This is a genomic window from Rathayibacter sp. AY1B7 (genome assembly GCF_002932735.1).
GTDB lineage: Bacteria > Actinomycetota > Actinomycetes > Actinomycetales > Microbacteriaceae > Rathayibacter.
The window spans coordinates 1-41161 of sequence record NZ_PSWK01000028.1 but is presented as its reverse complement, the minus strand read 5'-3'; the positions used below and the strand labels follow the sequence as shown (position 1 = coordinate 41161).

The following is a 41161-nucleotide window of genomic DNA, read 5'->3' as shown; positions in this document are numbered from 1 at the left end:
CTCTCCGGCCCGGTGGCTCCTCCCGCCTCCCCTGCCGGGTGGGCGGGGAGGCGGGAGGAGCCACCGGGCCGGAGAGCTCCGGGCAGCCTCGAAGGCTATACCCGGGCTATGTGCTCCGTCCAGCGGCCGCCGCGATCCGGCGGTTCCCCCCGCCTCCGCCGTCAGCGGACGCGGACCGAGAGGCAGGTGACGCAGCCCTCGAGCTTCTCGAACTCCGAGACGTCCACGGTGAGGACGCGGTAGCCCAGGCTCCGCAGCAGCTCGGCGCTCCGGGGAGCGGACGCGGCCATCAGGAGGGTGTCGTCGTCGAGGACGACCACGTGGGCGCCCGCCTCCTCGGGCATCGGCAGGAAGGAGGGGAACAGGCGCGGCTCGTCGACGACCGGCTCCCAGCCGATGACCGTGCCGTCGGGCAGCGCGGTCACGGCGCTCTTGAGGTGCAGCACCTTGGTCAGCGGGACCGCGACGACGTCGTACCCGCGGGGGCGGAGGATCGCGCGCAGCTGGGCGACCCCCGCCGCGTCGGTCCGGCCTCCGCGGCCGACGTAGACCGTCGATCCCACCTTGAGGACGTCGCCGCCGTCGAGCGTGCCCGGCTCCTCGATGCGGTCGACCGTCAGGCCGAGGGCGCGGACGGCCTCCTCGGCGCCCGCCGTCTCTCCGCGGCGGGACTCCGCTCCGGACCGGGCGATCACGGCGTGGTCGCCGAAGACGACGACCGCGTCCTCGAGGAAGACGGAGTCGGCGAGTCCGGGCGCCGGTGCGGCCTCGACCGTCTCCCAGCCGGCCCGCTCGAGCAGGTCGACGTACGCCTCCCACTGCTGCTGGGCGCGCTGCTGGTCGACGGGGACGCGCTCGAGGTGGGTGAGCTCGCCCGCCGAGAGGTCGGCGGCCGGGGCCCGGACGATCGCGATGCGGCGGTCGGTGACGACGGCGGCCGGAGCGCCCGTGGTGCGGAGGCGGTACCAGAGTGCGCGGCCGACGCTCGCCGCCGAGACGGTGAACGCGAGCAGGAAGACGAGGTTGAGTCCGGCGAAGGTCTGGAAGATGGAGGCCCAGACGGCGCCCGTGACGGCCTCGCCGGTGGCGCTGGCTTGGACGAGCGTGCCGAACACGGCTCCGACCACACCCGCGACGAGTCCCGCGAGGGCGGCGCTCCAGGTGCGTCCGAGCATCCCCGCGACGGCGAGGACGAGGACGACCACGAAGCCGAGCACGCTCGAGAGCAGGAAGTAGGCGTTGACCTGCGGGATGGAGCCGGGCTGCAGCTGGTTGCCGATGAAGAAGGCCAGCAGGTTGGCGAGGTGCGCCACGAGCGCGGTCGCCGCGGCGGCGAGCAGCGCGACGAGGATCCGGCGGCCCGTCCCGGGCGCGCGGCCCCGGTTCGGGCCGATCGTGGTCGCGGCGGTCGGGGTGTCGGGAGTGGACGCGGGCGTCGAGTCGGAAGGCACCCGGTGACCCTACGCGCCCCCGCCCGCGCCCCGCCTGTCGATCCCCTAGCAGCCCCCTAAGAGCCGCCCACCGCAAAGCAGAGCGGTTTCAGCGGCGTCCCGTGCCCAGCGATTCCCGTGACCGGCGACGCCCCCACTCCATGGAAAGCCTCACGTCGTGACGCCGACCACGCCCCGCCGCGCGAGGAGCGGCCGGGAAACCGCCCACCGCAAGGCAGAGCCGACTCAGCGGGAATCGCGTGCCAAGCGATTCACGCGGTCGGCGACGCTACCCGCTCCGCGGAACGCTCCGTGTCGCGAAGCCGACCGCGCCCCGCCGCGCAGGGAGCGGCGGGGAAGACGAGCACCGCAAGGCAGAGCCGGTTCAGCGGGAATCGCGTGCCAAGCGATTCCCGCGACCGGCTACGCACCCCGCTCTACGGAACGCACCCCGTCGCGAAGCCGACCGCGCCCCGCCGCGCAGGGAGCGGCGGGGCGATCGAACACCACTTCTTCCACCGAGTGACGGGCGCGGAGCGCCCGTCACTCAGTGGAAGAAGTGCCGCTCCCCCGTCGTGTACATCGTGACGCCGGCGCGGGCGGCCGCGTCGATGACCTCGGCGTCGCGGACGGACCCGCCGGGCTGGACGACGGCCTTCACGCCGGCGGCGAGGAGCACCTCGAGGCCGTCGGCGAAGGGGAAGAACGCGTCGGAGGCGGCGACGGAGCCGGGGGCGCGGTCGCCGGCGCGGGTGACGGCGAGGTGGCAGGAGTCGACGCGGTTGACCTGGCCCATGCCGACGCCGACGGAGGCGCCGCCCTTGGCGAGGAGGATCGCGTTCGACTTGACGGCGCGGCAGGCCTTCCACGCGAACTCGAGGTCGAGCATCGTGTCGGCGTCGGCGGGCTCGCCGGCGACGAGCTGCCAGCCGGAGCTGACCTCGCCGGGGCCGCCGGTGAAGCGGTCCGGCTCCTGCAGCAGCAGGCCGCCGGAGATCTGCTTGAACTCGCGCTCGACGGGGGCGTAGAAGTCGGGGAGCTGCAGCAGGCGCAGGTTCTTCTTGGTCTTCAGCACCTCGAGCGCCTCGGGCTCGAAGCCGGGGGCGACGAGCACCTCGGTGAAGATCTCCTTCACCGTCTCGGCCATGGCGAGGGTGACGGGCCGGTTCGCGGCGATGACGCCGCCGAAGGCCGACACCGGGTCGCACTCGTGGGCGCGGCGGTGGGCGGAGGCGATGGGGTCGATCGCCTTCGAGCTCGCGATCGCGATGCCGCACGGGTTCGCGTGCTTGATGATCGCGACGGCGGGCAGTACGAAGTCGTACGCCGCGCGGACGGCCGCGTCGGCGTCGACGTAGTTGTTGTAGGACATCTCCTTGCCGTGCAGCTGCGTCGCCTGCGCGATGCCGGTGCCGTCGGGCGAGACGTAGAGGGCCGCCTTCTGGTGCGAGTTCTCGCCGTAGCGGAGGACCTGCTGCAGGGTCCCGCGGATCTCGACCGAGCCCTCGACGCCCTCGGCCGCCTCCTGCCCGGCGAACCAGGCGGCGACGGCGGAGTCGTAGGAGGCGGTGTGCGCGAAGGCGCGGGCCGCCAGGGTGCGGCGCGCGGCGAGCGTCGTGCCGCCGTCGGCGAGGGCGGTCTCGATCCCGGAGTAGTCGGCCGGGTCGACGACGATCGCGACGTTCGCGTGGTTCTTCGCGGAGGCGCGGACGAGGGCCGGGCCCCCGATGTCGATGTTCTCGACCACGGTCGCCGGGTCGGCGCCGCCGGCGACGGTCTCGCGGAACGGGTACAGGTTCACCACGACCAGCTCGAACGCGGCGATGTCGAGCTGCTCCAGCTGCTCGCGGTGCGAGGCGAGCCTCAGGTCGGCGAGGATGCCCGCGTGCACGGCCGGGTGCAGCGTCTTCACGCGGCCGTCGAGCGACTCCGGGAACCCGGTGACGGCCGAGACGTCGGTGACCTCGTGGCCGGCGCCGCGGAGGGTCGCTGCGGTCGAGCCGGTGGAGACGAGCTCGACGCCGGCCGCGGCGAGCGCCGCTCCGAGCTCGAGCAGGCCGGTCTTGTCGCTGACCGAGATCAGCGCCCGGCGGACGGGGACCCGGTCGCGGTCGTCGTAGCTGCTGGGATCGTGGGCGGTGATGCTCATGCGCGGGCGAGCTCCTCGAGGTCGACGGTTCCGTGGGCGATGTCGAGCACCGTCTGCACCAGCAGGCGACGCTCGATGGTCTTGATGCGCTCGTGCAGCGCGTCCTCGCTCTCGCCGGGGAGCACGGCGAGGCTCTCCTGGGCGATGACGGGTCCCGTGTCGACGCCGGTGTCGATCACGTGCACGGTGACGCCGGTCTCGGTCGCGCCGGCGGCGAGGGCGTCGCGGACGGCGTGGGCGCCGGGGAAGAGGGGCAGCAGGGCGGGATGCGTGTTGATCATCCGCGGGCTGAGCGCGTCCACCACCACGGGCGGCAGGATGCGCATGAAGCCCGCGCAGACGACGAGGTCGGGCTCCCACTCCTGGATGCGCCCGAGCAGGGCGGCGCCCCACTCGTCGCGGGAGGAGAAGTCGCGCGGCGCGACCGTGAAGGCGGGGACTCCGCGCTCCTCGGCGTGGCGGAAGCCCTCGGCGTCGGTGTCGCTGCCGACCGCGACGATGCGGGCGGGGAAGCCCTCGTCGCCGGTGGCGTCCAGCAGGGCGCGGAGGTTCGATCCGCCGCCGGAGAGGAGCACGACCAACTTCAGCACTGCGCAAGTCTAGGGGGACGCCTCCGCCGGCGTCAGCCGCGTCGGCTGCGGCCCGCGGCGAGGCCCAGGCCCGCGGCCAGCGCGAGCTCGAGGGCGGCGACCGCCCCGACGACGAGCGGGTCCGGGCCCACCTGGGCGAGCCGCCCGGGCCCGGCGGCGCCCGCCGAGAACCAGGCGAGGAGCCCGAGCAGCAGGCCGCCGACCACGCCGATCCCGCCGGCCGCGGCGGCGCCCCAGCGCAGCAGCGAGCGTCCGTCGAGCGCCTCGATCACGCCGCGCCGCAGCCGCCATCCCGCGGCGAACCCGGCGAGCAGCGGCACGAGCAGTCCGAGGAATCCGAAGGCCGAATCCCCTGCGGGCAGTGCGGCGAGGACCGGGATCGACGGGATCGGTCCGAGCAGCGTTCCGGCCGCGCTCACGGAGGAGCCGGTGCCGAGGGCGAAGCCCGGGCCGATCAGCCAGCTCGCCGCCCAGATCACCAGGTTCGGGAGGAACGCGAGCTGTCCGAGAGTGAGGGCCAGGCCGCCGAGAGCCTCGGCGCCGAGGCTCTCGTAGAGCGCGACGACCGAGGTGTAGTGCACGACCAGCAGCACGGCGACGAGCACCGCCGCGACTCCGACCACGCCGGCCGCGGCGAGCGCTCCCCCGCGCAGCGACGCGAGGACGAGCCCGGGCCCCGGCGCGGGGACGCGGTCGAGCGCGGAGCCGGCCAGCTCGCCGAGGGGGTCGGCCTCGTCGCTGCGGGCGGAGTGGAGCGCTGCTCCGACGAGCACCCCCAGCGCGAAGACGAGCGGCGGCAGCAGCGTCCCCTGCAGGGGATCGACGGTGGCGGCCGGGTCCGCGGATCCGAGCGAGACCAGGAGCGCGATCGCCAGGTAGGTCGCGATCGCGACGAGGACGCCGATGGCCCGGAACGGCGACTCCTGGGCGCGGCGGCCGGTGCGCGCGCCGAGCAGCACGGTGAGGAGTGCGAACGCCAGCGGGGCGATTGTCACCGGGAAGGCGTCCGCACCTCCGGGCAGCGCGACGGCGAGGGCGGAGTCGGGGGCCAGAGCCGCCTGCAGGTCGGCCCCGTGGCCGAGCAGCCAGGCGTCGGCGGCTACTCGCCAGAACACGCCGAAGTCGACCGTCGTGTCGTACTGCACGGCCCAGAGGACGGTCAGCGGGACGAGCGGGATCGCGATCCCGATCAGCGCCGACAGCGCGGCGTCGAAGGCGGCGAGGAGGGCGACGGTGATCCGGTTCATGGGCCTGACGAGCCTAGCGGCGGCGCGCTCGGAGGCGGGTCAGGGGCGCGCCGCCCGGCCCTCTAGTGTCGGAGCCATGACGGGGACCTCGGACGCACGGACGGAGCGCGGCCTGGACCGCCTCGTGAACTTCTCCGACGCCGTCGTCGCCATCGCCATCACGTTCCTCGTCCTCCCCCTCGTCGACGTGGTCGAGGAGGGCCGCGCGGCCGATCTGGGGTCCCTCCTCACCGGGCACTACGGCACCCTCTCCGCCTTCTTCATCACGTTCGCCGTGATCGGACGGCTCTGGGCGGTCCACCACTCCGTCTTCGAGGGCGTGGCCCGGTACTCGCCCGCGCTCGTCGTCGCGAACTTCGTCTGGCTGGCCGCGGTCGTCCTGCTCCCCTTCGCGGCGAACCTGATCTCGAACGTGCTCGACACCGACGGCAGCGTCATCGCGCTCTACATCGGCACGATGATCGCGGCGAGCGCGGCGACCCTCGCGATGCAGCTCATCGTGCGCCGCGATCCGGATCTCCTGGCCCCGGGGGCGGAGCCGCGGCGCTCCCTTTCGAGGTCGCTGATCGTGATCAGCGTCCTCCTCGCGGCCCTCGTGCTCGCCGTCGCGGTGCCGGCCGTCAACATGTTCGCGCTCCTGCTGCTCCTGCTCTCGGGTCCGATCGAGCGCCTGGTGCACCGCGGTCGCCCCGGAGGACGAGCGGCCCACCGCCGGACGGAGCGCGGGCTCGACCGGCTCGTCAACTTCTCGGACGCGACCGCCGCCATCGCCATCACCGTCCTCGTCCTGCCGCTGGTGCAGCTGGCTCCCGAGGTCGCCCGGGAGGGCGGCGGAGTCCCGGCGCTGCTCGCGGAGCACCTGGACTCGGTCCTCGCCTTCGCGCTCTCCTTCGCCGTCATCGCCGTCTTCTGGATCCCCCACCACCGCGTCTTCGAGATCGCCGGGGACTACGACGGCGCCCTGGTGTGGCTGGACCTGCTCTGGCTGGCCGCGCTGGCGTTCTTCCCGTTCTCGACGAGCGCGCTGGCACTGTTCCCGGACTCCCGGGCGACGATCGGGCTCTACATCGGCACGATGGCCGCGATGAGCGGGGCGCTGGTCCTGATCGAGCTGCGCCTCTCCCGGCACCCGGAGCTCAGGCGGCCCGGCACAGGGCCCCTGCCGCTCGCGCCCGCCCTGCTGCCCTTCGCGCTGCTCCTCGTCGCACTGGCGCTGGCGCTGCTGATCCCGTCGGTCGGGCTCTGGTGGCTGCTCCTGCTCCTGCTGCAGCGGCCCGTCCGGGCACTGCTCGCGCGACGCTGATCCTCAGGCGCCGGGCGTCCAGCCCAGCTGCGGGGCGATGCGCTCGGCGACGGCGCGCAGGATGCGCCGGTGCGACTCCACCCCGCCGACCGCCGGGAGCGTCACCGTGAGCGCGTCCGCCTCCGCGAGCGCCGGATCCGCGGCGAGCGATGCGACGATCCGCTCCGGGCTCCCGACGTGGAGGGGGCTGAAGCGCATCGGGGCGGCGATGATCGACCGGTCGGCCGTGCGGGGGCGGCCCTCGTCGTCCATCCGCGCGAGGTAGCCCTCGATGAAGGGGCGGTGCGCCTCCTCGTCGGCGGCGTCGAGCAGCGGCAGCACGATGCGGCCCGCCGTCACCCTCGACGTGCGCCCCGGGTGGGCTGCGGCGAAGGCCTCGCGGTAGGCGCGGATCTGCACCGCCTGCTGCTCGGCGAACGGCAGGCCCGTCTCCTCCGTGTTGAGCGTGGACACCTGCAGGTGCATGCCCTGCTCGCCCGCCCGGACCGCGGAGGACACCGTTCCCGCCCCGTACCAGAGCCGGTCGGCGAGGCCGGGCGCGTGCGGCTGCTGGACGAGCGGAGCGCCGACCGGGACCGACATCAGGGCCGACTCCGCGACGCCGAGCACGGCGCCCGAGAGTGCCTCGCGGAGTCGCGCGATGCGCTCCTGCGCCTCCTCGCGGAAGTCGCGCTCGGCCTGCCCGAACACCCCGTCGAAGACGGAGGCGAGATGCGCGAAGCCGCTGCTGACGCCGAGGTCGAGGCGTCCGCCCGAGAGCAGGTCCACGGTCGCGGCGTCCTCGGCGAGGCGCACGGGCGACTCGTAGCGGGCGCCGATGACCGCGGTCCCGAGGCGGAGGCGGCGGGTCCGCTGGGAGGCGGCCGCGAAGAAGGTCATCGGAGACGCGAGGTAGCGCTCGAAGTGCCGCACGCGGACCCAGCCGGTGCCGTAGCCGAGCTCCTCGGCGAGCTCGAGCAGGGCCAGCCCGTCCTCGAGGCTCCGCGCGGCGTCGCCGGGCTGCTCGGGGCCCTCCGGGTACGGCACGAAGGTCAGCAGGTCGAGTCCGAGGCGGCGGGTCACTCTGCGACGCTACTCCGGCCGGACCCGCCCCGACGACGGAACGGACGGCGCCGCCCGCCGGAGCAGGGGCACCGTCCGTTCCGACGGTGGTGCGGGGAGGACGGGCGCTAGAGCGCCGCGTAGACCTCGCGGAGCAGGGCGGCCGTCTCGGAGGGCGTCTTGCCGACCTTCACGCCCGCGGCCTCGAGGGCCTCCTTCTTGGCCTGCGCGGTGCCGGCCGAGCCGGAGACGATGGCGCCGGCGTGGCCCATCGTCTTGCCCTCGGGGGCGGTGAAGCCCGCGACGTAGCCGACGACGGGCTTCGTGACGTTCGCCTTGATGAAGTCCGCGGCGCGCTCCTCGGCGTCGCCGCCGATCTCGCCGATCATCACGATCGCCTTCGTCTCGGGGTCGGCCTCGAACGCGGCGAGCGCGTCGATGTGCGTCGTGCCGATGATCGGGTCGCCGCCGATGCCGATGGCGGTCGAGAAGCCGAGGTCGCGCAGCTCGTACATCATCTGGTAGGTCAGGGTGCCCGACTTCGAGACGAGGCCGATCGGGCCCTTGCCGGTGATCGTCGCGGGGGTGATGCCCACGAGCGACTCGCCCGGCGTGATGATGCCGGGGCAGTTGGGGCCGATGATCCGCGTCTTGTTCCCCTTCTCCTGCGCGTACGCCCAGAACTCCGCGGAGTCCTGCACCGGGATGCCCTCGGTGATGACGACGAGGAGGCCGATCTCGGCGTCGATCGCCTCGATGACGGCGTCCTTCGAGAAGGCGGGCGGCACGAACGCGATGGAGACGTCGGCGCCGGTGGCCTCCATCGCCTCCTTCACGGTGCCGAAGACGGGGAGCTCGACGTCGCCGTGGGTGACGGTCGTGCCGGCCTTGCGGGCGTTGACGCCGCCGACCACGTTCGTGCCGGCCTTGAGCATCAGCGCGGTGTGCTTGGTGCCCTCGCCGCCGGTGATGCCCTGGACGATGACCTTGGAGTCCTTGGTGAGGAAGATCGACATGCTTGTTCTCTGATTCCTTGAGTCGTCGGGTCCGTTACGCGGCGGCGAGTTCGGCGGCCTTGTCGGCGCCCTCGTCCATGGTCGCGGCGAGCGTGATGAGCGGGTTGGCGGCGGCCTGGAGGATCGCGCGGCCCTCCTCGACCTTGTTGCCGTCGAGGCGGACGACGAGCGGCTTCGTGGCCGAGTCGCCGAGGATCTCGAGCGCCTGGAGGATGCCGTTGGCGACCGCGTCGCACGCGGTGATGCCTCCGAAGACGTTGACGAAGACGCTCTTGACCTGCTCGTCACCGAGGATCACGTCGAGGCCGTTCGCCATCACCTGGGCGGAGGCTCCGCCGCCGATGTCGAGGAAGTTGGCCGGCTTCACGCCGTTGTGCCTCTCTCCGGCGTAGGCGACGACGTCGAGGGTCGACATGACCAGGCCCGCGCCGTTGCCGATGATGCCGACCTCGCCGTCGAGCTTCACGTAGTTGAGGTCGTTCTCCTTGGCCTTCGCCTCGAGCGGGTCGGCGGCGTCCTTGTCCTCGAGCGCGGCGTGGTCCGCGTGGCGGAAGCCGGCGTTCTCGTCGAGCGAGACCTTGCCGTCGAGCGCGACGATGTCGCCCTCCTCGGTGAGCACGAGCGGGTTCACCTCGACGAGCGTGGCGTCCTCGCCGGTGTAGACGTCGTACAGCTTCACCAGGACGGGCGCGACCTTGGCGATCAGCTCCTCCGGGAACTTCGCCGCGCGGGCGATCTCCTCGGCCTTGGCCTGGTCGATGCCCTGGCCGGGGACGACCTCGACGCGCGCGAGGGCGTCGGGGCGCTCGACGGCGAGCTGCTCGATCTCCATGCCGCCCTCGTAGGAGGTGAGCGAGAGGTAGGAGCGGTTGGCCCGGTCCAGCAGCACCGAGAAGTAGAACTCGCGGTCGATGCGCGCACCGCCGGCGACCATGACGCGCTTGACGACGTGGCCCTTGATGTCGAGGCCGAGGATCGACTGCGCCGCGGCGAACGCGTCCTCGGGGGTCTTCGCGACCTTCACGCCGCCCGCCTTGCCGCGGCCGCCGATCTTGACCTGCGCCTTGACGACGGTGACGCCGCCCAGCTTCTCCGCCGCGGCGCGCACCTCCTCCGGCGTGTCGGCGACGATGCCCGGGAGCACGGGGACGCCGTACTTCTCGAACAGATCACGGGCCTGGTATTCGAAGAGATCCACGCTGCATTCCCATTCCGCGCCGAGCGCGCTTGCGTTTCGAGTTCGAGGTGGCCCGGACGACGCCGGAGTCTCGGCACTGTCCCTGGGCCGCGCCGAGTCTACTCCGCACCCGCCGGGGGCTTCCCGTGCGGTCGCTCCGCGCCCGCCGGACGCCCGCCGGGGGCACCGGCTCCTATTCCGCCCGCCGCTCCCGCGTAGCGTGGAGCCATGTCGTCGGCCTCCCGCACCCCGGACGTCTTCCGCGAGGGCGTGTTCCTGCTGGCGGGCGCGCGCGCGATCCTCCTCCAGATCGCGCACCCGGCGGTCGGGCAGGGCGTCGCCGACCACTCCGACTTCGTGCACCGGGCCGTGAACCGCCTGCACGGGACGCTCTCCTACCTCTACGTCCTGCACTACGGCACTCCCGAGGACGTGCGCGCCGTCCGCCGCCGCGTGAACAGGGCGCACGTGCCCGTGCGCGGCCCCGGCTACACGGCCTTCGACCCGGAGCTGCAGCGCTGGGTCGCGGCGACGCTCACCCAGTCGATGCTGCAGCTCTACGAGGGCGCCTTCGGTGCGCTGAGCGAGGAGGAGGCGGACGACATCGTGCGCCGCTCCGTCGTCGTCGGCGCGGCCCTGCAGATGCCCGCGGACCTCTGGCCCGACTCCCGCACCGCGTTCGACGCCTACTGGGAGCGGGAGCTGGAGCGCCTCGAGGTCACGCCCGCGGCCCGCCGGGTCGCCCACGACCTGCTGGGCCCGAGCATCGCCGCCTGGTACCTGCGCCCGCTCGGCCCCTACCTCCGCCTGATCACCGCCGGTCTGCTCCCGGCGGCGCTCCGCGAGCCCTTAGGCTTCCACTGGACCGCACGGCAGGAGGCGCGGTTCGAGCGGGCGCTCTCGCGCACCTTCGCCGTCTACCGCCTGCTTCCCGCGATCGTGAGGACGGCGCCCAGCCGCTACTACCTCGCCCGGGTCCGACGCGACGCTCAGAAGCCGGCCACGACCTCCCAGCCCGCGTAGGCGGCGAGCTCCAGCCCGAGCGCCTGCGCGGCCGCACGCGCCTCGTCGATCCCGCGCTCGTCGCGCACGTCGACGGTGACCGGCACGCTGTCGCCGAACCCCGCGATCTCGACCCGCGCGCTCGTCGGACCGCTGTAGAGCGGGACGTGCGCGTCCGCGGTCCGCGCGCCGACCACTCGCGAGCCGGTCGCCTCTGCGATCACCGCGAGGGCGAACGGAGCCGTCACCACCGCATCCGTGTAGAGCGTCGCCTCGCCGCGCATCGCGCCTCCCGTCGTCCGACCCTCGGAACCGGGCCGCAGCAGTCCGACTGTAGGCAGCCGCCCGCGCCTCCCGCACCCCCTTCCGCTCGGCGCCGGGATGCGCACTCCCCGCCCGTCCGTGCTGAACATCCGGTGCGGATCGCTCGACGCGGCCGCCCGGCGGATCTACGGTGAAGCACCCGGCATCCGCCGCGGCGGTCAACGACGACTGGAGCCTTGATGAGCATCACCGAACCCCGCACGGCCGAGGCCCCCGCCGCTCCCCCGCCCGCCGCCGGCTTCGGCACCCTCTCCGTCGCGGCCATCCTGGCGGAGGCGGCGCGGCGCACCCCTGACACGATCGCCATCCGCGTCGGCGAGCAGGCCGTCGACTACGCGACCCTCTGGCGGCAGACCCGTGCCTACGCCGGAGCCCTGCGCGCCCAGGGGATCGGACCGGGCGACCGCGTGGCCCTGCTCGTCCCGAACGTCCCCGACTTCCCCCGCGGCTACTTCGCCGTCCTCGCGCTCGGCGCCGTGGTGGTCCCGGTGCACGCCCTGCTCAAGCACGACGAGATCGCCTATGTTCTGCGCGACTCCGGAGCCGTCGCGCTCGTGTGCGCCGCTCCGCTGCTCGCCGAGGGGGCCGCCGGAGCGGACCTCGCCGGCGTCCCTGTGCTGAGCGTGATGGTGCCCGACGGCACCGCCTCGCCCCTCCCGCGCCTGGAGGACCTCGCCGCGGAGGCGACTCCGATCGACCGCTACGTGCCCCGCTCCCCCTCCGACACGGCGACGATCCTCTACACCAGCGGCACCACCGGCCGCCCGAAGGGGGCGGAGGGGACGCACTTCGCGATCGTCTCGCAGTCGGACGTGCTGCTGATGAACACGTTCGACCTGCACCGCGGCGACGTGGTGCTCGGGGCGCTGCCGCTCTTCCACACCTTCGGGCAGGTCTGCGCGATGAACACGGCCTTCCGCACCGCCGCGACGGTCGTCCTGGTGCCGAAGTTCGACGGCGACGCCGCGCTCGAGGCGATGATCGCCCACGGCTGCACGGTCTTCGAGGGCGTGCCCACGATGTACGTCGCCCTGCTCGACGCCGCGACCCGGCGCGAGGACCGGCCGCCGCTGCGCTACGCGGTCTCGGGAGGCGCTGCCCTGCCCGTCGCCGTGATCGAGCGCTTCCGCGAGGTGTTCGGCGTCGAGATCTACGAGGGCTACGGGCTCACCGAGACCTCCCCGGTCGCCACCTTCAACCACGTCGGAGTCCCGCCGCGGCCGGGCACGGTCGGCACGCCGATCTGGGGCGTCGAGGTCGAGGTCGCCCGCCCCGACGTGACCGACCGCGTCGAGCTGGTCCCCCGGGGCGAGCTCGGCGAGATCGTGGTGCGCGGGCACAACCTGATGAAGGGGTACCTCGGCAACCCGGCGGCGACCGCGGAGGCGGTGATCGACGGCTGGTTCCGCACCGGCGACCTGGGCACGAAGGACGAGGAGGACTACGTCCGCATCCTCGACCGCACGAAGGACATGATCATCCGCAACGGCTACAACGTGTACCCGCGCGAGGTCGAGGAGGTGCTGATCGGGCACCCGGCCGTGCAGAACGCGGCGGTCTTCGGGATCCCGGACGAGCGCCACGGCCAGGAGGTGATGGCCGCGGTGATCCTCGCCCCGTCGGCGACCGCCACCGCGGAGGAGCTGATCGCCTACGCCAACGAGCACCTCGCCGCCTTCAAGTTCCCCCGCCGCGTCGAGTTCGTCGACGCCCTCCCGCTCGGGCCCAGCGGCAAGATCCTCAAGCGGGAGCTCGTCGCGCGCTACGCAGGCTGACCACTTCCGCGAGATGCCACTCGGGTGAGCCCGCCACGGCGTGCCTCCCACTCGAGTGGAATCTCGCGGAAGGCGACCAGAGGGCACACGGGAAGGGACGGACGTCAGCCGAGCAGGGACCAGACGGTCCCGGCGAGGACGGTGCCGACGGCGGCGCCCGCGAGGACCTGGGCGGGGGTGTGCGCGCCGAGGCGCACCCGCGACCAGAGCACCCAGAGGACGATGGGCACGCTGATCAGCAGGGAGAGCGGTCCGTAGGCGATCAGCACGACGACGGCGCAGGTGGCGACCACCGCCGCGTGCCCGGACAGCTTCCAGACCAGGTTGACCACGCCGACGGCGAGCACCACGGCCACCGTCACCACGCCGAACGTGGTCACCGCGGCAGGAGCGCCGAGCACGGCGAGCAGTACCAGGCCGGCCGCTATCGACACCAGCGCCAGCGCGATCGGCAGCGCCCGCTCGCGCCGGTCGGGCACGTGATGGTCGCCGTGGATCCGGCCGGTGCGCATCAGCAGACGGATGTCGAGGTAGGGCACCACGCCGACGAAGAGCGCCGCGAGCGCTCCCCAGGCGACACCGAGCAGGGGCGGATCCGCGACGCGCGCGCCGACCACGACCGGCACGAGCACCGCGAGGACCGCCGGGGAGAACGCCTCCGTCGCGAGCCGCGCGGCCGCCGATCCGGCCGCCACCGGACTAGATCTTCTCGATCGGCGCGACCTTGATCAGCAGCTTCTTCGCGCCCACCTGGTCGAAGAGCACGTGCGCGACGCGCTTCGAGCCCTCGCCCGTCACCGCGTTCACGCGCCCCTCACCGAAGTCGGTGTGCCGGATGCGGTCGCCTGCGATCAGCTCGAGGTCGCCGTTGTCGCGCACCATGCCGGTGATCCGGTTCGGGAACTCGCCCTTGGCCTTCGGCGCCGCAGCGAGCGCCTCCCGGAACTCGGTGTTCGATCGCGACTTGCCGAAGCCGGGCCGCTGAGCGTTCAGGGCCCGGGGCTGCGTGCCGCCGCGCGAGGTCGCCGCGCCGGGCGACTGGCGCCACTGGATCAGCTCTCCCGGGATCTCCTGCAGGAACCGGCTCGGCATCGCGACCGACGTCTCGCCGTACTGCGCGCGGGTCATCGCGAGCGAGAGGTAGAGGCGCTTGCGGGCCCGGGTGATCCCCACGTAGAACAGCCGCCGCTCCTCGGCCGGGCCGCCGGGCTCGTTCGCCGAGATGCGGTGCGGGAGCAGGTCCTCCTCGATGCCGGTGAGGAACACGGCGTCGTACTCGAGGCCCTTCGCCGTGTGCAGCGTCATCAGCGAGACGGTGCCGGAGTCGTCGTCGAGGTCGTCGGCCGCGGCGACCAGCGAGACCTCGGTGAGGAAGTCGACGAGCCCGCCGTCCGGGTTGTTGCGCGCGAACTCCTTGGTGACGGCGATGAGCTCGTCGACGTTCTCGGCGCGGGCCTCGTCCTGCGGGTCGCGGCTGGCGCGGAGCATGTCGAGGTAGCCGCTGCGGGTGAGGAGCGCCGTCAGGACCTCGTGCACCTTCGCCTCGCCGCCCTCCCGTGCGGGGTCGAGCATCAGCGCGCACTCGTCGAGGAGGGTCGCGAGATCGACGATCGCCTTCGTCACCTTCGGGCCCATCCCGAGCGAGCCGGCGTTGCGCATCGCCTCGCGCAGGGTCACCGCGTTGGTGTCGGCGAACGACTGCAGCTGCGCCTCCGTCGCGGGACCGATGCCCCGCTTCGGAGTGTTCATGATGCGCCGCAGCGCCAGCACGTCGGCCGGATTCGCCACCGTGATCAGGTACGCCAGGGCGTCCTTGATCTCGGCGCGCTCGTAGAACTTCGTGCCGCCCAGGATCCGGTAGGGCAGCGCGGAGCGGATGAAGATCTCCTCCAGCGCGCGGGTCTGCGCGTTGGTGCGGTAGAAGACCGCGATCTCGTCGTAGCCCGTGCCCGCCGCGTGCAGGCGGGCGATCTCGTCGACCACGAACTGCGCCTCGTCGTGACCCGAGTACCCGGTGTAGCCGACGATCTTCTCCCCGTCGCCGCTGGAGGACCAGAGGTTCTTCGCGCGACGGTCGAAGTTGTTCGAGATGACGGCGTTGGCCGCCGAGAGGATGTTCTGCGTCGAGCGGTAGTTCTGCTCGAGCAGGATCACGCGGCAGCCCGGGAAGTCGCGCTCGAACTCGACGATGTTGCGGATGTCGGCGCCGCGGAACGCGTAGATGGACTGGTCCGAATCGCCGACGACGGTGAGCGAGGCCCCCGGGATGGAGCCGTCGGCCGTGACCGGTCCGCGGTAGGGGCGGTCGAACTGCGCCGCCGCCATCGTCGCCGGCGGCACGGGCCGGGTCAGCTCGTGGATCAGCGAGTACTGGGCGTGGTTCGTGTCCTGGTACTCGTCGACCAGCACGTGGCGGAAGCGCCGCTGGTACTTCGCGGCGACGTGCGGGAAAGCGCGGAAGAGGTAGACGGTCTGCGCGATCAGGTCGTCGAAGTCGAACGCGTTCGCCCCCTCGAGCGCCCGCGAGTAGGCCCGGAAGACCTGGAGGAACATCTCCTCGTTCGGGTCGCTGAGGTTCGCGGTGCGGGCGTAGGAGTCGACGTCGGCGAGCTCGTTCTTGAGCTTGGAGATCTTCGCGGAGGCGCTCGCGACGGTGATCCCGAGCGAGTCGGCCTCGAGGTCCTTCACGATGCGCTTGAGCAGGGCGCGCTGATCGCCCGAGTCGTAGATCGTGAACGACTTGGTCATGCCGAAGTTCTCGGCCTCGCGGCGCAGGATCCGCACGCACGCGGAGTGGAACGTCGAGATCCACATCCCCTCGGCGCTCTGCCCCACCAGCTTCTCGACGCGCTCGCGCATCTCGGCCGCGGCCTTGTTGGTGAACGTGATCGCGAGGATCTGGCTCGGCCAGGCCTCGCCGTTGCCCAGGAGGCTCGCGATGCGCCGGGTGAGGACGCTGGTCTTGCCCGAGCCCGCACCCGCGACGATGAGCAGCGCGTCTCCGCGGTACTCGACCGCCTCGCGCTGCTGGGGGTTCAGCCCCGCGACGAGCTGCTCGTGCGCCGGGTCGGTGCGGGGCGCGTCCCCGGGGCCGCCGGGGGGACCGACGATGACCGGGGTGGCGCGGGAGTCGCTCGGATCGAAGAGGAAGCTCATGTCCCTCCGAGTGTAGATCGCCCCTCCGACACCGGGAGCGGTCAGGCGGTCCGCTGACGCGGCGCGGGCGAGGTGAGCGCCCCGCCGACGTCCAGTCCGCGCCACGCGAGGGAGAAGCCGAGCACGGCGAGCGCCGACGTCGACACCGCCAGGAGCTGCAGGAGCGCGAAGGCGGTGAGGTCCTTCGTGTCGTCGGGGTAGTACTGGATGCCCTGGACGGCGAGAGCCGCGAGCAGCACCACCACGATCACCGAGCACACCAGGAGCAGCCGGTTCACCCCGCGCCGCGCGGGCCTCTTCGGCGCTCGGCCCACCTGGGCCCTGGTGGTCAGCCACGCGCAGGCGGCGGAGGCGGAGGCGAGCGCGACGAGGTCGGCCCCGAGGACGTCGCTCGCCCGGTGCCAGGAGGCGGCCATCGTCAGGTTGCCGACCAGCACCACGACCGCGCCGCCCAGCGCGAGCACGACGGTCCGCGCGCGCCCGGGGACGACCATCGCCAGGGCGAAGACCACCGAGACGGCCGCCGCGGTGTGCCCGCTCGGGAAACTGCCGCCGGTGTACCAGGAGTCGGTGTCGACCAGCTCGGGCCGCTCGAGGACCACGTTCTTGAGCAGCTGGGTGAGCCCGGCCGTGACGACGATCGAGCCGACGGAGGCGACGGCCAGCGCCGGGCGCCTCCGGATCAGCGCGATCGCCGCGACGAGCAGGGCGCCGACGACCATGGAGAGCGGGGTGACGTCCGCGAGCGCCCCCGCGGCGGCGCCGGTGGCGCGGCCGAAGACGAGGTCGGCGCCCCGGAGCCCCGAGTTCTCGACGCCCTGGCCCTGAGGGGTGAGCACGGCGAGCCAGTAGACGACGGCGACGCCGATCACGGCGAGGACGGCGGTGGTGATCCAGCGGCGGGTGATGCGCTCTCGGGTGGACACGGGGCCTCCTCTCGAGGGTCGGGCGGGCGGTGGTGAGCCGATGATGCCAGCGCAGCCTCCGCGTCCGCTCGGCACGCGCCGGAGGAGCGCCCGATCACGATCCGGGTTCAGCCGCGGAGCAGACGCTCCTGCTCGGCCGCCCGCGCCTCGATCGCCAGATCGGGCTGGTCGGCGAAGACGCCGTCCACTCCCGAGCGGAGGATCATCGCGAACTCCTCCTGCCAGCCGCCGTACTCCGCCGGGTCCTTCCCGCGGCGGTGCACCTTCTCGAGGAATCGGTTCTCGGCGCGCAGCGTCCAGCAGTAGACCTCGAGCCCGGCCGCGTGGGCGTCCTCGACGAGCGGACCGGTCCCCGTCGCCCGGCCGGCCGCGTCCCGCGAGAAGAGCATGCTCTTGTCGACGCTGATCCCGTCGACGACTCCGGCGAGGTTCCGCAGTCCCGCCGGCGTGGTGAAGGCGGAGTAGGGGGCCGCGGCGGCGCCGTGGGCGGCCACGAGGTCGGGCGGGGCGCCCCGTGACTCGAGCAGGTAGACCCGGCGGGTGCCGACTCCGCTCACCGCGAGCCGCTCCAGCACGGTCTTCTCGAAGCTCTCGATCGTGAGCCGCGGGTCGCGCGGACCCCAGCCCGCGGCGGCGAGCTCCTCGCGCAGCAGCACGTCCAGCGGCAGCCCGATCCCGGCGAAGTACGTCGCGTGCTTGATCTCGGCGACGAGCCCCGGCGGAGCGAGCGGATCGTCCTCCGCCGCCCGGTCCAGCAGCGCCAGCAGCTCCCTGAAGCGCAGCAGCGGGAACTGCCCGTCGAACGTGGCGCTGGAGCCGCGCACCGCCGGCAGCCGCTCGCGGGCCCGCAGCTCCGACAGCTCGTCCCAGGTGAAGTCCTCGGTGAACCAGCCGGTGATCTCGCGGCCGTCGATCCGCTTGGTGGTGCGGCGCGCAGCGAACTCCGGGCTCTTCTCGACGTCCGTCGTGCCGGAGATCTCGTTCTCGTGGCGGAGGACGAGCACGCCGTCGCGGGTCGCCACCAGATCGGGCTCGAGCGCATCGGCGCCCAGCGCGATCGCCAGCTCGTAGGCGGAGCGGGTGTGCTCCGGTCGGTAGCCGCTCGCTCCGCGGTGGCCGATGACGAGCGGTGACTGACGCGCGGGCATGCCGCGATCCTACGGGCGGCACTGCGCGGCTCGCAGCGGAGTCGAGGTCCGCTCGAAGAGAACAGCCAGACTCTGAGAGGTGCTCTCAGATATGGTGGTGTCCATCGTCGCAGTCCTCTCGGATCCGCGGCGCACCCCGCACCCACAGCGACTCAGATCCGCGAGTTCCCTCGGAGACCAGCGCACCTGAGAGAAGAGGAACCATGGCAAGCAACAATCCGGCCTTCGGACGCCCGGAGTTCAGCAACCGCGGCTACGCCGGCCGCGTGCAGGACCTCCCGGACGTCTCCCCCGGCACGCTCGACCAGATGTACTCCCGTCCGGCCGCCGGCTCCGTCGAGACCGACCGGATGACGGTCGAGGACACCCTCGCCAAGACCGCCCTCGCCTTCGTCGTGCTCCTCGCGGGTGCGGCCGTCGGCTGGTTCGTCCCGGACCTGATGCTCCCCGCCGTGCTCGTCGCGCTGGTGCTGGGCATCGTCAACGCCTTCAAGAAGCAGCCGTCGCCGGCCCTGATCCTCGGCTACGCCGCGACCCAGGGCATCGCGGTCGGTGCGATCTCGAAGTTCTTCGAGAGCGCGTACGCCGGAGCGGTCGTCCAGGCCCTCATGGCGACCGTCATCGTGATCGGCGTCACCCTGGCGCTGTTCATGAACGGCAAGATCCGCACCTCGCCGAAGCTCAACAAGATCTTCTTCATCGGCATGATCAGCTACGCGGTGTTCTCGCTGGTGAACCTGGGCCTCGGCCTCTTCGGCGTCGGCGGCGGCTTCGGTCTCCGCACCGGCTTCATCGGCATCGTGATCGGCCTCATCGCCGTCGCGCTCGCCACGTACTCGCTCGTGATGGACTTCGAGTTCATCCAGCAGGGCGTGCGCAACCGCCTCCCCCGCATCTACGGCTGGACCGGCGCCTACGGCATCCTGGTCACCGTCGTCTGGATGTACCTGGAGATCCTGCGCCTCGTCGCGATCTTCCGCGAGTAGCACGGCGCACCACGTCCGACGGGCGCTCGACCTCCGGGTCGGGCGCCCGTCGTCGTTCCCGGCCCCAGCGTCGTTCCCGGTGCACTGCCGGGAGCGCCTGGCACGATGGAGGGATGAGCGCCGCAGACTCCCGGATCGTCGGCCTCGACGTCGCACGCGGCCTGGCCGTCCTCGGCATGTTCGCCGCCCACCTCGCCCCCGTCGAGAGCGAGATGCTCTGGAACGGCCGCAGCTCCGTCCTCTTCGCCGTGCTGGCGGGAGTGTCGATCGGGCTGATGACAGGCGGCGCACAGCGCTCCTCGCGGCCCTGGCAGGACACGGGATCGATCCTGCTCCGCGGGCTGTACCTGCTCGTCATCGGCGTCGCCCTCACCCTGCTCGGGACGCCGATCGCGGTGATCCTGCCGCACTACGGGGTGATGTTCCTCGTCGCGGCGCTGCTGCTCTTCCTGCCGCGGGCGGTCCTCGCCGTGCTGGTCGCGGTCGCGGCGATCGCCGGGCCCCTCGCGGTCGACGCGCTGACGAGCGCCGGCGGCTCCTGGCTCTCGACCCTGTCGCCCGACGAGGCGCTCCTGGCCGCGCAGCCCCTCATCTGGCTCACCCAGTACTACCCGGTGCCGTCGTGGCTGGCGTACGTGGTGCTCGGCCTCCTGATCGCGCGCTGCGACATCCGGTCCGCGACCACCCAGCGCTGGGTCGTCGTCGGCGGCGCCGTCTCGGCCGTGCTCGGCTACGGCGGCGGGCTGCTGCTCGGGGGTCCGGAGGCGGTGGAGGCGCACGCCAGCACCACCGCCGAGCTCCTCGGGGCGGGCGGGGTCGCCTGCGTGGTCCTCGGCGCGCTGACGGCTCTGCTGCAGCGGCTGCCGCTCCTGGCACGGGCGGCGACTCCGATCGCGGCCGTCGGTGCGATGCCGCTGACGATCTACTCGCTGCAGCTCGTGGCGCTGGCGGTGTACCTGGTCCCGTACGAGCCGTTCGACTTCGAGGCGTGGCGCAGCTGGGCGCTGCTCGGCGTCTTCGTGGTCGGCTCGATCGTCGCCGCTCTCCTCTGGAGGCGGCTCGTGGGGCAGGGCCCGCTGGAGTGGCTGCTCGCGCGCGCGTCGCTGCGGCCTCGGGGTCCGCGCGCGGCGCTGGGTTAGGGTGGCCGGATGATCACGCGTCGCGAGGCCGCTCAGCGCCTCGACATCCCCCTCGAGATGGCGACGCGGCACGGCATCCCCACCCGTCTGTCGGAGGAGGAGCTCGCCGCCCTCGAGCAGGATCCGCCCGCCTGGCTCGTCCAGTCGCGCGCGAACCGCACCGGCAGGCGTCCCGTGTGGGTGACCCTCGACTGCGCCGTCTGCGGCCGCTCCGAGGCCGCCCGCCCGAAGAAGTGGTGGCCCGAGTTCACGTTCCTCGTCTGCGAGGACCACTCCCCCGCCTCCTGGCCGTACCACCCCGAGGGCCACCGCCGCGACGAGTACGACGGCATCGGCACCCGCTTCATCGGCGTGCTCGACACCCCCGCCTGACCCGCGCTCGCGCGCCTGCCGCCTGCACCTCGGCCCCCGGACCAGCGCCGACCCGCGTTCCCCGACCACCCGGCAGGAGCTCGCCTCTCGATCGGCACCCCCGGAACGTCCCCGCAGGGCCTCGAACCCCTGACCGCCACTCGGTACACCTCGCGAGGAACCGGTCGCCCCTGACCGATTCCCCGACCTCACCGCGGCCACCCGTTCCCTGAACAGCCACCTGAGCTCGTTCCCTGACCTGCACCTGGGAACGGCCCCGCAGGGGCTCGTTCCCCACTACCTGCACCCAGGAACGGCCCCACAGGAGCTCGTTCCCCACTACCTGCACCCGGGAACGGCTCCGCAGGGGCTCGTTCCCCCACCCGCTCCCCTCAACAAGAAACGGCCCCCTCGAAGGGAGCCGTTCCTGACGTTCCGCGGGTCTCCGCGCGGTCAGCTGCAAGGCGGAGAAGGGCGCGATACCGGAGGTATCGCAACCGCCGACAACGCCGCAGATGACCGTGCGGAGACCCGCGGAATCATTCCCACTCGATGGTGCCGGGGGGCTTGGACGTCACATCCAGCACCACCCGGTTCACGCCGCTCACCTCGTTGGTGATGCGGTTGGAGATTCTGGCGAGGAGGTCGTAGGGCAGGCGGGTCCAGTCGGCGGTCATCGCGTCTTCCGAGGAGACGGGGCGCAGGACGATGGGGTGGCCGTAGGTGCGGCCGTCGCCCTGGACTCCGACGGAGCGGACGTCGGCGAGGAGGACGACGGGGCACTGCCAGATCTCGGTGTCGAGGCCGGCGGCGGTGAGCTCGGCGCGGACGATGGCGTCGGCGTCCTGGAGGAGGTCGAGCCGCTCCTGGGTGACCTCGCCGACGATGCGGATGCCGAGGCCGGGTCCGGGGAAGGGCTGGCGGCCGACGATGACCTCGGGGAGGCCGAGCTCGCGGCCGATCGCGCGGACCTCGTCCTTGAAGAGGGTGCGCAGCGGCTCGACGAGGGCGAACTGCAGGTCCTCGGGGAGTCCGCCGACGTTGTGGTGGGACTTGATGTTGGCGGTGCCGGTGCCGCCGCCGGATTCGACGACGTCGGGGTAGAGCGTGCCCTGGACGAGGAAGTCGATCGTCTCGCCCTCGCCCTGCGCTTCGAGCACGAGCGCTTCGGCGGCGGCCTCGAAGGTGCGGATGAACTCGCGGCCGATGATCTTGCGCTTCTGCTCCGGGTCGCTGACGCCGGCGAGCGCGTCGAGGAACTGCTCGCGCGCGTCGACGGTGACCAGGCGGACGCCGGTCGCGGCGACGTAGTCCTCCTCGACCTGGCGGCGCTCGTCCTTGCGGAGGAGTCCGTGGTCGACGAAGACGCAGGTGAGCTGGTCGCCGATGGCACGGTGCACGATCGCAGCGGCGACGGCGGAGTCGACTCCGCCGGACAGGCCGCAGATGACGCGTCCGGTGCCGACCTGCTCGCGGATCACGGCGACCTGGTCGTCGATCACGTTGGAGGAGTTCCAGTCGGCCGGGATGCCCGCGGCGCGGTGGAGGAAGTTCTCGATGACGGCCTGGCCGTAGGCGGAGTGCTTGACCTCCGGGTGCCACTGCACGCCGTAGAGGCGGCGCTCGTCGTTGCCGAAGGCGGCGACCGGGGTGGAGCTCGTGGAGGCGAGGACCTCGAAGCCCTCGGGTGCCTGTGCGACCGAGTCGCCGTGACTCATCCACACCGTCTGGTCGGCGGGCTGCTCGCCGAGGAGCACGCCACCGTCGGTCGAGAGGGCGGCGTCCGTCGCTCCGTACTCGCGCAGCCCCGTGTTGGCGACCTCGCCGCCGAGCGTCTTCGCCATCACCTGGAAGCCGTAGCAGATGCCCAGGACCGGGACCCCGAGGTCGAAGATCGCGGGGTCGAGCTGCGGGGCGCCCTCCTCGTACACGCTGGAGGGGCCGCCCGAGAGGATGATGCCGACGGGCGACTTCGCGGCGATCTCGGCGGCCGTGGCGTTGGAGGGCACGATCTCGGAGTAGACGTTCGCCTCGCGGACCCGGCGGGCGATCAGCTGCGCGTACTGCGCGCCGAAGTCGACGACGAGGACGGGCTGCGCGGCCAGGTGCGGCTGGGGAGCGGTGGGCTGCTCGCTAATGGGGGGCCTCCACGGAGTCGGTCGGGGTCTTCGGGTCGGTGCCGGCGGCCCGGCGCTCGAGGTACTGCTCGACCTCGCGGGCGATGCGGGTCTCGACGAAGAAGGAGAGGGTGGGCACCACGCCGCCGAGCGCGATGAGCACGAAGCGCGTGAACGGCCAGCGCATGAGGCTCCACAGGCGGAAGTCGGCGAAGAGGTAGACGACGTAGAACCAGCCGTGCGCGATCAGGATGCCGGTGGACAGGTTCGCGCCGGTGCCGCTCGACGTGAACTCGCCTCCGGGCACCTCGTACATCGGGGCGAAGTGCAGGACGCCCTGCTGGCCGAAGGCGAACAGCTCGAGGTGGAAGACGTACTTGAGGAGCATCTCCGCGCAGAGCAGGAGCAGCATCACGCCGGTGATGATCGAGGTCACCCGGTAGAAGCGCAGCGCGCTCCGGATCGCAGGGAACTGCGCGGGCTTGGGCTCGAGGGGCATGACGACCAGTTTACGGTGCGGGGGCGGGGGCCTCGGCCCGGTCGCCCAGGTCGGCGCGGGCGCGCTCCTCGGCGTCGAGCGCCTCCTCGGCCTCGCGCTCCCACGCGTCCTTGACGAGGCGGAACCAGAGGTAGAGGGCGAAGCCGGCGAAGACGACCCACTCGATCGCGTAGAAGACGTTGAGCCAGTTCAGCGAGACGTCGCTCACGCGCGCCGGGGAGTCGATGGCCCCGAGTCCGGCGACCGGCTCGTCGACGACGACGTAGCCCTGGTAGACGTCCTGCGGCGGGTCCGGCCAGCGGTTGATCAGCGCGGGGACGGAGAGCGCGGTGAGGGTGGCGGGGTCCAGGCCCTCCGCCGGCGCCTCCGCGGCCTCGTTGGCCACGAGGCGGCCGGTGAAGGAGGAGGGCGCCTGCTCGCTCCCGCTGTTCAGCGCGTCCGCGACGGACTGCGCCTGCGCCTCGTCCTGCGTCCAGCCGTAGGCGAGCACCAGGTCGGCGTCGGCGGTGCGGGTACGGGCGATGACCCACCAGCCCGGCTGCTCGCCGTTCAGGCGGCCGCCGAGGATCTCGGCACCGCCCGGCACGAAGACGGACGAGCCCTCCACGCGCTGTCCGTCGGCGGTCGCCGTGATCGAGCGGGAGGGGGTCGCGACCTCGGCGAGCGGGAGCGTCGTCTCCGACACTCCGGAGTCGGGCGCGGCGGCTTCGACCGCGCGGCCGACCTGCCACTGCCCGAGCGCGGCGAAGAGCCCGGCGATCAGGAGTGCGAGCGCCAGCGCGGCGATCCAGCGCGGGCGCCGGGCCACCTGCCCGACCGTGCTCTGCGTCATTCGTCCCTCGTCCGCCCTCGATCCGTGCGGTGTCCCGCGGGCCGGATCGAGCCTAACCCGTGAGTGTGGGAGCTCCGTGGGATCAGTAGTCGGGCTCCCTCGGGCGGCGGGGCCGGGCGTCGTCGGCACCGTCGGACTGCTGCATCGCCTGGTCGATGAGCGCCTGACGCATCGGATCGGGGAACTCGTCGTCGAGCTCGTCCGGCTCCGCGGGGCGCCTCGGAGGAGCGGGGGCCTCCTCCGCGGAGACGGCGGGCGCGGCCATCGCCGCCTCCACGAGCGCGAAGTCCTCCTCGTCCATGGCCGTGGCCGCTGCGGGTGCCGGGCGGTGCCGCCGCCGCGAGAGGAACGCGCCGATGCTCTCGGAGCGCGAGGCGAGGATCGGCCCGACGATCGCCATGATCAGCACGTAGAGGCCGGCGAAGGGCTGGATCCGCTCGTCGAGCCCCGCCGAGAGCGAGAGCGTCGCCAGGATGAGCGCGAACTCGCCGCGGTTGTGCAGGATGAACGCCGCGTTCAGGCCCGCGCGCGGTCCGAGCTTGTTGAGCCACGCGACGAACTGCCCCGCGCCGAGGTTCAGGACGATGGTCATCACCGCGGCGATCAGCACCGGGACCACGACGCTCGGGAACGCACCGGGATCCAGCCCGAGACCGAAGTTGACGAAGAAGAAGGCTCCGAACACGTCGCGCAGCGGGATCGCGATGTGCTCGACCCTCGACCGGAACCGCGTCGCTCCGATGACCAGTCCGATCAGGAACGCGCCGATGGCGTCCGTCACTCCGAGGACCTCGCCGATGCCGCCGAACAGGATGGCGAGACCGAAGAACAGGATCGTGAACAGCTCGTCGTCCCGGGTGCGGAAGAAGCGGGAGACGACCTTCCCGCCCCAGCGGGCGATCGCGAACATCACCACGAGGAACGCGAACGCGATGACGAGCTTGAGCACCACCGGCCACGGCTCCGTCTCGCCCGAGAGCACGACGGACACGATCGCCAGGTAGACCGCGATGAAGATGTCCTCGACGACCGTGACGCCCAGGATCATCGGCGTCTCGGGGTTCGCCAGGCGCTTGAGCTCGATCAGCAGCTTGGTGACGATCGCGCTCGAGCTCGTCGCCGTGATGCCGGCGATGATCAGCGCCTCGCGGCTCCCCCAGCCCAGCGCGAAGCCGAAGCCGAGGCCGACGGCCATGTTGACCGCGATGTAGGAGCCGCCGGAGAGGATCAGGCGGCCGGCGTTCCCGAAGAACTCGTCCTGGTCGAACTCCAGGCCGAGGTTGAACAGCAGGAGTATCAGCCCGAAGACCGCGGTCAGCTCGATGTAGCTCGACTCGAAGTCGAGCGGGAAGAGGTGGAAGTTCGGGCTCGCGAGGAGCCCGACGACCATGTAGATCGGGATGGCCGGGAGCCCGATCGTCCTCCCCAGCCGGCCGAGGACGTAGGCGACGACGAACAGGACGCCGAGGACGATGAGGTCTTCGCCGTGGTGCATCCTCAGGCTCCGGGCGGGGCGTCGACCGTCTTGGCGAAGCTGCCGGTGCGGAAGAACGCGAACGCCTTTGCGACCTTCTCGGGGCTGCCGGCGACCACGAGGGTGTCGCCGGGGAAGACGCGGAAGTCGGGGGCCGGCGCCGGGTTGGCGGCGTCGCCCCGGACCACGGCGACGACGGTCAGCCCGACGATCCCGCGGTCGGCGGGCTTGCCGAGCTGCTGTCCTGCGATGTGGTCGTCGTAGTCGACGGTGAACCAGTCGATCGAGAGGCCCGGGATCTGGTCGAGCGCGGTCAGCGACTCCGTGATCTGCGTGCCGCCGAGGAGCTCGGCGAGGGTGTGCGCCTCGTCGTCGCTCAGGCGGAGCGACACCTTGGCGCCGTCCTGGTCGCCCTCGGCGAATGTGATCAGGTCGCTGTGGCCGGAGCGGTGGGCGATGACGCCGACCTTGCCGCCGTCGGCCGTCAGGAACGTGTGCAGAACGCCGACACCGGGCAGTTTGACCCTGCGGACCTCGACCATGCGTGCTCCCTCCGCGCCGTGCGGCGCTCCCACTCGGGACTTCCAGCTTAGGCGCGTGCGGAGCCCTCCTGCCGAGGGAACCCCGACCCGTCGAGGGATCCCGCAGTTCCCGGCGGGCTCGACGGTCCGGGCTCCACCGCTGTCCACAGGGAGTGGAGTGGAGTCTCTACAGAGGGAGCGGGCGAAGGGAAAGGGGGGCGGAAGCGTGCAGTGGGGATCTATCGAGACGGGGCGTGAGGCCGGTCGGAAGAGCTCGTGCGGCTGCACCGCGGTACGCGCCGACCGGCGAGTGGGCGGGGGCCTCCGCGGACGAGCGGCAGCGGGCGCGGATCGACGCCGTGGCCGCGACCTGGAGCGCGCCCTTCGTCCTCCGCGAGTCGGCGGCGGCGGCGGCGGTCCGGGACGCCCCTTGGTCGAGCCTCTTGCGGAGACCGTGCATGTCGAGGGGCGACGGACCCGGGCAGCCGGACGTGGAACGGCGTCGCGGAGCGCGCGTCCGCCCTCACCCGCACTGATCGACGGACTCGCCGTCTCGGATCTCGCGCAGACCGCCGTCGATCCGAACCGACCCGGCGTTCCTCGGGGGCCGCTCGCCCGAGCACGTGCTTCTCGCCGACAAGCGCCGGGAAGACCGGGTTCGCGCGCGCGGGTCAGCAGCGTCGTCCGCCGGGCTGGCGCGAGGCCTACGACGCCAGCCCGTCCGGCCGGCCCGCTCCGGCGTCCGCCGCGTCCAGGGACCCCCGGGCCGTCGAGGGAGCCCGCTGTTCGCGGCGGCCTCGACGGTCAGGATCGCCTCGGTCAGTGAGCGTCAGCTGGGCTGGTACGGCGCGACGACGACCTCGACCCGCTGGAACTCCTTGAGGTCGGAGTAGCCGGTCGTCGCCATCGAGCGGCGCAGGGCGCCGATGAGATTCGCCGTGCCGTCGGCGCCGGTTGCCGGGCCGTAGAGGACCTGCTCGAGGGTGCCGACGGTGCCGACCTCGACGCGGCGGCCGCGCGGCAGCTGCGGGTGGTGCGCCTCCGCGCCCCAGTGCCAGCCCCCGCCGGGAGCGTCGGTCGCGCGGGCCAGCGCCGAGCCGAGCATCACGGCGTCCGCGCCCACCGCCACGGCCTTCACGATGTCGCCGGAGGTGCCGAGGCCGCCGTCCGCGATGACGTGCACGTAGCGTCCGCCCGACTCGTCGAGGTAGTCGCGGCGAGCGCCGGCGACATCGGCGACCGCGGTCGCCATCGGAGCCTGGATGCCGAGCGTCGTGCGGGTGGTGGAGGCGGCACCGCCGCCGAACCCGACGAGGACGCCCGCGGCGCCCGTGCGCATGAGGTGCAGGGCCGCGGTGTAGGTGGAGGCGCCGCCGACGATGACGGGCACGTCGAGCTCGTAGATGAACTTCTTGAGGTTCAGCGGCTCGGTATCGCGCGAGACGTGCTCGGCCGAGACGGTCGTGCCGCGGATGACGAACACGTCGACCCCGGCGTCGACGACGGTCTGGTACAGCTCCGCGGTCCGCTGGGGCGACAGGGCCCCGGCGACGGTCACGCCCGCGGCGCGGATCTCGGCCAGGCGCGCGGTCACCAGCTCGGGGCGGATCGGAGCGGAGTAGATCTCCTGCATCCGCTGCGTCGCGGTCTCGGCCGGAAGCCGGCGGATCTCCTCGAGCAGCGGCTCCGGGTCCTCGTACCGCGTCCACAGGCCCTCCAGGTCGAGGACGCCCAGCGCCCCCAGATGCCCGAGCCGGATCGCCGTCGCCGGCGACACCACCGAGTCCATCGGCGCGGCGAGGATCGGCGTCGCGAACTGGTACGCGTCGATCGACCACTTCACCGACACGACCTCGGGGTCGCGCGTCCGGCGGCTCGGGACGACGGCGATGTCGTCGAAGGCGTACGCGCGGCGGGCGCGCTTGGCGCGACCGATCTCGATCTCCATGACGCTGAGTTTACTGTGGCTCGCTCCTCGCTCCGCTCGTCGCTCGCCCGCCGTCGGCCCGAGCGGGCGGTCGCGTTCCGCAGAGCGTCCTGCGTCCGCGCTACGCCGATCCGCTGGAACGCGGATCGCCGGTTACCGCTGAGCGGTGTCAGCTGTGGCTCGCTCCTCGCTCCGCTCGTCGCTCGCCCGCGGTCGGCCCGAGCGGATGGTCGCGGTCCGCGGAGCGGGTCGCGTCCGCGCTACGACGATCCGCTCGCACGCGGATCGCCGGTTACCGCTGAGCGGCGTCAGCCGTGGCTCGCTCCTCGCTCCGCTCGCCGCCCGCCCGCGGTCGGCCCGAGCGGGCGATCGCGTTCCGCAGAGCGTCCCGCGTCCGCGCTACGACGATCCGCTCGCACGCGGACCGCCGGCTACCGCTCAGCGGTGTCAGCCGCGGCTCGCTCCTCGCTCCGCTCGCCGCCCGCCCGCGGTCGGCCCGAGCTAACGGTCGCGTTCCACAGAGCGTCCTACGTCCGCGCTACGCCGATCCGCCGGAAAGCGGATAGCCGGTCATCTCTCCCACCTTGCACGGGACGCCCTGATCGCTTGCCCGCGATCGGCCCGGGCGAGTGGCCACTTTCCGCAGAGGCGTACGCCCGCGCGTCGACGATCCGGCGGAACGATCGCCGGTCACCGCTCCTACCGGGCTCCTCACCGGGCCGCGATCGACGCGAGCGGGCGCACTCCACCAACAGGTGAAGCCTGCGCGGCCGCCACCACCATTCGCTGCAAGGCGGGAAGCCCGTCCCCACTCCGTCGCGCTCGCGCGCGGCGCACGACCACTCCCCCGTCGGCACAGGCGGAAGCCTCCCCCCGCAGTCGCGGCGGCGCATCGCGCCGCTCGCGCTGCGTACCCCGCCCCTCAGCCGAGGACCGGTGCTCGTCTCCCGGAGGGAGGCGGCGGATCGGGATCGCGGCCCCTCCGGCGTGGTGGGCGTATGGGCCGCAGGCCCATCGGGCAGAGGGGCCGCGATCCCGATCCGCCGCCGGCCCCCACCAGACCCTTCAGCGCCGGTAGTTCGGCGCCTCCACCACCATCTGCACATCGTGCGGGTGCGACTCCTTCAGCCCGGCCGCCGTGATGCGCACGAACTTCCCGCGCTCCTTCAGCTCGGGGATGGTGCGCGCTCCGACGTAGAACATCGACTGGCGGAGCCCGCCGGCGAGCTGGTACGCCACGTTCGCGAGCGGGCCGCGGTACGGCACCTGGCCCTCGATGCCCTCGGCGATCAGCTTGTCGTCGGTGGGCACGTCGGACTGGAAGTAGCGGTCCTTCGAGTAGGAGGTCCGCTCGCCGCGGGTCTGCAGGGCGCCGAGGGAGCCCATCCCGCGGTAGGTCTTGAACTGCTTGCCGTTCTGGAACACGAGGTCGCCGGGGCTCTCCTCGCAGCCCGCGAGGAGCGAGCCGAGCATCACGGTGTCGGCGCCGGCGACGAGCGCCTTGGCGATGTCGCCGGAGTACTGGAGGCCGCCGTCGGCGATCACCGGCACGCCGGACTCGCGCGCGGCGAGGGACGCCTCGTAGACCGCGGTGACCTGCGGGACTCCGACGCCGGCGACGACGCGGGTGGTGCAGATCGAGCCGGGGCCGACGCCGACCTTGATGGCGTCGGCGCCCGCGTCGACGAGGGCCTGCGCCCCGGAGCGGGTCGCGACGTTGCCGCCGATGACGTCGACGCCGGCGAAGGCGGAGTCGGACTTCAGGCGGCGGATGATGTCGAGCACGCCGGCGGAGTCGCCGTTGGCGGTGTCGACGACGATCACGTCGACGCCCGCGTCGAGCAGGGCGGTGGCGCGCTGCCAGGCGTCGCCGAAGAAGCCGATCGCGGCGCCGACCCGCAGGCGGCCCTCGTCGTCCTTCGTGGCGTTGGGGTACTGCTCCGACTTGTCGAAGTCCTTGACCGTTATGAGGCCGGCGAGCTTGCCCTGTGCGTCGACCAGCGGCAGCTTCTCGATCTTGTGCTGCGCGAAGAGGGCGATGACCTCGCTGTCGGGGATCCCGACGCGGCCCGTGATCAGGCCGGTGCTGGTCATCACGTCGCGGACGAGCGTGGTCGCCTTCTCGAACGGCGAGACGAAGCGCATGTCGCGGTTGGTGATGATGCCCACGAGCACGCCGGTGGAGTCGACGACGGGGAGGCCGCTGATCCGGTACTGGCCGCAGAGGTCGTCGACCTGGGCGACGGTGGCGTCCGGGGTGGTGGTGACGGGGTTCGAGACCATGCCCGACTCGCTCCGCTTCACCCGGTCGACCTGGTCGGCCTGGTCGGCGATGGAGAGGTTGCGGTGCAGGACGCCGAGGCCGCCCTGGCGGGCCATCGCGATCGCCATGCGCGCCTCGGTGACGGTGTCCATCGCCGCGGAGAGCAGCGGGGTCGCCACGCTGATGCGCTTGGTGAGACGGGAGGCCGTGTCGGCCTCGCTCGGGATGACGTCGGTGTGCCCTGGGAGGAGCATGACGTCGTCGTAGGTGAGTCCGAGGAATCCGAAGGGATCCGGCTGGTCCATCAATGCCCCTTAGCAGGTCGAGTGCGGGAGCCCGGAGAGGACGGGAGGAGTCCGCTCACGAGCGCCACGGTTGTTCGATCTTAAGCGCCGTGAGGCTCGCGGTATTCCTCGACGGCGCGGCCGCCGGGCCGCGGATGGGCGCTGGAGCGCTCTCCTCTCCCTCATAATGTCGTCACGCGTAAGTGCGGACGGTGAAACACCGCCGACACATGCGGAACGTATGGTCAACCAACGTTGTTTGACGACGGCGATTCGGGCGTGCCCGGAGACCCCATCCGTCTGTGCACCCTGACGAGAGGTAGACGTCTTGCTCACAGCCAGCCGTTCGATGCGCCGCCAGCGCTCGACGACCCTGCATCCGACGGACCGGGAGGCGCCCCGTGGATAGGAGACGCCCGAGGCTCCGAGACCGGCTCCTGGCCCTGGGTCTGCTCGCCGCGACCCTCACCGGGATCGCCGCAGCAGCCCCCGCCGCACTCGCCGCCACCACCGCCGACCAGTCGATCATCGCCTGGGTCCGCGTGCAGGGGACGAACGAGAACCTGACGGGGGTGACCGTCGAGATCGGCGGCGACGCCTCGGCGACCGTGACCACCGGCGAGGACGGCCGGGCCACGTTCCCCCTCGACGCCGCGGGCACCTACACGGTGACCGTCGACGAGGAGTCCCTGCCCGCCGACAAGGGCTACCCCGCCGCGGGTCAGAACCCGAAGCAGGTGAAGATCGTCGCCTCGCAGAACCAGATCGTGAACTTCATCGTCTCGACGGCCAACCCGAAGGGCTCCGGAGCGACCGTCCCGGTCCCGACGGACTCCGCGGCTCCGACGAGCCCCGCGACCGAGGGCACGACCGGCAACGACGCGACGAACCCCGACGGCACGTCCAATGCGGTGAACCAGCCGGTGTCGGCCGACACGTTCTGGATCATCTTCTGGCCGAAGGTCGTCACCGGCCTGATCTTCGGGCTCCTGATCGCCCTCGCGGCGATCGGCGCCTCGCTGATCTACGGCGTGACCGGCCTGAACAACTTCGCCCACGGCGAGCTGGTCACCTTCGGCGCGCTGATGGCGTACCTCTTCTCCGGGGTCTTCGGACTCCCGGCGCTGCTGGCCATCCCGATCGCGGTGATCCTCGGCGGGGCCTTCGGCTTCGTCCAGGACGGACTGCTCTGGAAGCCGCTGCGGAAGAAGGGCATCCAGCTCATCCCGCTGATGATCGTGACGATCGGCCTCTCGCTGGCCCTGCGCTACGTGTTCGTCTTCTTCTTCGGAGCCGACCGGCTCTCGCTCCCCAACAGCACCGCTCCGTTCTTCACGGTGCCGGAGCTCGGGATCAGCCTGAAGTTCACCGACATCGTCGGCGCCGTCGTCGGCGTCGTCTGCATCGTCGCCGTGGCCTACGTCCTCACGAAGACGAAGATCGGCAAGGCGATGCGGGCGGTCTCGGACAACCGGGCCCTCGCCTCCGCCTCGGGCATCAACGTCGAGCGCGTCATCCGCGTCGTCTGGGTGATGTCGGGCGCTCTCGCCGCGCTGGCGGGCGTCTACATCGGCTACTACCAGTCGCTGCGCTGGGACACGGGAGCGTCGATCCTGCTGCTGATCTTCGCGGCGATCACGCTCGGCGGACTCGGCTCCGCCTACGGCGCGCTGGTCGGCTCGCTCATCATCGGACTGATGATGAACATCTCGACGATCTGGATCCCGGAGAACCTCAAGTACGTGGCTCCGCTCGTTCTCATGATCATCATCCTCCTGGTCAGGCCGCAGGGAATCCTGGGCCGCAAGGAACGGATCGGCTAGGACACCATGAACCTCAACTTCATCTGGCTGGCGATCGGGCAGATCGTCGATCCCACTGTCGCCGCGTACGCGCTGGCGACCATCGGCCTGGTCATCCACTTCGGATTCACGGGGCTGCTCAACTTCGGACAGGCCGGCTTCATGGCAGTGGGCGGCTACGCCTTCGCCATCACGTCGGTCAAGTTCGAATGGCCCGTCTGGGGCTCCTTCCTCGCGACGATCGTCGCGGCGACCGTCTTCGCGCTCATCCTGGGCATCCCGACGCTGCGGCTGCGGGCCGACTACCTCTCGATCGTCACGATCGCGGCGGCGGAGATCATCCGGCTCTCGGTCAAGACCCCCGAGTTCTCGGCGATCACCGGCGGCTCGGAGGGCATCAACGGCGCGGCGAAGGCGTTCAACGACCTCAACCCGCTCCCCGAGGGCCGCTGGGGCATCGGCGTCCTCACCTACAGCCAGGACCAGTGGTGGGTGCGGATCGTCGGCTGGGGCCTCGTGCTCCTGGCCTGCCTCCTGGTGTTCCTCCTGATGCGCAGCCCCTGGGGCCGCGTCATCAAGGGCATCCGCGAGGACGAGGACGCCGTGCGCTCGCTCGGCAAGAACGTCTTCTCGTACAAGATCCAGGCGCTCATCCTGGGCGGCGTGCTCGGAGGCCTCGCAGGAGCGCTGTTCATCCTCCCGCGCTCGCTCCAGCCCGACAACTACGGCACCCAGCTCACGTTCTTCCTCTACACGATCATGCTGCTGGGCGGCGCCGCGACGGTCTTCGGACCCGTCGTCGGCTCGATCATCTTCTGGGTCGTCCTCGGTCTGACCGACGGACTGCTCACGCTCGGGATCGACACCGGGGTCCTCAACAACGACCTCATCCGCCTCACCACCGTGCAGACCGGACCCATCCGGTTCATCGTGGTGGGGGTAGCCCTCATGCTCCTGGTGATCTTCAGACCCCAGGGGATCTTCGGCAAGAAGAAGGATCTGCACTTTGCCTAAGACGCCGGTCTCGGACATCACCGAGGAAGCAATCGTCCCCGGGGTCAGGAAGAAGGACCCCATCGTCGTCGCCGACAACGTCAGCCGCCGCTTCGGCGGCCTGACCGCGGTCGACGTCGAGCACCTCGAGATCCCCCGCGGATCCATCACCGCCCTGATCGGCCCGAACGGGGCCGGCAAGACCACGTTCTTCAACCTGCTGACGGGCTTCGACAAGCCCAACACCGGCAAGTGGAACTTCAAGGGCAAGAACCTCGCCAACGTCCCGGCCTACCGGGTGTCGCGGATGGGCATGGTGCGCACGTTCCAGCTCACCAAGGCGCTCGGCGGCATGACGGTGCTCGAGAACATGCTGCTCGGCGCGAAGGGGCAGAAAGGCGAGAACATCTTCACCTCGCTCATCCGCCCGCTGTGGTCGAAGGAGGAGGACTCGATCGAGCAGCGCGCGATCCGCCTGCTCGAGAAGTTCAAGCTGGACACGAAGCGGGACGACTACGCGTCGAGCCTGTCGGGCGGCCAGAAGAAGCTGCTCGAGATGGCGCGGGCGCTGATGTCGGAGCCCGAGCTCGTCATGCTCGACGAGCCGATGGCCGGGGTGAACCCGGCGCTGACGCAGTCGCTCCTGGGTCACATCGTGAACCTGAAGGACGAGGGCATGACCGTGCTCTTCGTCGAGCACGACATGCACATGGTCAACACGATCGCCGACTGGGTGATCGTGATGGCCGAGGGCAAGGTCGTCGCCGAGGGCCCGCCCTCGACCGTGATGAACGACCCGGCCGTCATCGACGCGTACCTGGGCGCGCACCACGACACCGACCTGGGCACGATCGAGGGCCAGCTCGAGATCGCCGAGGAGATGGACTCCGACCTCGTCCGGGAGGACGTGGAGCGGCAGGCGGAGCAGGCCGGCATCCCGACGCCCGGCCACGACGCTCCGGCCGCCGGAACGGCGTCCCCGTCGGCCTCCGCGCCGACGAGCGTCGCCCCGACGACCGACGCCCCGGCCGTCGAATTCGAGAAGGACGAGAGATGACCGCCGACACGACGACTCCGAACACCCTCGAGACGCACGACCTGCACGCGGGCTACGTGCCGGGGGTCAACATCCTCAACGGCTCGAACGTCTACGTGAAGCGCGGCGAGCTCGTCGGGATCATCGGCCCGAACGGCGCCGGCAAGTCGACGCTGCTGAAGGCGATGTTCGGCCTGGTCAACATCCGCCAGGGCACCGTCCTGCTGAACGGCGAGGACATCACCGGCCTCAAGGCCGACAAGCTGGTGTCCAAGGGCGTGGGCTTCGTGCCGCAGAACAACAACGTCTTCCCGTCGCTCACCATCGAGGAGAACCTCGAGATGGGCATGTACCAGAAGCCGAAGCTGTACAAGGAGCGGCTCGAGTTCGTCACCGAGCTCTTCCCGGAGCTCAGCAAGCGGCTCAAGCAGCGCTCGGGGTCGCTCTCGGGCGGTGAGCGCCAGATGGTGGCGATGTCGCGGGCTCTGATGATGGACCCGTCGATGCTGCTGCTCGACGAGCCCAGCGCCGGCCTGTCCCCGATGCGGCAGGACGAGACCTTCGTCAACGTGCAGCGGATCAACCGCGCGGGCGTCTCGATCATGATCGTCGAGCAGAACGCGCGGCGGGCGCTGCAGATCTGCGACCGCGGCTACGTCCTCGACCAGGGCCGCGACGCCTACGAGGGCGCGGGCCGGGAGCTGATGAACGATCCGAAGGTCATCGAGCTCTACCTGGGCACGCTCGCGACGACCAACGAGGTCACCACGAGCACCCCGACCGTCGGCGGCTGACCCCCGCTGCGAAGGGCCCGTCGTCTCCGGACGGCGGGCCCTTCGTCGTTGCCGGGGCGCGGAGCGGGCGCGAGCGGGGCCGAGGGGCCGGTGCGGCTCCGGGGCGGAGGCGGGGCCGCTCGCCCAGGGCGCCGTGCCGCTCGGAGACCACTCGGAGCAGGGCGGGAAAGCTGTCGCAGTGCCCGTTCACGCGCCGGCAAGGGGTGCCGCAGAAGGGAGGCTGGGGGCCGCTCTCCCGGCGCGGACAGGCCTTCACCGGTCTCTCCGCGATGCCCGCCGAACCCCCGGGAAGTCGGCGGAACGGCGGGCCGGACCCTCGGTCTCCTGTCCGCGGGACGAGGGCAGGACAGCGAGAGTCTCTCCGCACCAGCGACACCCACGAGGGGGACAGGATATCGCCCTGCCTGCCGTAGTTTTGGGGACACGGGACAGCCCTGCAGGGGGACGTCCCGCTCCCCTCTCCCCCGGTAGGGACCGCGATCGGCCGCCGATCTCCTCCCCTCCCCGCAGCGCCTCGAGCGCCGCGTCGTCCGCCTCGAAGGAGCCGACCATGAAGAGATACACCCCCGCCCCTGTGGAACTCGGAGCCGGCTTCGGCACCGGTGCGATCGGCGACTACGAGCGCTGGCGCGTCGTCGGCGTCTACGCCCAGGTCGTCATCGCCGAGACCACCGGCGGCAAGCGCCGCAACTACAGCCGTTCCTTCGTCACGTACCGCCTGGCGCAGGAGGCGGAGCTGCTCCGCGCCTCCTAGGCCCTCCGCACTCCACGAGCGCGCGTCCTCCCACTGGAGGGCGCGCGCTTCTGCGTTCCCGCTCGACGTCGTCGCTCCCGCCCGCGGTTCGGCAGGGCGCCCCCTCGAGGCCGGGAGAGGCGCTCGGAGGCGCGTACAGGCCGTCAGAGCCGCTCCTCCTCCCGGGTGGCTCCTCGACGCCACGCCGGGCCCTGGACGCCGCGGAGCCGTCCGCCCGCACCCGACAGCGGCCACCCTCCCGGACGACCGCCGCGCCTCGCTGCGTCCGCACGACCGGCGCGTCTCCTGCTCTCCGCTCCGGGAACGGCGGAGGGGCCCGGTCCGAAGACCGAGCCCCTCAGGGATGCGGCAGGAGCCGCGTCACCGCGTCGTCAGTTCAGCGAACCCTCGACGGTCTCCTCGAAGGAGGTGGTGTTGCCCGTGCCGTACTTGTAGATCGAGACCGAGGCCTCGCTGGTGTCGCCGTTCTCGTCGAACGAGATCGGGCCGGAGAGGCCGTCGTAGTCGACGTCCTCGCCGTCGGCGATGAGCTTCGCGCAGTCGGCGAAGGTCGTGCACTTGGTGCCGCCCTCCGAGACCGACATGAGGTTGTCGCGGATGGTCGCACCGTCCGTCGCCTTGCCCTGGAGCGCGGCGAGAGCGGTCAGGACCGTGGCGTCGTACGACTCCGGCGCGTAGCTGAACACGGTCAGCGCGTCGTTGCCCTGCGACTCGACGAGCGACTGCAGCTTGCCCTGGAAGTCCTCGGACGCCTGGACGCCCGGGTTGGTGAACTGGGCGCCGGCGATGTCGACGTTGGTGTCGGACTCGCCGATGACGCCGTAGTTGCCGTCCGTGCCGTAGAGCTTCGAGAAGTCGAAGCCCTTGGCCGAGAGCTGCTCCGCGATGGTCTTGATCTCGTCGAACGAGATGACGACCAGCGCGTCGGGGTTCGGGGCGAGGACCGAGGTCAGCGCCGAGTTGAAGTCGGTCGAGGCCGGCTCGAAGATCTCCTCGGCCGCGACGGATGCTCCGCCCGCCTCGAGGGTCTCCTTAATGTTCTTCTCGAGGCCGGTGCCGTACGCGTCGTTCATGTACAGGATCGAGACGTTGGTCTTGCCGTCGCCGAGGATCTTGTTGCCGAGGATGCGGCCCTGGAGCACGTCCGAGGGAGCGGTGCGCCAGTAGTAGCCGTCGTCGTCGTAGGTCGTGAAGTCCGGCGAGGTGTTGGCCGGCGAGATCTGGACGACGCCCGCCTGGGTCACCTGGTCGATGAAGGTCTTCGAGACGCCCGAGGACGCCGCGCCGATGATGGCGGAGACGTTGTCGGCGATGAGGGACGTGGCCGACTGCGTCGCGATGTCGGTCGTGGTGTCGCCCGAGTCCTTCTGCTCCACGTCGATCGTGATGCCGGCCTTGGCGTCGTTGATGTCGACGACCGCCTGGTCGACGCCCGCGATCTCGGGCGGGCCGAGGACGGCGAGGGTGCCGGTCTGCGGGAGGATCGTGCCGATCTTGAGGGACAGGTCGCCCGAGCCGCTGTCGCCGCTCGATCCGCTGTCGCCGCCGCCGGCGCAGCCGGCGAGGACGAGAGCGCTGGCGCCCAGAATGGCGACGCCGCCGAGGGTTGCCCGGAGGGACCGCGCGCGGGCCGAGCCGGCCTTCGCGTAAACGCCCATGTTGCTCCTTGAGAGGTGTGTGTCAGTGGGAGCGGCGCCGGTGGCAACCGCTCGGCCAACCTAACCTTCGAAGCAGCCGTGAACAATACAGGGGTGTTACCAATACGTTTCGCGACCGGATCGTTACCATTCCGCTGTCGCGCCGCGCCAGGACGACGCGTTCCGCAGATCAGACGGAGGATCGGCGCCGTCTGCGCTCCGCGGCGACGAGGTCGCCTGAGAAGATCGCCAGGGCGGCCCACACCAGCGCGAAGCCGATCCAGCGCTCGAGCGGCATCTCCTCGTGCAGGACGAAGGCCCCGACGAGGAACTGCAGGAACGGCGTCAGGTACTGCACGAAGCCGACGATCGACAGCGGGAGGCGCCGGGCGGCGCCCGCGAACAGGAGCAGCGGGACGGCCGTGACGATCCCGGCCGAGGCGAGGATGAGGGCGTGCCCCGTCCCCTCCGTCGTCAGGGTCAGCCCCACCGTGGAGCCGACGACCGCCAGCTGCACCACGGCGAGCGGCGTCAGCCAGAGCGTCTCGAGCGTCAGCCCGCCGACCGCGTCCACCGTGCCGCCGACGCGGCTCTTCACCAGGCCGTAGAGGCCGAACGAGAAGGCGAGGGCGAGCGAGATCCACGGGAAGGATCCGTAGCCCACCGCGATGACCAGCACCGCGACCGCGCTGACGCCCATCGCGGCCCACTGCAGGGGCCGGAGGCGCTCGCGCAGCACCAGGACGCCCAGCAGCACCGTGACCAGCGGGTTCATGAAGTAGCCCAGGGCCGCCTCGATGACGTGGCCCGTGGTCGTGGCGATCACGTAGACCTGCCAGTTGACGTAGATGAGCACGCCCGCGATCGCCATCACGCCGAGCAGGCGGGGGCGGCGCAGCAGCGCGCCGAAGGAGCGCCAGCCGCGGAGGACCGTGAGCAGGATCACGCAGAAGACGAGCGAGAAGAGCACCCGGAACGCGACGATCTCGAACGGCGAGGCCGGCGCCATCGCGATGAAGTAGAGGGGCATCGCACCCCAGAGCAGGTAGGCCGAGAACGCGAACAGCAGCCCCGTGCCGGACATCCCGCCCGGGCGTCCCGCCGCTCCGAGCGCCTCCACTCCTTCGCCGACGGGCACGTCCGAAGGGGACGGCGAGACGGCCTCGGCAGGGGTGCGGGAGCTGGTCACTCCCCCGATGCTACGCAGGCGCGGGGTGGGAGGACGGCCCCGCAGCGGGCGGATCAGGCCACTGGTCGCGAGGAGGACCGGGAACGACGGAAGGGCCCGCCGACCGAGGTCGACGGGCCCTTCCGAGGGATGCTGCCTAGCGGACGACGACCGCGAGGACGTCGCGAGCGGAGAGGACCAGCAGGTCCTCGCCACCGAACTTGACCTCGGTTCCGCCGTACTTGGAGTAGATCACCTTGTCGCCGACGGCGACGTCGAGCGGCACGCGGTTGCCGTTGTCGTCGATGCGACCGGGTCCGACGGCGACGACCTCGCCCTCCTGCGGCTTCTCCTTGGCGGTATCGGGGATGACGAGACCGGAAGCGGTCACCTGCTCCGCCTCGACCTGCTTGATGACGATGCGATCTTCGAGCGGCTTGATGGACACCGACACGGTTGACCTCTTTCTTGACGACGATGTGGGCGGAACGCGGCTCTGGCACACACGCTCCGAGAGTGCTAGATCCATCGTAGGGGCTCCGCTGGCACTCGTGCAATCAGAGTGCCAAGCGGGGCGGCGGACCCGCGGGGAGGCCGTGGCCTACCATGGCCGGATGCGACGCGACGAGCTGGTCGAGCTCCTCTCCCCCGAGGGCCTCCGGCTCCTCGACTCCCTCGACGGCTACCGGTCCGACGACCTGGTGCGGGCCGTGGCACGCCTCCGGGCCGCCGGCCACTCCCCCGTCCTCGTCGCCGCGGTGCTCACCCAGGCGAGGCTCCGGCAGAAGGCGGAGGCGAAGTTCGGAGAGTTCGCCCGCTCGATGCTCTTCACGGACGCGGGACTCGAGCAGGCGACGCGGCTGCGCGTCGCCGCCCTGCACGCCGGCCGGTTCGCCGCGGCGGGAGCGGCGCGCGTCGCCGACCTCGGCAGCGGGATCGGCGGCGACGCCCTCGCGATGGCCGCGATCGACCTGGCGGTCACCGCCGTCGAGGCCGACGAGGTCACCGCGACCCTGGCCAGCTTCAACCTCGCCCCGTTCCCCGCGGCGAGCGCCGTGCACTCGACGGCCGAGGGCTTCGACCTCGACGGCTTCGACGCCGTCTACCTGGACCCGGCACGCCGCACGGCCGGCCACCGCGAGACCCGCCGGCTCGACGATCCGGACGACTACTCCCCCTCCCTCGACTTCGCGTTCGGCCTGGCCGAGCACCGTCCCGTGGGCGTGAAGGTGGGTCCCGGCTTCGACCGCGAGCGCCTGCCGCGGGACGCCGAGGCGCAGTGGGTCTCGGTCGACGGGGAGCTGGTCGAGACCGGGCTCTGGTTCGGTTCTCTGGCGCGCCCGGGCGTGCGCCGCTCCGCTCTGCTGCTCGGCGCGACCGGCTCCTCCGAGCTCACCGCGGCGGGCGACAGCGAGGACGAGGAGGTCGGCCCCCTCGGCGCGTTCGTGCACGAGCCGGACGGCTCCGCGATCCGCGCGCGCCTCCTGGGCGAGCTCGCGCGCTCCAGCGGCTCGCGGATGCTCTCGCCCGGCATCGCCTATCTGACGGGCGACGATGCGGCCGCCTCGCCCTTCCTCCGCAGCTTCCGGGTCCTCGCCGAGCTGCCGCTGGACGAGCGCACGCTGGCGAAAGAGCTGCGCACCCGCGGCATCGGCGTGCTCGAGATCAAGAAGCGCGGGGTGGACGTCGACCCCGCCCGCTTCCGCAAGCGGCTGGGCCTCTCCGGCACCGGCAGCGCGGTGCTGATCCTGACGCGGATCGCCGGGCGCCACCGCGCGCTGCTCGCGGAGCGCGTCGAGCGGCCCGCGCCGGCTCAGTAGCCGGAGGTGCCGGCGGCGAGGGCGACCACGACGAAGACGAGGAAGACCGCCAGGTAGATCAGCGAGACGGCGATGCCGGCGAACCCGGTGATGATCGCGGTCAGCGCGAAGCCGCGCGCGGCCGGCTCGCGCCGGCGTCCGAGGAAGCCGAGCACGACGGCCGGAGCCGACAGCAGGAAGCCGAAACCGGCGGCGAAGAGCGTGATGACCAGGCCGACGATGCCGAGGATCATCCCGACGAGGCTCAGCGTGCGGGGGACGACGGGCGCCGGAGCGGCCGCGTAGGCGGCGGGGTGGCCGGGCGCGGAGGAGTAGGCGGGCGCCGAGGGGTACGCGGGCGGCGGCGGCGGCGACCCGTAGGCCGGCGGTGCGGAGTCGGCGAGCGGCACCGACGGCTGCGACGCGGCCGCGGGAGTGACCCTACGGATCCCGGCGCTCTCGCTCTGCACCGACAACGGCGCGATGATCGCCGCACTGGCG

35 protein-coding genes are annotated in these 41161 nt (G+C 71.9%); 12 read left to right on the top strand and 23 right to left on the bottom strand.

Annotated features, from left to right (window positions below; all coding sequences use genetic code 11):
* Positions 1–161: 161 nt before the first annotated feature.
* The 4 genes from ddaH to C5C95_RS14010 all read right to left on the bottom strand — a co-directional run bounded on the left by ddaH (position 162) and on the right by C5C95_RS14010 (position 5416).
* Entirely contained in the window at positions 162–1451 is a 1290-nt protein-coding gene (gene ddaH, locus C5C95_RS17960) for a dimethylargininase (protein ID WP_308471520.1), read from the bottom strand.
* Between the two features lie 526 nt (positions 1452–1977).
* Positions 1978–3579 carry a bifunctional phosphoribosylaminoimidazolecarboxamide formyltransferase/IMP cyclohydrolase gene (gene purH, locus C5C95_RS14020; protein ID WP_104324681.1) on the bottom strand — a complete coding sequence of 534 codons (1602 nt, stop codon included), beginning with the start codon at positions 3577–3579 and terminating at the stop codon, positions 1978–1980.
* Complete coding sequence (gene purN / locus C5C95_RS14015; RefSeq protein WP_104319591.1) at positions 3576–4169, bottom strand: phosphoribosylglycinamide formyltransferase; 594 nt, start codon at positions 4167–4169, stop codon at positions 3576–3578. Before purN ends, purH begins: the two co-directional genes overlap by 4 nt.
* A gap of 32 nt (positions 4170–4201) precedes the next feature.
* On the bottom strand, positions 4202–5416 hold the full coding sequence (locus C5C95_RS14010) for a DUF6350 family protein (protein ID WP_104324680.1): 1215 nt from the start codon (positions 5414–5416) through the stop codon (positions 4202–4204).
* Between the two features lie 76 nt (positions 5417–5492).
* On the opposite strand from C5C95_RS14010, the gene C5C95_RS14005 reads away from it, so the two are divergent.
* A complete protein-coding gene (locus tag C5C95_RS14005; RefSeq protein ID WP_181125690.1) occupies positions 5493–6719 on the top strand; it encodes a TMEM175 family protein in 1227 nt (408 codons plus the stop codon).
* Positions 6720–6722: 3 nt separating this feature from the next.
* Here the strand turns inward: C5C95_RS14005 and C5C95_RS14000 are convergent, their stop codons facing one another.
* From C5C95_RS14000 to sucC, 3 genes are all read right to left on the bottom strand, one after another.
* Positions 6723–7781 (bottom strand): LLM class flavin-dependent oxidoreductase, encoded by a 1059-nt coding sequence (locus tag C5C95_RS14000; RefSeq protein ID WP_104324678.1) that lies wholly within the window; start codon positions 7779–7781, stop codon positions 6723–6725.
* A 107-nt stretch (positions 7782–7888) separates the two neighbouring features.
* Positions 7889–8776 (bottom strand): succinate--CoA ligase subunit alpha, encoded by an 888-nt coding sequence (sucD, locus tag C5C95_RS13995; RefSeq protein WP_104224929.1) that lies wholly within the window; start codon positions 8774–8776, stop codon positions 7889–7891.
* A 34-nt stretch (positions 8777–8810) separates the two neighbouring features.
* A complete protein-coding gene (sucC, locus tag C5C95_RS13990) occupies positions 8811–9974 on the bottom strand; it encodes an ADP-forming succinate--CoA ligase subunit beta (RefSeq protein WP_104224928.1) in 1164 nt (387 codons plus the stop codon).
* Between the two features lie 207 nt (positions 9975–10181).
* Between sucC and C5C95_RS13985 the strand changes: the two genes are divergently transcribed.
* Positions 10182–10976, top strand: a complete 795-nt coding sequence (locus C5C95_RS13985; protein ID WP_104324677.1) for an oxygenase MpaB family protein — start codon at positions 10182–10184, stop codon at positions 10974–10976.
* On the opposite strand, the gene C5C95_RS13980 is transcribed toward C5C95_RS13985, so the two are convergent.
* Positions 10943–11239 carry a hypothetical protein gene (locus C5C95_RS13980; protein WP_104224926.1) on the bottom strand — a complete coding sequence of 99 codons (297 nt, stop codon included), beginning with the start codon at positions 11237–11239 and terminating at the stop codon, positions 10943–10945. The two genes, C5C95_RS13985 and C5C95_RS13980, sit on opposite strands and share 34 nt — an antisense overlap.
* A 219-nt stretch (positions 11240–11458) precedes the next feature.
* Between C5C95_RS13980 and C5C95_RS13975 the strand changes: the two genes are divergently transcribed.
* The gene (locus C5C95_RS13975; protein ID WP_104324676.1) at positions 11459–13054 is read left to right on the top strand and encodes a long-chain fatty acid--CoA ligase; all 1596 of its coding nucleotides are present in this window, start codon (positions 11459–11461) and stop codon (positions 13052–13054) included.
* 104 nt (positions 13055–13158) lie between these two features.
* Here C5C95_RS13975 and C5C95_RS13970 read toward each other — a convergent pair whose 3' ends face one another.
* The 4 genes from C5C95_RS13970 to C5C95_RS13955 all read right to left on the bottom strand — a co-directional run bounded on the left by C5C95_RS13970 (position 13159) and on the right by C5C95_RS13955 (position 18284).
* Entirely contained in the window at positions 13159–13749 is a 591-nt protein-coding gene (locus tag C5C95_RS13970) for a phosphatase PAP2 family protein (protein ID WP_104324675.1), read from the bottom strand.
* 4 nt (positions 13750–13753) lie between these two features.
* Positions 13754–16210, bottom strand: a complete 2457-nt coding sequence (locus C5C95_RS13965; protein ID WP_104261607.1) for an ATP-dependent helicase — start codon at positions 16208–16210, stop codon at positions 13754–13756.
* 41 nt (positions 16211–16251) lie between these two features.
* Positions 16252–17136, bottom strand: a complete 885-nt coding sequence (locus C5C95_RS13960) for a phosphatase PAP2 family protein (protein WP_104224743.1) — start codon at positions 17134–17136, stop codon at positions 16252–16254.
* Between the two features lie 107 nt (positions 17137–17243).
* Positions 17244–18284: a glycerophosphodiester phosphodiesterase family protein gene (locus C5C95_RS13955; protein ID WP_104324674.1), complete on the bottom strand. Its 1041-nt coding sequence runs from the start codon at positions 18282–18284 to the stop codon at positions 17244–17246.
* A 203-nt stretch (positions 18285–18487) separates the two neighbouring features.
* Between C5C95_RS13955 and C5C95_RS13950 the strand changes: the two genes are divergently transcribed.
* The 3 genes from C5C95_RS13950 (at position 18488) to C5C95_RS13940 (ending at position 20781) form a co-directional block, all read left to right on the top strand.
* Positions 18488–19270: a Bax inhibitor-1/YccA family protein gene (locus C5C95_RS13950; RefSeq protein ID WP_104263479.1), complete on the top strand. Its 783-nt coding sequence runs from the start codon at positions 18488–18490 to the stop codon at positions 19268–19270.
* A gap of 113 nt (positions 19271–19383) precedes the next feature.
* Complete coding sequence (locus C5C95_RS13945; RefSeq protein WP_104324673.1) at positions 19384–20409, top strand: DUF418 domain-containing protein; 1026 nt, start codon at positions 19384–19386, stop codon at positions 20407–20409.
* A 9-nt stretch (positions 20410–20418) separates the two neighbouring features.
* Positions 20419–20781 carry a DUF5997 family protein gene (locus C5C95_RS13940; protein ID WP_104309421.1) on the top strand — a complete coding sequence of 121 codons (363 nt, stop codon included), beginning with the start codon at positions 20419–20421 and terminating at the stop codon, positions 20779–20781.
* 518 nt (positions 20782–21299) lie between these two features.
* On the opposite strand, the gene guaA is transcribed toward C5C95_RS13940, so the two are convergent.
* From guaA to guaB, 7 genes are all read right to left on the bottom strand, one after another.
* Complete coding sequence (guaA, locus tag C5C95_RS13935; RefSeq protein ID WP_104227304.1) at positions 21300–22865, bottom strand: glutamine-hydrolyzing GMP synthase; 1566 nt, start codon at positions 22863–22865, stop codon at positions 21300–21302.
* A 28-nt stretch (positions 22866–22893) separates the two neighbouring features.
* The gene (locus C5C95_RS13930; protein ID WP_104227305.1) at positions 22894–23376 is read right to left on the bottom strand and encodes a DUF3817 domain-containing protein; all 483 of its coding nucleotides are present in this window, start codon (positions 23374–23376) and stop codon (positions 22894–22896) included.
* Between the two features lie 10 nt (positions 23377–23386).
* A complete protein-coding gene (locus C5C95_RS13925; RefSeq protein WP_104324672.1) occupies positions 23387–24208 on the bottom strand; it encodes an SURF1 family cytochrome oxidase biogenesis protein in 822 nt (273 codons plus the stop codon).
* 82 nt (positions 24209–24290) lie between these two features.
* On the bottom strand, positions 24291–25703 hold the full coding sequence (locus tag C5C95_RS13920; RefSeq protein WP_104234167.1) for a cation:proton antiporter: 1413 nt from the start codon (positions 25701–25703) through the stop codon (positions 24291–24293).
* 2 nt (positions 25704–25705) lie between these two features.
* On the bottom strand, positions 25706–26224 hold the full coding sequence (locus C5C95_RS13915; RefSeq protein WP_068256939.1) for a cation:proton antiporter regulatory subunit: 519 nt from the start codon (positions 26222–26224) through the stop codon (positions 25706–25708).
* Positions 26225–27032: 808 nt separating this feature from the next.
* The gene (locus tag C5C95_RS13910) at positions 27033–28151 is read right to left on the bottom strand and encodes a GuaB3 family IMP dehydrogenase-related protein (protein ID WP_104224734.1); all 1119 of its coding nucleotides are present in this window, start codon (positions 28149–28151) and stop codon (positions 27033–27035) included.
* A gap of 1044 nt (positions 28152–29195) precedes the next feature.
* A complete protein-coding gene (gene guaB, locus C5C95_RS13905) occupies positions 29196–30698 on the bottom strand; it encodes an IMP dehydrogenase (protein ID WP_104224733.1) in 1503 nt (500 codons plus the stop codon).
* 380 nt (positions 30699–31078) lie between these two features.
* Here guaB and C5C95_RS13900 point away from each other — a divergent pair, with 380 nt between their 5' ends.
* From C5C95_RS13900 to C5C95_RS13880, 5 genes are all read left to right on the top strand, one after another.
* Entirely contained in the window at positions 31079–32500 is a 1422-nt protein-coding gene (locus C5C95_RS13900; RefSeq protein ID WP_104224732.1) for a branched-chain amino acid ABC transporter permease, read from the top strand.
* 6 nt (positions 32501–32506) lie between these two features.
* Positions 32507–33493, top strand: a complete 987-nt coding sequence (locus C5C95_RS13895; RefSeq protein WP_104224731.1) for a branched-chain amino acid ABC transporter permease — start codon at positions 32507–32509, stop codon at positions 33491–33493.
* Positions 33486–34529 (top strand): ABC transporter ATP-binding protein, encoded by a 1044-nt coding sequence (locus C5C95_RS13890; RefSeq protein WP_104251056.1) that lies wholly within the window; start codon positions 33486–33488, stop codon positions 34527–34529. The genes C5C95_RS13895 and C5C95_RS13890 overlap by 8 nt, the downstream gene beginning before the upstream one ends.
* On the top strand, positions 34526–35302 hold the full coding sequence (locus tag C5C95_RS13885; RefSeq protein ID WP_104224729.1) for an ABC transporter ATP-binding protein: 777 nt from the start codon (positions 34526–34528) through the stop codon (positions 35300–35302). The genes C5C95_RS13890 and C5C95_RS13885 overlap by 4 nt, the downstream gene beginning before the upstream one ends.
* Positions 35303–35852: 550 nt before the next feature.
* Entirely contained in the window at positions 35853–36056 is a 204-nt protein-coding gene (locus tag C5C95_RS13880; protein ID WP_146076626.1) for a hypothetical protein, read from the top strand.
* Between the two features lie 371 nt (positions 36057–36427).
* Here the strand turns inward: C5C95_RS13880 and C5C95_RS13875 are convergent, their stop codons facing one another.
* The 3 genes from C5C95_RS13875 to groES form a co-directional block, all read right to left on the bottom strand.
* Positions 36428–37714 carry an ABC transporter substrate-binding protein gene (locus tag C5C95_RS13875; protein ID WP_104234163.1) on the bottom strand — a complete coding sequence of 429 codons (1287 nt, stop codon included), beginning with the start codon at positions 37712–37714 and terminating at the stop codon, positions 36428–36430.
* A gap of 169 nt (positions 37715–37883) precedes the next feature.
* On the bottom strand, positions 37884–38777 hold the full coding sequence (gene rarD / locus C5C95_RS13870) for an EamA family transporter RarD (protein ID WP_104224726.1): 894 nt from the start codon (positions 38775–38777) through the stop codon (positions 37884–37886).
* A gap of 241 nt (positions 38778–39018) precedes the next feature.
* On the bottom strand, positions 39019–39315 hold the full coding sequence (gene groES, locus C5C95_RS13865) for a co-chaperone GroES (protein WP_097167691.1): 297 nt from the start codon (positions 39313–39315) through the stop codon (positions 39019–39021).
* A 160-nt stretch (positions 39316–39475) separates the two neighbouring features.
* Here groES and C5C95_RS13860 point away from each other — a divergent pair, with 160 nt between their 5' ends.
* Positions 39476–40681: an SAM-dependent methyltransferase gene (locus C5C95_RS13860; RefSeq protein WP_104315144.1), complete on the top strand. Its 1206-nt coding sequence runs from the start codon at positions 39476–39478 to the stop codon at positions 40679–40681.
* On the opposite strand, the gene C5C95_RS17160 is transcribed toward C5C95_RS13860, so the two are convergent.
* Positions 40675–41161 (bottom strand): hypothetical protein (locus tag C5C95_RS17160; RefSeq protein ID WP_219814767.1); only part of this gene is annotated, 487 nt, incomplete at its 5' end. The genes C5C95_RS13860 and C5C95_RS17160 overlap by 7 nt on opposite strands.

Bases quoted from the DNA above. Each gene is read 5' to 3' on its own strand.
- C5C95_RS14010 (WP_104324680.1), bottom strand. From the start codon at position 5,416: ATGAACCGGATCACCGTCGCCCTCCTCGCCGCCTTCGACGCCGCGCTG.
- C5C95_RS13955 (WP_104324674.1), bottom strand. From the start codon at position 18,284: ATGCCCGCGCGTCAGTCACCGCTCGTCATCGGCCACCGCGGAGCGAGC.
- rarD (WP_104224726.1), bottom strand. From the start codon at position 38,777: ATGTCCGGCACGGGGCTGCTGTTCGCGTTCTCGGCCTACCTGCTCTGG.
- C5C95_RS13910 (WP_104224734.1), bottom strand. From the start codon at position 28,151: ATGGAGATCGAGATCGGTCGCGCCAAGCGCGCCCGCCGCGCGTACGCC.
- C5C95_RS13985 (WP_104324677.1), top strand. From the start codon at position 10,182: ATGTCGTCGGCCTCCCGCACCCCGGACGTCTTCCGCGAGGGCGTGTTC.
- C5C95_RS14005 (WP_181125690.1), top strand. From the start codon at position 5,493: ATGACGGGGACCTCGGACGCACGGACGGAGCGCGGCCTGGACCGCCTC.
- C5C95_RS13945 (WP_104324673.1), top strand. From the start codon at position 19,384: ATGAGCGCCGCAGACTCCCGGATCGTCGGCCTCGACGTCGCACGCGGC.
- C5C95_RS13940 (WP_104309421.1), top strand. From the start codon at position 20,419: ATGATCACGCGTCGCGAGGCCGCTCAGCGCCTCGACATCCCCCTCGAG.
- C5C95_RS13980 (WP_104224926.1), bottom strand. From the start codon at position 11,239: ATGCGCGGCGAGGCGACGCTCTACACGGATGCGGTGGTGACGGCTCCG.
- sucD (WP_104224929.1), bottom strand. From the start codon at position 8,776: ATGTCGATCTTCCTCACCAAGGACTCCAAGGTCATCGTCCAGGGCATC.
- C5C95_RS13930 (WP_104227305.1), bottom strand. From the start codon at position 23,376: ATGCCCCTCGAGCCCAAGCCCGCGCAGTTCCCTGCGATCCGGAGCGCG.
- C5C95_RS13975 (WP_104324676.1), top strand. From the start codon at position 11,459: ATGAGCATCACCGAACCCCGCACGGCCGAGGCCCCCGCCGCTCCCCCG.
- C5C95_RS13920 (WP_104234167.1), bottom strand. From the start codon at position 25,703: ATGCACCACGGCGAAGACCTCATCGTCCTCGGCGTCCTGTTCGTCGTC.
- C5C95_RS13950 (WP_104263479.1), top strand. From the start codon at position 18,488: ATGGCAAGCAACAATCCGGCCTTCGGACGCCCGGAGTTCAGCAACCGC.
- guaB (WP_104224733.1), bottom strand. From the start codon at position 30,698: ATGGACCAGCCGGATCCCTTCGGATTCCTCGGACTCACCTACGACGAC.
- purH (WP_104324681.1), bottom strand. From the start codon at position 3,579: ATGAGCATCACCGCCCACGATCCCAGCAGCTACGACGACCGCGACCGG.
- C5C95_RS13860 (WP_104315144.1), top strand. From the start codon at position 39,476: ATGCGACGCGACGAGCTGGTCGAGCTCCTCTCCCCCGAGGGCCTCCGG.
- C5C95_RS13925 (WP_104324672.1), bottom strand. From the start codon at position 24,208: ATGACGCAGAGCACGGTCGGGCAGGTGGCCCGGCGCCCGCGCTGGATC.
- C5C95_RS13885 (WP_104224729.1), top strand. From the start codon at position 34,526: ATGACCGCCGACACGACGACTCCGAACACCCTCGAGACGCACGACCTG.
- C5C95_RS13965 (WP_104261607.1), bottom strand. From the start codon at position 16,210: ATGAGCTTCCTCTTCGATCCGAGCGACTCCCGCGCCACCCCGGTCATC.
- C5C95_RS13875 (WP_104234163.1), bottom strand. From the start codon at position 37,714: ATGGGCGTTTACGCGAAGGCCGGCTCGGCCCGCGCGCGGTCCCTCCGG.
- C5C95_RS13880 (WP_146076626.1), top strand. From the start codon at position 35,853: ATGAAGAGATACACCCCCGCCCCTGTGGAACTCGGAGCCGGCTTCGGC.
- C5C95_RS13895 (WP_104224731.1), top strand. From the start codon at position 32,507: ATGAACCTCAACTTCATCTGGCTGGCGATCGGGCAGATCGTCGATCCC.
- C5C95_RS13915 (WP_068256939.1), bottom strand. From the start codon at position 26,224: ATGGTCGAGGTCCGCAGGGTCAAACTGCCCGGTGTCGGCGTTCTGCAC.